The following is a 57,671-nucleotide window of genomic DNA, read 5'->3' as shown; positions in this document are numbered from 1 at the left end:
ACCCGGCACCCGACATCGACGACATCTCCACCCTCACCCGGGTCGCCACGCCCGGTTCGGGCCGTTCGGCGAAACCGAGCGACACCGGGTCGGAGGCCCCCGCCGGATCCGGCACCGGCGGCGGGGGCGGGCCGGTGTCGCACCGTCCCCGGCAGTCGGACTTCGCCGCCCTCTACTACCCGTGGTTACGCGTCCGCGATCCACTCAGTGGCGAGTTGGTGCTCACCCCGCCGAGTGGGCACGTCGCGGGCATCTGGGCGCGCACCGACGCCCTGCGCGGAGTACACAAGGCACCCGCCAACGAGCCGGTTCGGGGCGCGGTCGACCTGGGCCACCTGGTCACCCGGGCCGAGCACGACGTGCTCAACCCCCGGGGCGTCAACGTCATCCGGTACTTCCCCGGCGAGGGCATCCGGGTCTGGGGCGCCCGTACCCTCGCCGCCGAGGCCAGCGAGTGGCGCTACCTCAACGTCCGGCGACTCTCCATCGCCATCGAGCAGGCCATCGCCAACGGCACCCGCTGGATGGTGTTCGAGCCGAACGACTACACGTTGTGGCGCTCCATCCGTCGGGACATCGGTGCCTTCCTGACCCGGGTGTGGCGCGACGGGGCACTGCTCGGACGTACTCCCGAGGAGGCGTTCTTCGTCAAGTGCGACGAGGAGACCAACCCGGCCGATGTCCGTGACGCCGGAATGGTGGTCGCCCACATCGGCATCGCCGTGGTCAAGCCCGCCGAGTTCGTGGTGTTCAAGCTGAGCCAGTGGGCCGGCGGCACCGAGACCGAGACGATTGGAGGCTGACATGCCCACCACGGCCACTCCGCAGCCGGGCACCCCGGTCGACCCGTATCGGGCGTACAACTTCAAGCTGCTGATCAACGGCGTGACCAACGGCCACTTCACCGAGGTCAGCGGCCTGGAGGTGAACATCCCGGCGGTGCCCTACCGGGAGCAGGGCAACGACCGGATCCGGATGGTCCCGGGCCAGGTGGAGTACGGGCCGGTCATCCTGCACTTCGGTCTCACCGCGTCGCGGGAGCTGTGGGACTGGGTGCATGCGGTCGCTCGGGGCACGGTCAGCCGCCGCAACGTCTCGGTGGTGCTGCTCGACGCCGCCGGCACGGCGGAGGTACTGCGCTGGAACCTGATCAACGCTTGGCCGACCAACTGGCGCGGAGCCCACCTGAACACGCTCGGTCAGGAGATCGCCATCGCGGCACTGACGCTGCGCTACGAGAGCCTGGAACTGGAGGCCGGTGGTGCCGCGCCGACGCCCGCGTAGGTGGCTCGCCGAGCGGCTCCGGTCCGCGGCGGCTGCCGTGGACCGTCTCGCCAGCGCACTCGACTCCCCCGCCCCGGGCTCGCCGGTCGGTTCGCCCGCGACGTCGGACGGGAAATTGGGCACGATCGATGGTGCGGTCGTCACCGTCGTCGACTCGCCCGACGATCCGGCCCGGCGGCCGGGGCAGCCACCCGAGCACTGGCTACGGGTCGTCGCCGCCCACGCTCCCGGCCTACTGCGGGATCTGGCCCTCGTCCCGTCGGCGGACGCCGTGGCCGCACCTGTCCCGGCGTACCACCAGGAGCCGGATCCCCGCGATCCGGCCGGCGACGACCGGCTGGACGCCTGTCCCGCCGACCCGGGAGACGAAGGTGGTGCGGACGGCCCGGCACACCGGCCCGTGACGCCGGTTGGTGCTCCCACCGGGTACGCCCACCGCCCCGGCACGCCGACCGCTGCCGGACCGCCCGACGCCGTCGACCCCCGCCTGGCGGAACGCTCCCCGACGTCCGGTCCGGCACCGGCCACCCACTCCCCGACATCCTTTGCTCTGCTTCACCCCACGCAACCCTGGACGTCCGATATCCGGACATCGACCAGTGCGTCGGTTGAAGCAGAGCAAAGGGAGCACAGGGGAACCTCCCGGCCCGCTCCGAAGACGGCCCCAAAGGCCCCGCAGGCCACGCAAGCCGCGCAGGCCGCGCAGGCCGCGCAAGCCGCGCAAGCCGCGCAAGCCGCGCAGGCCGCACCGGTCGGGCCAGGTGGGTCAAGCGGGCTGAGCAGGGGCCGTCGACGGTGGGGAGGCTGGACGGTCCGGTCGCCTGCTCCCATCAGCCCACGGAGCCCACACAGCAGCCCAACCAGCCCGTCCGCCGACCCGCCGGGCCAACCCGCCGCCCAAGTGGGCCAGCCCGCGACACTCCGGTTGGTGGGCGAACACCGCCCGCCATCCGACACTCGCCTGCCGGGCGGGGACGGCGGGGCGGTGCGTCGGGTTCGGCCCAGCGGCGGACGTGGGCTCCCCAACGGGCATTCGACCGGCGACGGACGCTGGCCAGGCAGTGGGCTGCCCACCGGCGACGGACGCTGGCCCGTGGGCCCGGACGTCCGCTGGCCGGCACTGGAGTCGCCACAGCCGTCACCCGTCGGACGGGCCGGTCCTGACCCGTGGCCGGCCCTCCCCGACGATCGGGCACTGTGGTCGGTCCCCGAGCCGTCCGGAGCCGACGAGCACCGGTTGCGACGCCTCGACGGTGAACAGGCAGGTGACTGATGCAACGGGTGGCCTTCCTCATCGACACCGGAGAACGGATCGACTGCCTGCTCAACCCGGAGACCGTGCAGGTGACCCGTCTCGCCGGGGTACGTCAGCGGGCTGGCTCGGACGGCCCGCTCACCGGCGTCGGGTTGGCCGACGACCCGTTGCTCTTCACCGGCGGTGGACGTACCGAACTCGTGCTGGACCTGCTCTTCGACATCGACTTCGCCGAGGGGCAGGTCCGTCCCACCGACGTTCGGGCGCTCACCCGACCGCTCTGGATGCTGGCGGAGAACTCGGCGGTGGAACACGGCTGGCTGCGCCCACCCCTGGTGCGGATGGTCTGGGGCAAGACCTGGAACGTGCCCGGTGTGATCGTCGCCGTGGCGGAACGCTTCGACGCGTTCACCGCCACCGGCTCGCCGCGCCGCTCCTGGCTGCGGCTCAAGCTGGTCCGGGTGGCGGAGGACGCCCGCCGCGCCGAGGAGGGATTCGCCGAGGAACTGGCCGCCGCAGAAACCCCCACCGTCGCGCCGGGCACGGCCGTGGTGGCCGCCGGCGATGGCACCGCCGCCGCCGACAACACGGGCGTACGCTTCGACCTGCTCGCCCACGACGCGCTGGGCTCTCCCCTGCGTTGGCGGCTGTTGGCCGAGCACAACCGGATCATCGATCCGCTGGCCGTGCCCGCCGGCACCGCGCTCGCCGTCCCGCCGCTGTCCGGCACCGCACCGGCGGAGGCAGCGTCCACCAGCTCGCCCGGGATCGGGTCGTGACCGCCACCGCGCCCCGGGCGCCGACCGTGCTGCTCGACGGCAGATCGCTGCCCGACACGGTGGCCGGCCGGGTCACCTCGGTACGGGTGGCCGCCCGCCTGAACCAGCCCACCCAGTGCGAGGTGGCGTTGCGCACCAGCCCCGGCACCGCCGCGCTGACCGGGTCGACGCACGTCGGCGCGAGCCTGGACGTCCGTTTCGACGGGCACCCGGAGGCGCTGTTCATTGGGGAGGTCACCGCCGTCGAGGTCGAGTACGCCGCCGACGGCACGGCCACGCTGCGGGTGCGCGGGTACGACCTGCTGCACCGGCTGCGCAAGCGGCAGCGGATGCAGGTCTTCGAGTCGGTCACCGCCGCCGAGCTGGCCAGGCAACTCTGCGCCGACCTCGGACTGCGCGTCGAGGCGGAGGTCGACGGTCCACGGCTGGACCGGCTGCCGCACCACCGACCCAGTGATCTGGATCTGCTGGTCGAGGTGGCCGGACGAGCCGGGTTGCACCTGAGCGTCGACGGTGACGTGCTGCGACTGATCACGCTGGATGGGCACGGCGAGCCGATCGTTCTGGAGCTGGGCCGCGACGTGCACGGCCTGCGGTTGTCGGTCAATGCCGACAGCGCCGCCGGGGAGAGTGCGGCGCTGGGCTGGCATCCGCAACGGGCCGAGCCGATCGCCCAGAGCGTCGGCACCCCCCGCTGCGGACGCCGCACCCCGGCGGATCCCGATCCGGCCGATGTCGGCGCGGACGGCACCCGCACCGCCCTGGACCAGCCGGGACGCAGCGACGACGAGATCGCCGCACTGGCCCAGGCCCGGCTCGACGTCCGGGCCGCCGCACTGGTCACCGCCGACGGAACGGCCGAGGGCACGTGCGCGCTACGGCCCGGCCGTCGGATCCAGCTGACCGGGGTGGCCGAGCCGGTGTCCGGGACGTACGTGCTGACGGAGGTGATCCACACCGTCGACGCGAACGGTCACCTGAGCCGCTTCTCCACCGGGCCGCCACCCGCGCCGCGCACCGCGTCACCGGCACCGGCGGTGGTCACCCTCGGCACCGTCACCGACGTGACCGACCCGGACGGTCTGGGCCGGGTACGGGTGAAGCTGCCCGCGTACGGGGACGCGGACGCCGGCTGGCTGGCGGTGCTGTGCCCGGGAGCCGGGCGCGGCAAGGGGCTGGTCACGTTGCCCGATCCGCAGGACAACGTGCTGGTGGCGCTGCCCGGCGGTGAGCCGGCCTCCGGCGTGGTGCTCGGCTCGCTGTTCGGCACCGTCGAGCCGTACGACACCGGGATCGACGACGGGCGGGCCCGACGCTGGTCGCTGCGGACCGCCGGCGGCCAGCAGGTGGTGGTCGACGACGTGACGCGCAGCCTGCGGCTGAGCACCGACGCCGGCAGCTGGCTAGAACTGACCCCGGAGTTGACCACCCTGCACGCCGCGACCGATCTGGTGCTCTCCGCGCCGGGCCGGGCGATGGTCGTCCGGGCCCGCAGCGTCGACTTCCTGCACGCCGAGACCGTCGAGGACCCGGGGACCGCCGCCGAGCGGGCCCGCATGCTCGCCCGTACCCACTACGAAGGAGGCGGCTGATGCGCTGGATCCACCGTGACTCGGTGATCAGGTGCAGCCACGACGGCCGGGTCCGCAACCGGGCGTCCCAGACGTGGGTCGCGGTGGCCGGCGTACCGGTCCTGGTCGCCGACGACCCGAAGGGCCGGGAGATCGTCGCCTGCCCGAACTACGGCGCCACGGTCAAGCCGTGCACCGGCACCGAGGCGGTGCGGGCCGGCTACAGCGACTGGGTCCGCGTCGGCGGTCGGCGGATCGTGCTGTCGCACCTGTCCGGGTTCACCAACGGCAGCCCGCCGGGCCAGTTCACCTACGGGGTACGCGATCCCCGGCAGCGTTTCGTGGGGGCCGACCGGTGAGGGCGTTCCGGTTCGTCGGTGCCGGCTTCGACCCAGGTCAGGGCGGTGGGCTCGGACTGACCGCGGCCGGCGGCCTGGCGATGACCGACGGCGACGAGACGGTACGCCAGGCGTTGTTCCTGCTGCTGTCCACCACGCCGGGCGAGCGCCTGATGCGACCCGGGTACGGCTCACGGCTGCACCGGCTGGTCTTCGCGCCGAACGACGACACCACCGCCGGGTTGGCCATCCACTATGTCCGCGCGGCCATCGCGCGCTGGGAGCCTCGGGTCGACGTGCTCGACGTCGACGCCGGACCGGATCCGGACGACCCGTGGCGTCTGGTGATCCGGTTGGACTACCGGATCCGGGCCAGCCTCACCCCCGGTCAGTTGGTCTTCTCGGTGGATCTGCTGCCCGCCGACGACGACCCGTCCGCCGGGCCGGCGACCGGTCCCGACGCCGACACCGAGGAGGCACGATGACCCTGCCCGTGCCGCACCTGGACGACCGGACCTTCCTCGATCTGGTCACCGAGGCCCGGGACCGGATCCGGCAGTCCTGCCCCGGGTGGACCGACCTGTCCGCGCACGACCCCGGTGTCGCGTTGCTGGAGGCGTTCGCGCATCTCACCGAGGTGATGATCTACCGGCTGAACCAGTTGCCGGAGAAGGCGTACGTCTCCTTCCTCAACCTGCTCGGGGTGACCCGGCACCCACCGGCGGCGGCCTGGGCGGACGTCCGGTTCACCCGCACCGGCACGGACGAGGCCCCGCTGCGGATCCCGGCCGGCACCCGGGTGGCCGCCGCCCGGGGAGCTGATCCACGGCCAGCGGTCTTCGTCACCTGCGAGCCGGCGCTGCTCTCCGCCGGGCAGCGGGAGGTGACGGTCCGGATGCACCACTGCGAGCCGGTGGAGGCGGAACTGCTGGGTGTGGGTACCGGGCAGCCGGGTCAGGTGCTGCGCGCCGCACGTGCGCCGCTGGCGCGTACCGCCGAACCGCTGGACCTGCTGCTCGGTGTCGAGGTGCCGACCGGGTCGGTGGAACTGGGCGCCGCGGCTCGGGAACACGACGGACGCACCTTCGAGATCTGGCGGGTGGTGGACAGCTTCGCCGGCCTCGGCCCGCAGGACAAGGCGTACCTGGTGGACCGGTGCTCAGGCACGGTGACCTTCGCCCCGGCGCTGGACCTGCGGGCCACCGACGCTGCGGCGCTGACCTTCGGCGACGGCGCGGTCGCGGCGGTGCCACCGGCCGGGCGGCAGGTTCGGTTGTGGTACCGCGCGGGCGGTGGACCGGCCGGCAACGTGGCCGCCGGCACCCTCACCAACCTGCGTGACCCGTTGCCGGGAGTGAAGGTGGTCAACCCACTGCCGGCAGCCGGTGGGCGGGAGATGGAGGCCATGGAGTCGGTGCTGCTGCGCGGACCGTACGCCTTCTTCGCTCAGCAGCGCGCGGTGACCGCCCGGGACTTCGAGGTGCTGGCCACCGCCTCCGGCGGGGTCAGCCGGGCCCGGGCCTTCACCCGGGCCGCCGTCTACAGCTTCGCCCGCCCCGGCGAGGTGGAGGTGATGCTGGTGCCGCACGTCCCGGACGGCGCGCGGCCCGGCGGTCATCTGCCGGTGGCGGCGCTGCGCGACCACGAGGTGGAGGAGGTCCGGCTGCGGGTCGAGGCGGACCTGGAGCATCGCCGTTCGCTGGGGACCACCTGCCGGGCCACCTGGGCACGGTACAAGGCGGTGTCGATCCGGGCCCGGGTGGTGGTCCGCCGGGAGGAGGACGTCGACGCGGTACGTCGGCGTATCCACGACCGCCTGCACCAGACTCTCAGCCCGCTGCCAACCCCCCTCAACCCGACCGGTTGGGCGTTCGGCGAGCCACTTCGGGCGTCCAACGTGTACCGCCTGCTGGAGCATGCCGAGCCGGGGGTGCGGTACGTCGAGTCGGTGCGGTTCGAGGTCGACGAGGCACCGGACACGCAGGTGCGAACCCTCGCGGCCGACCAGTACCAGCCCCGCACCTGGTACGCCGGCAGCGGTGCGGTGCTGTTCCGCTCCACCAACGCCGGCGCCGGTTGGGAGCCGGTGGGACGCTTCGACGGGGAGACCGTACAGCGGGTGGTGCCGGCGCCCGCGCCGGTGCGGCCGGGCATCGCAGCCCGGGCGGGTTCGGTGGCGGTGGCGACCGTACGCGCCGGCGGCGGGTCACGGGTACACCTGAGCACCGACCTGGGTGAGACGTGGTCGTTGCTGACCGACCTGGACTCGCGGATCGGCGACCTGGCCTGGATCGACCGGGACGGCGCGGGAGCGCTGCTGGTCGCCACCGACACCGGCCTGTACGAGGTGTCCCTGCTGCCGGGTGCGGTGCCGTTGCAGATCCTGGTCGATCCGGCCGATGCCGACCGGGGTTTCTACGCGGTGCGGGCGTTCGTCTCCGAGCGCGGCGCGGCCGGGGTGGCGGTGGCCGCCCAGGCCGGCTTCGGCGTGTACCTGTCCACCAACGCCGGCCGCCCCGGCAGTTTCAGCCACGTGGGTCTGGCCAACGTCGACAATCGGGTCCTCGCCGTGCAGTACGACGGACCGGCCACCCTGTTGTGGAGCGGTGCCGGCGAGCCGGATCCGAACAAACCCGGCCAGGGCTGCTTCCGGGCCCGGCTCTTCGAATCCGATGTGAAGTGGCAGGCGCTGTCGGCGGGCTGGCTCGGCGGCACCTGTCGGGATCTCGCCTTCAGCGGTTCGCTCGCGCTGGCCGCGACGCAGAGCGGCGGGGTGCTCCGGTTGGACACCCTCGCCGCGCAGCCGCAGTGGACGTCGGTGTCGGTCAACTGCGGGCTGCCGCTACGCGACCGGACCCGGTTCATGCCGGTGGACGCGATCGCCGCCACCGGCGCGGCGGAACGCCTGGTGCTGGCCGGCGGGGAACGCGGCGTGCACCGCAGCGACGAGGCGGTCCAGTGGTCGGCCAGCGCCAACCAGTCCACGGCCGACGTGGTGACCGTCCCGGACACCTGGCTGCTCTGCTCCGGCGAGCACGACATCGAGGTGGTGCGGCAGGATGCGACGAGCGGCCATTGAGCGGCTGCTGCCCGCGGCCTACCAGCGGGCGGCCGTGCCGGGCAGCGTGTTGTGGGCGCTGCTGGACGTGATGGAGGCGTTGCACGCCCCGGACGAGGCCGTCCTGGCCGAGGTCGACGCGCTCTTCGGGCCGTACCGGGCGCCGGCGTCGATGGTGGCGTACCTGGCCCGGTGGGTGGCCATGGACCATCTGGTCACCGCGCCCCGGCGGGACGTTGCCCTGCCGCTGCCGCTGAACCGGCTGCGCGATCTGGTGGCGCACGGTGCCGCACTGGCCGCCTGGCGGGGCACGCCGGACGGTCTGCGCACAGCCCTGGAACTGGCCACCGGGGTCACCGGTTTCGTCCTCGACGAGCCGGCCGACCGGCCCTTTCACCTGGTCGTCCGGGTGCCCGCGGACGCCGCCGACCAGGTGGCGCTGGTCGACCGCATCGTGGCCGCGGAGAAACCGGCCGCCGTCACCGCCGAGATCACTGTCGAGGAGCCATCATGACCACCGAATGGACCGTCGTCGCCGCTGCCGAGCAGTTCACCCTGGACGTCCGCAACGCCGGTGAGTTGACCTTCACCGTCTCCAACCCGGGCGTCGCGCCGGACACCGTGGTGTTCGACGTGGCACCCGGCGAGGGTACGCAACGGTCGTGGTTCACCGTCACCGAGCCACAGCGGGTGGTGCCGGGCCAGGGCTCGGTGTCGTTCCTGGTCCGCCTGGCGGTGCCGCCGGGCACGCCACCCCGGCGCTACGACATGACCGGGTTCGCGTACTCGGCGAACACCGCGCCGGAGGAGAGTTCCCGTTCCAGTGGTCGGGTCACCTACGAGGTACGCGCGGTGGCGGCGCCGAAGCGTACGCCCTGGCCCTGGATCGCCGCGGCGGCGGCGTTGGTGCTGGTGGTTTCGGCGGTGGTGGTGTTCCTGGTGGCCCGGGACGACGAGCCGCCACCGCCGGCCCGGGTGGTGACCGTCGAGGCGGAGACGCTGGTGAGCGGGGCCCGGGTCGAGTCGCCGTCGAATTCCAGGGCCACGGTGGTGGTGCAGCCGAACTGCTGCGAGGTGAGCTGGTCGCAGGACGCTCAGCTGTTCTTCCTCGGCCAGGCGATCAACGACCGGGTGACCGTGACGATGGAGCTGCCCGCCGAGGCGACCTGGCAGTTCTCCGCCGTGCTGACCACCTCGTTCGACTACGCCAACACGGTCTTCCTGATCGACGGCCGGCAGGTGGGCGACCCGTTCCTCGGGTTCACCCCGAAGGTGCAGGTCACCGACTGGGTCGACGTGGGTCGGGTGCGGCTCGGTCCCGGGCCGCATGAGATCACCCTGGTCGCGATCGGCAAGACGCAGAGCACCAACCGCTACTTCGCGGGCATCGACATGCTCCGGTTCACCGAGGTCACGCCGGACGACCAGAGATGACCGGCCGTGACGCTTGTCGACGATCCGGCCGGCAAGCCTCGTGGTCGGCCAGCGGGCGAGGCGTACGGAGGCCGTCATGAGCGAGCGGCAGCGAGCGAATCATCAGCTCAGTGCGGTGGTGCCTCATGGCGGCACGCAGCGAAGCGAAGTGCCGTCATGAGCGAGCGGCAGCGAGCGAATCATCAGCTCAGCGCGGTGGTGCCTCATGACGACACGCAGCGAAGCGAAGTGCCGTCATGAGCGGGCAGCAGAAGGCGCTGCTGGCGGCGCTGGGCGTACTGCTGGTGGTGCTGTTCGCGGTGGCGGTGGGCGCGGGTCGCGACGACCGGGGTGACCCGGCGGCCCGGCATCCGCTGGTCGACCTGCTGGGCCGGGCCGGCGGCGGGCGAAGCACCGTCGATCCGGCCGGTGTGGCTGCGGACTGCGCCGAGGCCACCGGGCAACTGGTGGTCGACCGCCGCTGTGAGCTGCGGATCGCCGACCCGGGTGGGCTGCGCCTCCTGGTGCTGCGCAGCCCGCAGGCGTTCAGCGTGCGCGCCACGGCACCGGGTGACGCCGACGTCACCGTCACCGACGAGGTGCAGCCCGCCGTCGACGGCAGCGGTGCCGTGGCCCGCGTCGCCGTCGACCGGGCCACCACGGTGCTGGTGAGTTGCCCGGTCGGGTGCCTCGTCACGATCGCGCGGGACTGAGGCGGGAGGTCGGGATGGATGCGCTGCGCAAACCGTTCCTGCTGCTGGCGATGCTGGCGTTGGTGCTGGCGGTCGACCTGGAGGTGGGGGCCGGGCTGCTGCTGGGTGGCGGTGACGCCGGCGCGGCGCTGGTCGGCAGTGCCGCCGACCTCGGTGTCGAGGTCGGCGAGGTAGGACAGGTCAGCGAGCCGTCCGGTCGGGGTACCGGCTACCTGGCGCTTGTCGACGCGGCGGCGCTCTGGACGACCGGGCTGTTCTGTCTGGGCCTGGTGCTACCGGAACGGCTGCACGGCCGGGTCCAGGGCGTCGGCACCCTGGTCTTCTCCATCATCCTGATCATCGTGGCCGTCCTGGCGTTGGTGCTCGCCTTCATCGAGCTGACGATCATGGTGTCGTTGTTCCTGGCACCGCCGTTCGGCACGCTGGCGTACCTGGCGTTGTGGGGGTTCTTTCCGGTTGGTGACGCCGCCGTGCTGCTCGGTCTGGTGCTGCTGCTCAAGCTCGCCTGGGCCGGGCTGCTGATCGTGGCCCAACCGAGGTTCCTCCAGCACAAGGGCCTGGTCCTGCTGATCCTGACCAGTCTGCTCTGCACTGTGGTGCTGGAGTTCCTGCATCACCTGGTGCCGGTGATCCTGGTGAGCATCCTCGACTCGGTGGGCGCCCTCGTCTTCGCGATCGTCGCGCTCGTCTGGGCGCTGGTCCTGCTGATCGGCGCGGTGCCGGCGATCGTCAAGGCGGTGCGGGCCACCACCGCCCTACGCGCCGAACCGGACCCGCACGGTTGACCGGGCGGTCCACGGCGTCCCCGTCTCGCTGCTCGTCTGCCGATGTGCACCAGGGCAGTTCCCGGTGACCGGGAACTGCCCTGGATCGCCCGACCGGCCACCATCGCGGCGATGGCCGGCCGGCACGGGGTCAGCTGATCTCTGTGGTCGTCCAGCGGGCGGAGGCGTTGGTGACCGGTGCGACGTCGCCGACCAACGTGGTCGACGCCTCGACGTCCCGGCGTGCGCTCGTGCCGACCCAGAGGTCGACGTCGCCGGGCTCCACCACGCGGGTGAGCGTACGGTCGGAGAAGGCCAGCCGGGTGGTGGGCACCGTCAGCGTGACCGTGACCGACTGGCCCGGCGCCAGGTGGACCCGCTGGTAGCCGAGCAGTTGCGCCACCGGCCGGGTAACCGACGCCACCAGGTCCCGACCGTAGAGCTGGACGACGTCGTCGCCGGCCACCGCGCCGCTGTTGGTGACCCGCACGCTCACCGTCAACGCCCCGTCGGTGGGCACCGTGGCCGGCACCGTCAAATCCGCGTACTCGAACGTCGTGTAGGACAGACCATGACCGAACGGCGCCGCGGGCGTCGCCAGCAGGTTGGTCACCTCGTTGCCGTCGCCGAGCGTCGGATGCAGGTACGAGTACGGCTGCGCGCCGGCCGACCGGGGCAGGCTGACCGGCAGCCGGCCCGACGGGTTGACGCGCCCGGAGAGCGCCCCGGCGATCGCACCGGCGCCCTCCTCTCCGGGGAAGAACGTCTGCACCACCGCGGCGCACCGGCTCAACGCCCAGTCGATCGCGTACGGCCGCCCGGTGAGCAGCACCAGGACGACGGGCTTGCCCGTCGCCAGCACCGCCTCGACCAGCTCCCGCTGCACACCTGGCAGTTCCAGATCGTCCCGGTCGCAGCCCTCGCCGACCGTGCCGCGCCCGAACAGGCCCGCGTGGTCGCCGACGACCAGCACGGCGACATCGGCCGCGGCGGCCACGGCCACCGCCTCGTCGAAGCCGGACCGGTCGTCGTCGTCCACCTCGCACCCCTGGGCCGAGGTGACCAGGTCAGCGCCGAACTCGGTGCGCAGCGCGCCGAGGACGGTCGCCACCTCGATGCCGGTCTCCACGTCGGGATGCTGCACGAGCACGTGGTTGAGGAAGGAGTAGCACCCGAAGAGCGCACTCTGCCGGTCGGCGTTCGGCCCGATGACCGCGATCCGGCGACCCGCCGGCAGCGGCAACGCGTCCTGGTTGGCGACCAGGACGATCGACTTCTCCGCGAGGCGGCGGGCGATCGCCCGGTGCTCCGGCGAGTCGAGATCGATCGCCTGGACCGGCTCGTCGGTGAAGGTGGCGTCCAGCAGCCCGAGTTCCAGCTTCTGTCGCAGTACCCGCAGCACCGCCTGGTCGATCACCGACTCGTCGAGTCGGCCGGCACGCACCGAATCCGCCAGGGTCAGGTACGCGTCGCCGGTCGGCAACTCGACGTCGACACCGGCGGTCAGCGCCTGCACGGCCGCGTCCGCGTGGTCACCGGCGACCTGGTGCAGCAGGTTCAGGAAGGCCACCCCGTAGTAGTCGGCCACCACCGTGCCGTCAAAGCCCCACTTGTCCCGCAGCAAGCCGGTCAACATGGTCGGATCGGCGGCCACGGGTACGCCGTCGATCTCGGCGTAGGAGTGCATCACGGAGCGCGCGTCGCCGTCGAGGAGCGCCATCTCGAAGGGTACGAGCAGCACGTCGGCCAGTTCGCGCGGCCCGGCGTGCACCGGAGCGAAGTTGCGCCCGGCGCGTGAGGCGGAGTAGCCGACGAAGTGCTTGAGCGTGGCGTGCACGCCCTGCGACTGGAGGCCGCGCACGTACGACGTGCCGAGGGTGCCGACCAGGTAGGGGTCCTCGGCGATGCACTCGTCGACCCGCCCCCAGCGGGGGTCACGGATCACGTCGAGCACCGGGGAGAGTCCCTGATGGACACCGAGTGCCCGCATCGACGCCCCGATCGCCGCGGCCATCTCGGTGACCAGGTCGGGGTCGAAGGCGGCGCCCCATGCCAGCGGGGTGGGGAAGGTCGCCGCCTTCCACGCCGAGAGCCCGGTCAGGCACTCCTCGTGCACGATCGCCGGAATGCCGAGCCTGGTCCCCGTCGCCAGGTCGGACTGGAACTTCCACAGCCATGACGCCCGCGATCCGGCCTCGACGGGACGGGTGCCGTAGGCGCGGGTGAGGTGGCCGAGCCCGTGCCGGGAGAAGTCTTCAAGCCGGCCAATGTCGCCGAACTCGCCTTGCAGCGGTGCGACGGCCTCGCCTTCCGCCTTCTCCCAGAACCCGACGAGCTGCGCGACCTTCTCTTCGATCGTCATCCGACCGAGCAGTTCACGGACGCGCGTCTCGCCGTCGGACCCGTACCGGTTGGGCCGGCCAGGGCCCGATCCTGTCTGGGCCGGCACCGGTGCCGACCCGCCCACGACCTCGCGGACCTCAGTCATGCTGTGTTACCCCTTTTGTGTTCGTGCCGCTGCCGCTCAGCCCTTGACCGCGCCCTGGAGGCCACCGACGATCTGCTTCTCGGCGAACGTGAAGAAAATAAGCGCCGGCAGCATCGCCAGCGAGGTGAAGGCGAGGATTCCCGCCGTGTCGGAGGTGTACTGGCTGGAGAAGTTCTGCACGCCCAGCGGCAGGGTGTGCAGGCTCGCGTCACCGAGCACCAACAGCGGCAGCAGGAACGCGTTCCAGCTCGTGACGAAGGCGAGAATACCGACCGTGACCAGCGCCGGCCGCGACAGGGGCAGCAGAATGCGCCAGAGGAAGCCGAGCCGGCCGGTGCCGTCGATGGCGGCCGCGTCCTCCAACTCGCGGGGAATGGCGGTGAGGAACGGTCGCAGGATCACGATCGTCAGCGGCAGCGCGAAGGCGACCTGCGGCAGGATCACCGCGTAGTAGGAGTTGATCAGGTTCAGGTCACGCAGCATCAGGTAGAGCGGCAGGATCGCCGCGCCGGCCGGGAACAGCAGACCGAGGGTGAAGAAGGTGTAGAGCACCTCACGGCCCCGGAAGGTGTAGCGGGCCAGCACGAACGCGGCGCAGACGCCCAGCACCACGACGCCGATCGTGGTGCCCAGCGACACCACGGCGCTGTTGAACACCTGCCGCCAGAAGTTGCTCTGGCTCAACACCCGGGCGTAGTTGTCCCACACCCACGGGTCGGGCAGTCCGGCCGGATTCGCGACGATCTGCGGCGTGGTGCGGAAACCGCCGATGATCACGTAGACCACCGGAGTGATCGACACGGCTGCGACCGCGAGCGCCAGCGCGTAGGTGAGCGGGTTCCCCCAGGACACCGGGCGACGCTTGGCGGTTGGAGAAAGGACGGCGTTCGCGGCCACGATCAGTTTGCCTTTCTGGTGATGGCGCCCTCGATGTCACGACGCAGGAGGAAGCGCTGGAACAGCACCGCCGCGACGAACGAGATGGCGAACAGGATGACCGCCACCGCGTTGCCGTAGCCCCACAGGCGAGCGAAGAACCCGTTGTCCACCATGTACGTCGCCATGGTGGCCGACGCACCCAGCGACCGCACCGCAGGCACGGAGGTCACCCAGATCACGTCGAAGACCTGCAACGAGCCGATCATGGACAGGAACATCCAGATCCGGATCGTGGGCCCCAGCAGCGGCAGCGTCACGTGACGCTGGATCTGCCACCAGCTCGCACCGTCGATGGCGGCAGCCTCGTTCAGCTCCTGCGGCACGTTCGACAGGCCGGCGAGCAGGAGGATGATGGCGAAACCGACGTACTTCCAGGTGAGGATGGCCAGCAGCGTCCAGATGACGAGGTCGAGGTCGGCCAGCCACGCCTGCACCACGCTACCTAGCCCGAGCGACTCCAGCATCGCGTTGACCGTGCCGGCGTCGGAGAGCAGCAGCTTCCACATGATGCCGACGGTGACTTCGGCGAGCACGTACGGCACGAACGCCAGCAGACGGAACACCGTCCGGCCGCGGAAGTGGCGGTTGAGCAGCAGGGCCACGCCCAGGGCGATCGGCCCCTGGATCAGCAGCGACCCGAAAACGATGATCGCGTTGTTGCGCAGCGCGTCAAGGAAGATCGGATCCTGGAAGGCCAGGACGTAGTTGTCGAAGCCAACGTAGTCGGTGGGGGGTCCGACGCCACGCCAACGGAACAGGCTGTAGTAGAAGGCGAAGCCCATCGGGACCAGCACGAACATCACGTAGACGATCACGGCTGGTGTCGTGAGCCCGATGATTTCGTACCACTTGCGTCGGGTCTCGGCGGCCCGAGCTGACGAGCGCCGGGCAGGCCGGGGTCCCGCCGGCGGCGCGGATGCGCCGCCGGCGGGGTCCAGGGTCGGGTTGATCGACGTCACTTGCGCGCGGCCGCCTTCATGGCCTCGACAACCTTCTCGGGGGTGCCGTTGCCAGCGAAGATGGCGACGATCGCGTCGTTCATCGCGTTACCGACGGTGCTACCGAAGGCCGTGTCCAGCCAGAGCTGCACGTAGGTGGCGCTGGTGGTGGCTTCCAGGATGGACTTGAGGGCGGGGTCCTTGACGCCGTCCTCGGCGCCCTTGGCGACGGGCAGGCCGGTGCCGGTCTCGGCGTAGCCCTTCTGCACCTCGGGGCTCACGATGTACTTGAGGAACTCGACGCACTCGGCCGGGGCGTTCTTGGCGCAGGAGAACCCGTCGCCACCGCCGAGGGCCGCCTTCGGGTCACCGGCGGAACCGGTGATGGCCGGAACCGGGAACCAGCCGATGAACTTGTTCATCGCCTCCTTGTCGGCGGCGACGTTGTCCAGGGTGCCCTTGTTCCAGTCACCCATCAGCTCCATCGCGGCCTTGCCGTTGGCCAGCAGGCCGTTGGCGCTGGTCGGGTCGTTCTGACCCGGCGTGGCGATGAAGTTGTTCTGGAACGGCTTGGTGTCGATGAAGGCCTTCAGGTCCTGACCGGCCTTGACGAAGCACTGGTCGTCGAAGACGTTCTCGAGGGAAGCCTTCCGCAGGGTGTCGACCGAGCAGGCGCGCAGCGCGAAGTTGTACCACCAGTGCGCGGCGGGCCACTTGTCACCGGCGCCGACGGCGATCGGGATGACGTCGATCGCCTTGAGCTTGGTGACCGCGTCGTTCAGCTCGTCGAAGGTGGTCGGCGGAGCGGCGATGCCGGCCTTCTCGAACAGGTCCTTGTTGTACCAGATGCCTTCGATACCCATCCGGTACGGCAGGCCGTACTGCTTGCCGTCGACCGCCCAGATCTCGGCCGCGCTGCCGATGTTGGCAACCTCGTCCTTGACCTGCTCGGTGATGTCCTTGAGGTAGTCGGCCTCCACCTGCTCGCGGATCTCGCCGCCGCCCCACGCCTGGAAGATGTCCGGCGGGTCGTTGCTGAGCAGCGCGGCAGGGAGCCGGGTGCGCTGGAGCTGGTTGGTCTCGATGCCCTCGATCTCGATCGTGACCGTCGGGTGCTTGTCGGAGAAGTCCTTGGCGACCTTCGCCCAGTACTCCTTGCCCACTCCGTCCTGGGAGGCGTTGTGCCACCAGGTCAGGGTCACCGGGTTCTTGAACAGCTCGCTCTCGGCAGGTTCCTCGCTCTCCCCGCCGCCACTGCAGCCGGCGACGAGTAGTGCGGTTGTCATGGACAGTGCTAGAAAGGTGCTTGCACGACGCTTTATAGCCATCGATGTCTCCTCGACCAATCAGTCGGGTGCTCGGCCTGACGGCGAGTTTTACAGTCACGTAACCCTGTGTCAATCGGTGTCGATAACGTTTTCGACTCACCCGCGTACCAGGCCCGACGGCCCTCTATCATCATCGACGTGGCGTTTCCCCAGCGTGTCAAGATGTCGGACGTAGCCCGCACGGCCGGCGTCTCCGTGGCGACCGTGTCCAAGGTTGTGAATGGCCGTTACGGAGTGGCACAGGCGACCGTGGAACGGGTCCAGCAGGTCATCCGCCAACTCGGCTACGAGGCCAGCCTGGGCGCACAGAGCCTGCGCAGTCATCGCACCAACGTGCTGGGCATCCTGGTCGCCGAGTTCGAACCGTTCTCGACCGAGTTGCTCAAGGGCGCCTCGGTGGAGGTCGCCGGCACCGGCTACCAACTGCTGGCGTACTCTGGCGGCGACGGCGCCGGGACGTCCGTCGGCTGGGAACGCCGGTCACTGGCCCGGTTGTCGGGAACGCTCATCGACGGGGCCGTGATCGTCACGCCGACCGTGGTGGAGACCAAGCAGGGCTTCCACGTGGTTGCCGTCGACCCGCACACCGGTCCGTCCGGTCTGCCGACCGTCGACTCCGACAACTTCGCCGGCGCCGTCCTCGCGACCAATTATCTGTTGTCGCTCGGCCACCGCCGCATCGGGCACATCAGTGGACGCGCCGACCTCGAATCGTCCCGGTTGCGCGAGGCGGGCTTCCGGCAGGCCATGGCCGACGCGGGCGTGACGGTGGACGAGCGTCTGGTCCGGGTCGGCGGATTCCGCGTCGAGAGCGCCGCCGAAACCGCCGCCGAACTGCTCGCCCTGCCCGACCGACCGACCGCGGTCTTCGCGGGAAACGACCTCTCCGCCATCTCCACGATCGATGTCGCCCGCAGCATGGGCTTGGCGGTCCCCGCCGACCTGTCCGTGATCGGCTTCGACAACATCCCGGAATCGGCGCTCGTCAACCCGCCGTTGACGACGATAATGCAACCGTTGCAACGGATGGGTGCCGAGGCGCTGCGCCTGCTCGTCGACCTGATCGCCGGCGTGGAGCGGGACACCCACATCCGACTGCCCACCGAGCTGGTCGTCCGCTCCTCCTGCCGGCCAATCGACGCCGCCTCGACCGACGCCTGACCGCGGCACCGGCCGGGTGAGCCACCCAGCGTCATCGAGCCGACCCGACGTCACCTGCAGTGAAGCAGAGCAGATGCCAGCCGTACGGGCTGTGTCACGGACAGCGACCCTCAGCAGGCAGTCGCGAGAGCCGCCGTGGTGCGTTGGTCGAGCAGGCCGTCGGCGACCAGCACCCGGTAGCGGCCCGTCCGGCTCGTTCCGGCCGCAATGGTCAGGGTCTGCTCGAAGGCGAAGGCCACGCAGATCCCCGGGTACATGGCGGTCCGGACAAACCAGCGGTCACGGTCGCCGAGACCACCGAAGACCAGGGTGTACGCCCCGCCCTCCGGTGCCCGCGCCCGCATCGCCACCCACGGTTCCGCGCACCCGTTGACCTGCTCCTCGCCGACCAGCCGGGCGGTGAACACCTCGGGTGGCTCGGCGGCCACCGCCCGCCAGAAGAACCCGCCGTAGCCGGCCCCGCCCGGGCGACCGTTGGTGGCCGGGCTGCCGAGCACGATGTCCCGGGCGGCGGGAGCGGTGAGCGTGCTGCTCACCTCCAGCCGCCAGGCGCCGCCGTGCCCCGGTACCGCCGAGGCGGCCAGCGCGCGCCGCTCGGTGAGCAGCACCTCGCCGGACGGGTCGCACCAGTGCAACCGGTGGTCGAGCCGCTCGTCCGACCGGTGCTCCCAGCCGGTGTGCACGATGCGGCCGTGATCGGCGCGCCAGGTGTACCCGGTGTCCCGCACGTACGTCCGCCCGCCCCACAGGTTGGTACCGTCGACGTCCTGCACGGCCAGAGACGCGCCGAGATGCCAGACGTGGTCTGCGGGGAGCGCGTCGGTGACCACGGTGCCGGCCAGGGTGCGGACCGGATGCAGGTACGGCCGAGGCCCGTGCCGGACGTCCAGGTCGGGATCGAGCACATATCGGGCGACCGGCGTGCCCGCGACGAGCAGTTCCTCGTCGGCGATTTGCCCGGCGCCAGCGGCCGGGACAGCAGGATCGGTCTCGGCGGTCACGACAGCTCCACCCGAGCGACCGGCCGGCGGCGGGCGACGGCGTGCAGAGCCGCCAGCGCGTACCCGGCGAGGATCGGCACCGCGACCGGGGTGACCAGCGCCCCGACCAGCACGGCGACCGTGCTGGTGCCGGCCAGCGCGGCGCAGTTCGCGGGGTGGTCGAGGCAACCGCGGGCGGCCCGGATGACCGCCGACCGCCAGCCGGTGCCGCCGGTGCGCCCCACCTCGACCACGATCGCGGCGGCGTAGCCGAGCAGGGCCGTCACGACGACGATGGTGAGGACCAGCGCCACCGTGCCCCCCGGGACCCGGCCGGTGGCCAACGCGGCCAGGTCCGCGACGAGCAACCCGGCGGCGGCCAACCCGATCAGGACCGCCGGTACGCCCGGCAGCAGCGCCCGGCCGAAGCGCGACAGCGTACGTCGTGCCGGCGGCCAACTGCCGGTGGTGAGCCAGTCGTGCACGGCCGCGCTGGCGGTGCCGACGGCCGCACCGGCGGTCAGCACCGGTGCTGCGGCGAGCACGGTCAGGATGCCCAGCAACGCGAGGTCGGCGGCGTCGCTGACGGTGTCCCGCCAGTCACGTCTGCGGTCAGCCCTTGAGTCCACTGGTGTTGATCCCCTCGACGAGCATCCGCTGGAAGGCGACGAAGAACAGGAAGACCGGCAGTAGGGACAGCACCGCCATGGCGAACATCGGCCCGACCGCGCTCTGGCTGGTCGAGTCGATGAACAGGGTCAGCGCCACCGGAACCGTGTAGTCGCTCAGGTTGGACAGGAAGACCAGCTGCCGGAAGAAGTCGTTCCAGGTCCAGATGAACGAGAAGATCGCGGTGGTGACCAGGGCGGGCCGGCTCAGCGGCAGGATCACGTGCCGGAAGATGCCGAAGGCGTTCGCGCCGTCGATCCGGGCCGCCTCGTCCAGCTCGCGGGGGATGCCGCGCATGAACTGCACCATGAGGAACACGAAGAACGCCTCGGTGGCCAGGAACTGCGGGATCAACAGCGGCAGGTACGGCCATTCCCCGCCGACCAGGCCCAGGGTGCGGAAGAGGATGTACTGCGGGACGATCAGCACGTGCCCGGGTAGCAGCAGGGTGCCGATCATGACGGCGAACCACAGTCCGCGTAACCGGAACTTCAGCCGGGCGAAGGCGTACGCGGCCAGCAGGCAGCTCACCGCGTTACCGACCAGGGTGAGCAGGCTGACCATGGCGCTGTTGAGGAAGAAGCGGGCGAAACTGACGTCGAAGTTGGTCCACCCGTCGGCGTAGTTGCCCGGGGTGAAGTTCCGGGGCAGCAGACCGATGTTGTTGACGATCTCCTCCTGCGACTTGACGGAGGCGCCGATCATCCAGAACAACGGGTAGAGCACGACCGCGACGATGGCCAGCAGGACGACCAACCGGATCCAGGACCGGTGGCGGGGGCGTTGCGGGCCGGTCGCCATGGGCGGGGCGGCAGCGGTGGCCACCATCAGCGGTCCTCCCCGTCGGAGTAGTGCACCCAGAACCGGCCGGTGCTGAAGAAGATCGCGGTGATGATCGCGATGGCGATCAGGAACACCCAGGCCATCGCCGAGGCGTAGCCCATCTCCAGGTCGGTGAAGCCGGTGATGTAGAGGTTGAGTGTGTACATCAGGGTCGAGTCGACCGGCCCGCCGGTGCCGTTGCTGAGCACGAACGCGGCGGTGAAGCCCTGGAAGCCGTTGATGGTCTCCAGCACCAGGTTGAAGAAGATCACCGGGGAGAGCATCGGCAGGGTCACGTTGACGAATTGCCGGAACCTGCCGGCCCCGTCGACCGATGCGGCCTCGTACAGCTCAGTCGGCACCTGCTTGAGCCCGGCCAGGAAGATCACCATCGGTGCGCCGAACTGCCAGATGGCCAGCACCATCAGCGTCTCCAGCGCCCAGTCCGGGTCGTTGACCCAGGGCTTGCCCTGGATGCCGAAGAGGGCGAGGAACGAGTTGAACGCGCCCTCCCGGTTGAACATGTTGACCCAGACGATGGCCAGGGCGACGCTGCCGCCGAGCAGCGACGGCAGGTAGAACAGTCCACGGAACAGGCCGACGCCGCGCCAGGCCCGGTTGAGCAGCAGGGCGACCCCGAGTGCCGCGGCCAGTTTCAGCGGTACGGCGATCAGGGCGAAGCTGAGTGTCACCCGTACCGAGTGCCACCACGAGGGGTCGCTGGTGAACATCCGCTCGTAGTTGGCCAGACCGATCCACTCCACCTCGGACAACGGGGTGAGGATGTCGTAGTTGGTGAAGCTGAGGTACAGCGACAACAGCATGGGTATCGCCGTGATGCCCATCAGGCCGACGAGCCAGGGCGACAGAAACACGTATCCGGCCAGACCTTCTCCGTGCCGGATCCGTCCGGTCCCGCGCCGGTTGGCGTCGGGCCGGACGGATCCGGTGCCGCGTCGGGTCGGGTCGGGCGCCGTGGTCAGGGCCACGAGCTGCTCCTCTCCGGGTGGTGCGACGGGTCAGGAGGCGATTGCCGCCTTGCAGGCCTCGACGAACTGGGCGGCGGCCTCGGCGGGGGTCACCCGGCCGTACTGGGCATTCTCGGCGGCCTTGATCAGCTCGGCCCGCACCTTGCTGTGACCCTTGATCGGCACCTGGGGCGCGTCGCCGAACGTCTCGGCCAGCTCGGTCTCGACGGCGATGGACTGCTTCATCGCCTCGTCGGTGGTGTCGTCGCTGACCACCCGGCGCAGGTCCAGGTTGGACGGCAGACCCCGGTCGGTGCCGAGCAGCTTGACCGCCTCCGGGTCGTTGACCAGGAAGTTGATCACATCAGCCGCGAGGTCGGCGTTCTTGCTGCCTCGGAAGATCGACCAGTACATCGAGGCTCGGGCCCACTGCGCGCTCGGGTCACCCGGGTAGGCGATGACGCCCAACTCGTCGGCGGTGTTCTTCTTCAGCTCCGGCATCTGGTTCACCCACACCCAGGAGGTGCCGGCCTTACCGGTGACCACCAGTTGCTTGGTGATGTCGGTGGCGTTGCCCTCGTGGATCACGTCGGGCGTCGGGGTCGCACCCCGGTCGCGGGCGTCCTTCCACAGCTCGAACCACCTGGTCACGTCCTCGACGGTGAAGCCGAGGTCGTTGCCGGAGTACAGATCCTTGCCCTGCTGGCGCAGCCACACCCAGAAGGCCTTGTCGATGGCGCTCGCGTCCATCGTGCCGGGCACCCCGGTCTTCTTGCTGACCTGCTCGGCCCAGGCGATGTGCTCCTCCCAGCTCATCCCGGTGGTTGGCTCGGGCAGGCCGTTCTTGGTCAGCAGCGTCTTGTTGTAGACCAGGCCCTGGGTGTTCTCCCCGGCGGCCAGCCCGGCTAGCTTCCCGTCGACCACGCCGTACTGGAGCAGGCTGGGCGGGAACTTGCTGGTGTCGAGGTCACCGGAGTCCTGGTACTTCTTCAGGTCCAGGGTCGCGTTGCGGGCCGCGTACTCGGTCAGGTAGTTGTCGTCGATCTGGAAGATGTCCGGCGGGTTACCACCGGCGGTGAGGGTGGCCAGCTTGTCGAAGTAGCCCTGGTTGGCCTGCCAGACCGTCTCGAACGTGACGTCCGGGTTCTTCTTCGTGTAAAGGTCGAGGGCCTGCGCGGTGAGCTGGGCGCGGGCGTCGCCGCCCCACCAGAAGATGGAGATCTTGGTCTTGCCGTCGGATCCGGCGTCGTCGCCGCAGGCCGCCGCCATGCCGACCAGCGGCAGAGTAAGGACCGCGGCGAGCATGCCGCGCAGCAACCGGCGGCGTAGCAGGGGGGTACGGTAGGTGCGCCCGTCTGGCGCGCTGGCGGTGGGGTGCGTTGCGGGGTGCATGTGCGCTCAACTCCTTGGCGTTAGGAGGCGACGACGTCACCGGCGGCCACGATCGGGTTGCCCGGGTCCGCACGGCGATGCGGGCCCGGGCCAGCGGCAGCGGCTCCGGGACGTTCCCGACCGGCGTAGGGGCCCGGCCCGGTGGAGTCGCGGATGACCAACTCGGTCTGGAGCATTACCTGTGCGGTGGTGCGACGGACGCCGACAGCCACGGTGGCACCGCCGCCCCGCGCGGTACGCGGGACATCGGTCTCCTGTTGCAGCAACATGTCGACGGCCGTCCGGCCGGCAGCCGCGGTTGGCGTGGCCACCGTCGTCAACTTGGGGCGGGTGAGTCGGCTCAGGGAGATGTCGTCGACACCGACGACACTGATCTCCTGAGGTACCCCGACCCCGAGTGCGTCGAGCCCCTCCAAGAGGCCGATCGCCATCAGGTCGTTGTAGGCGAGCACGGCGGTGACACCGGCCCGGCGGACCTGCTCCGCCTGGGCGAGCCCGCCGGCCTCGGTGGGCGGGTTGGGGCCGATGACCGTCAGGTCCGCGCCGGCGGTCCGGGCGGCGGCGTTGGCCGCTCGCCGGATCTCTCGGCTGGTCCACGAGCCACGCGGTCCGCCGAGCAGCGCCATCTCCCGGTGGCCCAGCCTGGCGAGGTGCTCGATGGCCGAGCGGGCGCCCTGCCCGACGTCCATCAGGACGCACGGCAGCCCGGCCAGTTGCCGGTTCACCACCACCAGGGGCACCTCCCGGCTGAGCTGCTCGATCAGGCTGTTGCTCATCCGAGGGCTGCAGAGCAGCACCCCGTCGACCTGCTTGGCCAACGCGTGGACCAGCTCCTCCTCGGCGGCGGCGTCCTCGTTGGTGTCGGCCACGAAGACGTGGTAGTCGCGGTGACGGGCCTGGCTCTCCGCCGCCTTGATCAGTGGTGGGAAGAAGGGGTTGGCGATGTCCGCGATGATCAGCCCGATGTTGTGGGTACGGCCGGTGATCAGTGCGCGGGCGGCGCGGTTGGGTCGGTAGCCCAGATCCTCGGCGCACGCGAGCACTCGTACCCGGGTCTCCGGATTCACCAGGTGGGGCGCTGAGAAGGTGCGGGAGACGGTGGAGATGTGCACACCGGAGGCCCGTGCGACATCCCTGATGGTGACTGGCATCCAGGCCCCCTTCGTCGATGTGTCGGCGGTCACGGTGCCGCCAATTAATGCAAACGGTTGCTCCAGTGTCAACGGTGGATGGTTACAGCTGTGTTTCGACAGTCCACTTGCCAGGCACAGTTAAGCCACCTAAACGGGGCAAAGGCCGCCGATTTCTAGGCCATCGTTGACGTGGACCAATCGACCGTGATTACTTCAATGCAAAGGTTTGCAGATAGATCGAGGAGGATCGGTCAGTGTCATCGCAACCTGGCAGACGGTCCCGGCATGCCGTGGTCGGCACCGGCGCCCGCGCCGAGATGTTCGTCCGGGCGCTGGTGCGCGACCACCCCGACACCGCCGAGCTGGTCGCCTTCGCCGACGTCAACCAGGCCCGGATGGACGCCCACAACCGGTGGCTCGGCGAGCTGGGCCACCGGCCCGTGCCGACGTACCACGCGGACGACTTCGCCGCGATGCTGGCCAAGGAGCGCGTCGACGTGGTGCTGGTGACCTCTGTGGACGTCACCCACGACGAGTACGTGGTGGCCGCCCTGGAGGCCGGTTGCGACGTGGTCACCGAGAAACCGATGACCACCGACGCGCCGCGCTGTCAGCGCATCCTCGACGCGGTACGGCGTACCGGGCGGCAGGTGACCGTGGCCTTCAACTACCGCTACAACCCGCTGCACGAGCAACTGCGTCGGCTCCTGGCCGACGGCGCGGTCGGCGAGATCGGTTCGGTGCACTTCGAGTGGCTGCTCGACGTACGCCACGGGGCCGACTACTTCCGTCGCTGGCACCGCGACAAGGCCAACTCCGGCGGCCTCATGGTGCACAAGGCCAGCCACCACTTCGACCTGGTCAACTGGTGGCTGGACGCCACACCCGTGCAGGTGTACGCCGCCGGGCGGCTGTTCTTCTACGGTGACGCCGGTCGACGCCACGGCTACGCCCGTGACTACGACCGCGCCCACGCCTCGCCGGCCGCCGAGGACGACCCGTTCGCGTTGCGGCTGGCCGAGCACCCCCGGCTGCGCGAGTTGTACCTCGACGCCGAAACCGAGGACGGGTACCACCGGGACCGCAACGTCTTCGCCCCCGGGGTCAGCATCGAGGACGACATGGCGGTGCTGGCCACCTACTCCACCGGGGCCACGATGACCTACCACCTCACCGCGTACGCGCCCTGGGAAGGCTACCGGGTGATGATCAACGGCAGCCGTGGCCGCCTCGAACTGGAGGTCACCGAGAGCGAGTTCGTCAGCCCGGCCGCCGCCGGCGCGCTCAAGGGCGCCGCCCTGCACGGCGACCAGGCCGCCGAGGAGGGTGGCGCCGCCACGTTGACCCTGCGCCCCTTCTGGTCGCCACCGCAACGCATCGAGGTCGACGGGTACACCCGCCACGGGCACGGCGGGGCGGACGCCCGGATGACCCAGGTGCTCTTCGGTGGCGTACCCGATCCGCTGCACCGCGCGGCCAGCGCCCGCGACGGAGCCCTGGCCCTGCTCACCGGCCTGGCCGCCAACCGGTCCTTCGACACCGGCGCCCCCGTGCGGGTCGCCGACCTGCTCACCCTCGACTGACTCGACCACAGGAGCCGCTACCCGTGCCCACCTCGACCAGACCCGACCTGCTCCTCCCCGCCGAGCCCGGCCAACGCGCACTGGCCCGGGAGCTGTACGCGCAGGTGGCGCAGTTGCCCATCATCTCCCCGCACGGGCACGTCGACCCGACACTGCTGGCCGAGGACCAGCCGTTCCCCGACCCGTCGCAGTTGCTCATCGTGCCCGACCACTACGTGACCCGGATGCTGCTCAGCCAGGGCATCCCTCCCGGCGAGCTGGGGGTACCCAGCCGGGACGGCAGCCCGGTGGAGACCGACGGGCGGCGAATCTGGCGACGTTTCGCCGACCACTGGCACCTGTTCCGGGGCACCCCGTCGCGGCTGTGGCTGGAGCAGACCTTCACCGAGGTCTTCGGCGTCCACACCCGGCTCACCCCGGGCACCGCCGACGAGGTCTACGACGCCCTCGCGGCCCGGCTCGCCGAGCCCGGCTTCCGGCCCCGGGCGCTGTTCGAGCGGTTCAACATCGAGGTGCTCGCCACCACCGAGTCACCCCTGGACGACCTGGGCCGGCACGCCAAACTCGCCGCCGACGGCTGGGGCGGCCCGGGTGGGCGGGTGGTCACCACCTTCCGCCCCGACAACGTGGTCGACCTGGACTTCGAGGGCTGGTCGACTAGCGTCGACCGGCTCGGTGAGATCACCGGCGAGGACACCGGGACGTATCCCGGCTATCTGGCCGCCCTGCGGGCGCGCCGGGCCGCCTTCATCGCCGCCGGTGCCACCTCCTCCGACCACGGCCACCCCACCGCCCTGACCCTCGACCTCGGTGCCGACGCGGCGACGCTGTTCGACCGGGCGCGGCGGGGCACGGCCGAACCGGGCGACGCGGAGGCGTTCCGGGCGCACATGCTGCTGGAGTTCGCCCGGATGTCGCTCGACGACGGCCTGGTCATGCAGCTGCACCCGGGAGCGGTGCGCAATCACAACCGGTGGTTGCACGCCCGGCACGGCCGCGACGTGGGCGGCGACATTCCGCAGGTCACCGAGTATGTGCACGCACTCGGCCCGCTGTTGGACGCGTACGGTAACGACCCTCGGCTGCGGGTGGTGCTGTACACCCTCGACGAGGACACCTTCACCCGGGAGCTGGCGCCGCTGGCCGGTGGGTACGCCGCCCTGCTGCTCGGCGCCCCCTGGTGGTTCCTGGACTCCCCCGAGGTGCTGCGCCGCTTCCGCGAGTCGGTGACCGAGACCGCCGGCTTCTACAACACCGCCGGGTTCGTCGACGACACCCGGGCCTTCTGCTCAATCCCGGTCCGTCACGACGTGGCCCGTCGCATCGACGCCGGCTTCCTGGCCCGGCTGGTCGCCGAGCACCGACTGCCCCTGGACGAGGCCGCCGAGACCATGGTCGATCTCGCGTACCGGCTACCGAAGCGGGTATTCAAGTTCGGGGAGGAATCATGACCACCATCACCGAGGTCACCGTGCACGATGTACGGTTCCCCACCGCCGCCAGTGGTGACGGCTCCGACGCGATCAACCGTGGTGACTACTCGGCCACCTACGTGGAGTTGAGCACCGACGGCGGACCGACCGGCGCCGGGTTCACCTTCACCAACGGCCGCGGCAACGAGATCACCTGCGCGGCGGTCCGCGCCCTGCGCCACCACGTGGTGGGCCGCAGGGTCGAGGAGATCACCGCCGAGCCGGTGGCGTTCTGGCGCTCGCTCGCCGCCGACGTGCAGTTGCGCTGGCTGGGGCCGGAGAAGGGGGTCATCCACATGGCCACCGGCGCGCTGGTCAACGCCGTGTGGGACCTGCGGGCCAAGCTCGCCGGCAAGCCCATGTGGCGTTACCTGGCCGAACTGCCCACCGACGAGTTGGTGGCCAACGTCGACTTCACGCACATCACCGACGCGCTCACCACCGAGGAGGCCGCCGCGATCCTGGACAAGGGACGCGACGGGCTCACCGACCGGCTCGGTCTGCTGGAACGCGACGGTTTCCCGTCGTACACCACCTCGGTGGGCTGGCTCGGCTACCCGGACGACAAGGTCCTGGCGCTCACCCGGGCCGCGTACGCCCAGGGGTGGCGGGCAATGAAGATGAAGGTCGGCGGGCCGCCCGCCGACGACCTGCGGCGGGCCCGGATCATCCGGGCGGTGATCGGCCCGGACGCACTGCTGATGATGGACGCCAACCAGGTGTGGGACGTCGACGAGGCGATCACCAACATGACGGCCCTCGCCGAGGTGGACCCGTACTGGATCGAGGAGCCGACACACGCCGACGACATCCTCGGCCACGCCCGGATCGCGCGCGCGATGAGCGAGCTGACCGGCGGGCGGTGCCGGGTCGCCACCGGCGAGGTGGCCGCCAACAAGGTCATCTTCAAGCAACTGCTGCAGGCCGAGGCGATCGGCGTGATGCAGATCGACGCCTGTCGGGTGGGCGGGGTCAACGAGGTGCTCGCCGAGATCCTGATGGCGGCGAAGTTCGGCGTGCCGATCTGCCCGCACGCCGGCGGTGTCGGCCTCTGCGAGTACGTGCAGCACCTGGCCATCTTCGACTACCTGCGGGTGGGCACGAGTCTGGAGGGACGGATGATCGAGTACGTCGACCATCTGCACGAACACTTCGTCGACCCGGTACGCACCCGCGACGGGCGCTACCTGCTGCCCACCGCGCCGGGCTACAGCGCCACCATGCACCCCTCCTCGATCGCCACCTTCCGCTTCCCGGACGGCCCGGCGTGGCGGTGACCGTGGGCGCCTCCCGGCTCGGGTTGGGCGTGGTGCGCCGGTTGCCCGCCGAGGCTCGCCCACTGATCCGCCCGGGCACCGTGCCCGCCGGGATGGTGCACCTGGGGCTGGGCGCGTTCCACCGCGCTCACCAGGCCGTCTACACCGAACAGGCGGTCGCTCTGGCCGGCGGTGACTGGGGCGTCGTCGGCGTGGCGCCCCGCAACGCGGCGCTCGTGGCGGCGCTGTCCGACCAGGACAACCTGTTCAGCGTCAGCACGCTGTCCGCCACCGATCGGCGCACCCGGGTGGTCGGGTCTCTGGCCGGGGTCCGACTGGCCGCCGCCGACCCGCAGGCGGTGGTGGCGGTGCTGGCCGACCCGGCGATCCGGGTGGTCACCCTGACCGTGACCGAGAAGGCGTACCAGCTCGACCCGGCCGCCGGCACGCTGCGCCCCGACGCCGACCTGGTCGCCGACCTGACCACCGACCGGCCGCCGGCCACCGTGCCGGGGCTGCTGATACGTGGTCTGCTGGCCCGCGCCGCCGCCGACGCCGGGCCGATCGCCCTGGTCAGCTGCGACAACCTGCCCGCCAACGGCCGTCGGCTGCGCGGCCTGGTGACCCAGTGCATGGCGTACGCGGGCGTCCCGGGGCGGGTGGTCGACTGGGTCGAGGCGCAGGTCGGTTTCCCGGGCACCATGGTGGACCGGATCGTCCCGGCCAGCACCCCGGAGACGCTCACGGCGGCTCACCGGGCACTCGGTGTGGAGGATCTCGCGGCGGTGGCGGCCGAGCCCTACAGCCAGTGGGTCATCGAGGACGACTTTCCTGGTGGTCGCCCCGCGTGGGACCGCGCCGGGGCGGTGCTCTGCGCGGACGCGGGCCCGTGGGAGCGGCTGAAGCTGCGCGCCCTCAACGGCGTGCACTCGGGGATTGCGTACCTGGGCGCGCTGGCCGGCTGCGAGACGATCGCGGAAACCCTCGCGTTGCCACATCTGGACACCGTGCTGCGTCGGCTGATCGCCGAGGACGTGGCCGCCAGCTTCGAGCCGCCCGAGGGGGTGGACGTGGTCGGCTACGGGGAGCAGGTGCTGGAGCGCTTCGGCAACCCGGCGATCCGGCACCGTACCTTGCAGGTGGCGATGGACGGTTCGCAGAAGCTGCCGCAGCGGATCCTGCACACGATCGCGGACCTGCGCGCGGCCGGGCGGCCGGCCCGCTGGGCGACGCTCGTCGTGGCCGCCTGGATCCGGTTCGCCCAGGGCAGCGCCGACGACGGCCGCGACCTGCCGCTGGACGACCCGTTGGCGGCCGTGATCCGCACCGCCCTGGCCGCCGCGCCGCAGACCCCGGCGGGGGCGGTGGAGGCGATCCTCGGCCTCGACGAGGTCGTTCCGCCCGAGGTGGCCGCCGACGAGCAGGTCCGCGCCGACGTGGTCGCCTGGCTCACCGACCTGCACCGCCACGGCGTACCCACCACCCTGGCCGGTGCGGTGTGACGAGCCCCCGAATAGCGCTGGTGGGGGCGAACGGGCACGGGCGCTGGCACCGTCGGGTGATCGGTCCGCTGCATGACGCCGGCCAGGTGCGGCTGGTCGCCCTGGTCGACACCGCGCCGATCGAGCCGGAACCGGCCGCTCCGGTCCCGGCCGGCGTGCCGGTGTTCACCGATCACCGGACGATGCTCGCCGACGTCACGCCGGACGTGGTGGTCATCTGCACCCCACCGCACACCCATCTGCGGATCGCCCGCGACGCGGTGACCGCCGGCGCTGACGTGCTGCTGGAAAAGCCGCCGGTGCTGTCCACCACCGAGCACCAGGAGCTGGCCGGGGCGCTGACCACCACCGGACGGGTCGTACAGGTCGGGTTCCAGGCGCTCGGTTCGGCGGCGCTGACCGCGTTGACGGCGGCCGTGTCAGCCGGCCGGGTGGGTACGGTCAGCGGCATCGCCACGGTGGCCGCCTGGCAACGTCCGGACGCCTACTACGCCCGCGCGCCGTGGGCCGGACGCCGGCTGCTCGACGGACGGCCGGTGCTCGACGGCGCGCTCGCCAATCCCCTCGCGCACGCGGTGATGCAGTGCCTGGCGGTTGCCGAGGCGGTCGGTGGCGGACCGGTGCAGCCGGTCAGCATCGAGGTGGAGCGCTACCGGGTGCGGCCGATCGAGGTGGACGACACCGCCGTGCTGCGGGTACGGCCGCGTCACGGCCCGCCTATCGTGGCCGCGGTGACCCTGGCCGGCGAGGATTTCATCGCCGGCGAGGTGATCGTCACCGGCGACGCCGGCCGGGCGGTGCTGGAATACCCGACCGACCGGCTGCTACTGCCCGGCGAGGGCACCGCCGCCGCGGTGCCCGGCCGGCGTGGCCTGCTGGAGAACCTGCTGGATCACCGGGCCGATCCACGGGTTTCCCTGATCGCGCCACTGGCCCGGACCGCACCGTTCACCGCCGTGCTGACCGCCCTGCAGGCGGCACCCACGCCGACGCTGCTCGACGGTGAGCTGGTGGACACCGTCGGTGCCGGTCCGCAGCGGGTGTTGCGGGTGCGCGGCGTCAATGAGGTGCTACATCGCGTGGCCGAGGAGGGTCGACTGCCGTCGGAACTCGGTGTGCCGTGGGCGATTGCCCCTTGGCGTACCGATCTGGTGGGGCAAGAATAGGAGGCGTCGCCGCAAACAACTGCAACTGCCCGGTCCACACAGGATCGGAGACAATGCGATGAGCAGCCGTTTCCCGACGAACACACGTCGGGACGATGCCACCCGACGGAATTTACTGCAACAAATCTGCACATCGGTAATATTGACCGCAATAAAAATATGACCGTAACCTTCGTCACTAATAGGAAACAGCGACGAAGGAAACGGAACGAGCTGATGCGCAGACTTGCCGCCGTCGCGGCATCGATCATTATCGCTTCCACCGCCGTACCCACCGCCGCCGTGGCACGACCGTCGAGCCACCCGGACGTGCCCTCCGGCAGCCACCTCACGCGGGACGCCACGGCACCGCTGTCACTGCTGGCCCGCCAGTTGGGCCGACAGACCCTGCCCGCCCGCGACGGCTGGGCAGCCGCCGGTCCCGGCACCACCGGCGGCTCCGCCGCCTCGGCCGACCAGATCCATGTGGTGAGCAGCCGTGCGGAACTGGTCGCCGCGCTCGGCGGGGACAACGCCACAAACGCGACGAACGCCACCCCCAAGATCGTGTACGTCAGAGGCAGCGTCGACGGCTTCGAGGCCACCGATGGTCGGCTGCTCGACTGCACCGACCTGGCTGACCCCGGGTACTCGCTGGAGGCGTACCTGGCCGCGTACGACCCGGCGGTGTGGGGTCGGGTGACGCCGAGCGGGCCGCTGGAGGAAGCCCGGGTGCGGTCGGTGACCAACCAGACCCGACAGACCCAGATCAACGTCGGCCCGAACACCACCATCATCGGACTGCGGGGGGCGCGGCTGACCGGCCTCACCCTGATGATCGACCGCGCGCAGAACGTGATCGTTCGCAACGTCACCTTCGACGACGCCCGGGACTGCTTCCCCGCCTGGTCCCCCACCGACGGCGCGGCCGGCAACTGGAACTCGCAGTACGACCTGCTCTCGGTACGCCGCAGCGAGAACGTCTGGATCGACCACAACACGTTCACCGACGGCGACAACCCGGACAGCGCCCAACCACTCCACTTCGGGCGGCCGCACCAGGTGCACGACGGGGCCCTGGACATCACCCACACCGCCAGCCTGGTCACCGCCTCGTGGAACCGGTTCGTAGGACGCGACAAGCTGATGCTGATCGGCTCGTCCAACACCGTCGGCCCGGACGTCGGCCGGCTGAACGTCACCCTGCACCACAACCTCTTCGACGGCGGACTCCAACGGCTGCCCCGGGTCCGCTTCGGTCAGGTCGACGTCTACAACAACGCCTACCGGCTCGGTGGGGACGGCTTCGAGTACGCCATCGGCGTCGGCGTCCAGTCCGCGGTGTACGCCGAGAACAACCACTTCACCCTCGGTGCCGGCGTCGACGCCGCCGACCTGCTCTACGACTGGGGTGGCACCGCGATCACCGCGCGGGGCAACTGGGTCGACCCGGCCGACGGGCCGTCCCGCCCGGTGGACCTGGTGGCCGCGTACAACGCCGTACACGAACCCGACCTGAACCCCGACGCCGGCTGGACGCCGACGCTACGGCACGGACCGGTGCTGCCGGCTCCGCTGGTGCCGCTGGTCGTCGGCCCCCTCGCCGGCGCGGAACGTCTGCCGCTGTAACCCAGGTGTCAACAGGGGCCCTGCTCCATCTCAGACGTAAGAGGGCCCCTTCCTTTCCGCCACCACCACTAACAGGAAGGTGAGACGAGGATGAGACGACCAGTCACACTCCGACTCCTCGCAGGGCTGGCCGCCACCGCCACGACAGCCGCAATCTGCGTGGCCCTGACGACGCCACAGGCGTCCGCCGCGGTCGGCAGCGCCACCGGCTTCGCGAGCAGCAACGGTGGCACCACCGGCGGCTCGGGCGGGCAGACCGTACGCGCCACCAGCGGAACCCAGATCCACGCGGCCCTGTGCAACCGGGCCAGCAGCAGCACCCCGATCATCATCCAGGTCGAGGGGACCATCAACCACGGCAACACCACAAAGGTCTCCGGTTCGAGCTGCAACACCGCCGCCGACGTGATCGAACTCAAGCAGATCAGCAACATCACGATCCTCGGTGTCGGCAACGGAGCCGTCTTCGACCAGATCGGCATCCACATCCGCGAGGCCAGCAACATCATCATCCAGAACGTGACCGTCCGGAACGTCAAGAAGTCGGGCTCGCCCACCTCCAACGGCGGCGACGCCATCGGTATGGAGGCCAACGTCCGCAACGTCTGGGTCGACCACGTCACGCTGGAGGCCTCCGGCGGCGAGTCGCAGGGCTTCGACGGGCTGTTCGACATGAAGAACAACACCCAGTACGTCACGCTGTCCTACAGCATCCTGCGCAACTCCGGCCGGGGTGGTCTGATCGGCTCCAGCGAGAGCGACACCTCCAACGGCAATGTCACGTTCCACCACAACCTGTACGAGAACATCGACTCCCGTACGCCGCTGCTGCGCGGCGGTATCGCCCACATCTTCAACAACCACTTCTCCCGGATCAACGAGTCCGGCATCAACTCCCGGGCCGGTGCCCGCGCCAAGGTGGACAACAACTACTTCCAGAACTCCAAGGACGTGCTGGGCACCTTCTATACCGACCAGGCCGGTTACTGGCAGGTCAGCGGCAACATCTTCGACAACGTGACCTGGTCGAGCCGGGGCGGCGACACCAACCCGGCCGGCCCCAACCCGACGTCCAACACCAGCGTCAGCGTTCCGTACTCGTACCGCCTCGACTCGGCCAGTTGCGTGCCGAGCATCGTCAGCCAGACCGCCGGTGCGAACAAGGGCATCCGTACCTCGAACGGCAACTGCACGCCGCAGAGCCCGACCGCCGGGCCGACCAGCCCGACGCCCGGGCCGACCAGCACCACCCCGCCCCCGACCAGCAACCCGACGCCGACGCCGAGTCAGCCCAGCGGCACCAACCTCAGCATCGGGGCCGGCTCCGACGGCTCCAGCAAGGCCAGCGGCACCAGCTACGGTGACGTGCGCGACGGCAACATGAACACCGCCTGGTCGCCGAGCGGCGCGACCGGCCAGATCTCCATCAAGTGGGATTCCGCCACCGCGGTGTCCAGGATCAACATCCGGGAGGCGTCCGGCTCCGCCGGCAACATCCGGAACTGGCGGGTCCTCAACCACGACACCGGCGCGGTCCTGGCCTCCGGCACCGGCGCGGGCGTCATCAGCTTCACCAGGACGTCGATGCGCAAGGTCACCTTCGACATCACCAGCTCGACCGGCACCCCGAGGGTCGCCGAGTTCGAGACGTACGCCAACTGACGAGGCCTCCCGGCAAGTCCCGGGACATTCGCGCCGACCTGGTGGGGCCGCCGACAACCGACGGCCCCACCAGTGCGCCCGGTCGGGGCTGGACCGCGCGGCGTGCGGCGTGTGCGCACCCGCTCCGCTTGGCAATCCGTCGGCCACGAGGGGATGTGGACGAGGAACCGCCTACCCTCTCCCATCCTTTGCTCTGCTTCAACCGACGCAGCAGGTTCGCCCTGAAACTGGTGCGTGGGTTGAAACAGAGCAAAGGGGGCGCGCAACCTCCGACCAGGCCACAGAGGGCGGCACGCGGTTACCGAGCACGACTGACGAGTCGACCTTTGTGTCGGCGACGACAGCCCGGTCGGTCAGTTGCGCACAGTGGACCCGGACGGCGTGACCACGCACATGGAACGACATCGTACGCTTACCCGCGACGGTCACAGATAGGCAAATCGGACCGGTTCCTGGAGGACGGACACGGCGGAATCCACGTCGGCGAGCCGCGCGGCGAGCGTGGCGGTCGCCAACCGCGGAGGCAGGGCAGCACTGAACTTCAACCCGGCGAGGGCCTTATCGGTCACCTCCGGCAGACAGACCCGGTTCACCAGGTCGGCCGTCGCGGTACGCCACATGCCACGTTCCAGGTCGGAGCGTAGCCGAATGGCCGCATCGTCGTAACGCTGGCCCGGGTCGGCGAGGCCATCAAGATTTGCGATCAAGGTGGCGTTGGCCCGGAAACCGGCCCAGGTCCACCAGCGCACTTCCCCTTCACGGTCCCGGACGATCATGGTGCTGCCCGGGTGCGCCCGGTACGCCGCTTCATCCCGCACCTGCGCCAGCCGACTGCTCGCCCGCTGCGTGAGTCGGACCGACGGGTCGGTCCCGAGCAGCACGTCTCGCATGGCCCGAACCATCTCGTACGACAAACCCTGGGGAGTTCCGCCGGTCATCCAGAGCGCTCTCCCACCGCCTTCAGCCGGTTCCACAAAGCACCGACGTCGTTTCCAATCGACGTACGTGACCCGCCAGCTGCGTCCACCGAGCAGAAGCAGCCGAGGGCCCTCGACCCGCGCCGTCAGCAACGCCGGATCGGTACGGCCGATCTCGGTGCGGCCGGAGAGCACAGTGAACTGCGGCGGCGCGGTGAAGACCGCGAGCATGTCCATGAAATGCCGGCGGCCGAATCGCAACTCGGCCTCGGGTCCGATGAACAGCATCCCAGCATCCGAGTCGAGGTAGCCGTGTTCGACCAGGTGCCGAACGACGACATCGGCGCTCTTGTCGAACGGTGCGAGTTCGTTCCACTCCCCCGCCCAGAGTTGATCACCAATCCGATTTCGTTGCAGCGTCAGAGCGAGAACCTGCTGGGCGATGATGTGTCGCGGCTCGACCGGCGGGACAACCGCTTCCACCCAGCCCTGCCGCCAGAGCAGCGCCAGCGCGCAGGCATGCAGGAGTCCCGTGCTGTCCAGGGCCAGGAAGAGGCAATTGCGGCTGCTGCCGGGCCGCCGCCCGGTCCGGCCGATCCGCTGCAGGAAGGCGGCGACGCTGCGCGGCGCGTCGAGCTGGATGACGCGGTCGAGGTCTCCGACATCGATGCCCAGTTCCAAGGTGCTCGTCGCGACGATGACGCAGTCCCGTTCCTGGGCGAATGCCTCCTCCGCCCGCCTCCGCTCGTCCAGGGCGAGTGAGGCGTGGGAGAGGAACGTCCTGACCCCCAGCGCACGCAGCCGCTGCCCGAGCTCCTCCACGAGTGCCCGAGAGTCGCAGAAAACCAGCCGCTTTTCACCACGATGCAGCGCGGCGATGACCCTGGCCGCGTTGTGCACCGAGCCGACGTAGTCCAGTTCGACGTCATCCGGCGCCGCTGTGGTAACCGGGGCGGCCAGGTGCGGGGCAACCACCCGGGCAGGCCGTCTGTCCCGGCCTGAGCCTTGCAACCAACGCAGTAGATCGTCCGGGTTGCCCACCGTGGCGGAGAGGCCGATCCGCTGGATCGGCCGGCCGGCCACCCGACTGAGCCGCTCCAGCACCGCCAGTAGGTGCCAGCCACGGTCGTCCCCCGCGAAGGCATGCACCTCGTCGATCACGATCGCCCGTACGCCGCGAAAGAAATCCTCGTGGTCCACGGCACCGCTCACCAGCATCGACTCGATCGACTCAGGCGTGGTGAGCAGGACATCCGGCCGCTCCCGCAGGATCGTGCGACGTCGCCCCATAGTTACGTCGCCGTGCCACAACGCCGCCCTTCGCCCCAACCAGCCGGCATAATGCTCGACTCGGGGCAGCAGATTGTTGAGCAGGGCCTTCAGCGGGCACACGTAGAGCACGCTGGTGCCCGACCAGTTCTCCTGGGCCATCCGGGACAGCAGGGGAAACATCGCCGCCTCGGTCTTGCCGCCAGCGGTCGGCGCGAGCAGCAGCGCGTCGTACCCGTCGAGCAGCGGCTGCACGGCAGCCTCCTGCAATGGCCGAAGCGCCGACCACTGCAAGGAGTTCACGACGTGGTGCAGCACAACAGGATGCAACCGTTCGGCGAACATTCAGACGTCCAAGGCGATGTCGTCAGCCCTGGTCACGTTTCGTTCCACATCGGTCATTTCGGCGGCGGTCAGCGTGAGTGCGTAATGCTGTCGAGGATCGAAGTCGATAAACTGGTCGACCCGGTCGAGCACCTCCCCCACCAGTTTCTTGACGAACAGGCGAGGTGCGACCCCCACCCTGCCGCCGAGCCCACCCGCAACGGCCTGCGCCAACTCCCGAAGATAGTCATCATCGACCACAGCCCGTACCCGCTGCGGTGCCGCCGACCCCTCGGCGTACAGGTCGCGTACCCGGATGCCCAGTTCGATGAGGGAGTCGACGGTGAAGCCGGTCAGCCGGATCTGCACCGCGCGTGGGTTGTCGAACCGCGCGTCGGTGGTGAAGTCCACCGCGAGCCGCTGGGCGAGCGGGGCGAGCCGTTGCACCCCCTGCGGCCCGTCGTAGAAGGCCGGCGTACCGGTGATGACCAGGTACAGCCCCGGGAACCGGCCGGAGTGCACCTCGTCTATCAACTGTCGAAGTGCGTTGAGCGCCTTGTCCCGGGCGTCGGAGCGCACCCGCTGCAGCGTCTCCACCTCATCAAGGACCAGCAGCAGACCCGGGTGCCCGCTGTCCCGCAGCACCGCGAGCAGGCCCTGCAAGAAGCTGAGCGCCGCGAAGTGGTCAAGGTCGCCACGGACACCGGCCACCCGTCGGGCGGAGGCCGCGACATGCGGCTGACCGCCGAGCCAGGCCAGCACTGCGTCAGCGGTGGCCGGATCACCTCCGAGCGCGGCGGCGCGATAGCCGCGCAGCGCGGCGGCGAAGGCGGGGGCGCTACGGCTGACCGTGGCCAACCGCTGGTCCAGTAGAGCGCCCACGGCCTTGTCGAATGCGTCAGCGTCGTCCGCCGCAACCTCACCCGCAGCGAGGACGTCCTCTTCCAGAGCGTAGAACCACCCGTCGACCACCGCTCGCAACGCACTCGGCGGAAACGTCGCGGTGCTGAGCCGCTCGGTCAACCGCCGGTAGACCGTCTCCAGTTTGTGCAGCGGCGTCTCGTTCTCCGATATCTGCACCTCGGCGACGGCGAAGTTGGCCCGTTTTGCCTGCTCCGCGATCCAGCGAGTGAAGAAGGTCTTGCCGGAGCCGTATTCGCCGCGAATCGCCTTGAACACCGAGTTGCCGGTGGCGACGGCCTCCAAGTCTTCGCTGACCGTGGTCACGAATCGGTCCAGCCCGACGGCCAGCAGGTCCAAGCCGGCAGCGGGAACAGCACCTCGACGGAGCGCGTCGATGACCTGACGCCGTCGTACCGGACTGGCGTCGTTCACGCGACACCTGCCGGGAGCCCGAACTGGGTACGCAGCAGCGGGATGTCCAGCCGGACCGTACGTCCGTCGTCGATCAGCGACAGCACCGGGTAGTTGTCCACGTTGAAGATCCGCTGCAAGGTGATGACGAAGCCACCCGCTCTGGCCGGTAGTTCGCCGGCACGCTGCGCCAGTACTGCCGTGGACAGCACACCCTTGGCCTCGACCAGTGCCCGGAGGGCGGCCTCGATTTTACCGAGGTCCACCCGGCGAGGCGTCAACGCGTGCTGTGCCTGGAACAGCTCGGTACCCAGCAACACCGCGACCAGTTCCGCTCCGGTCACGGGTCCGGCGGTTGATGCCGGCATCGGTTGCGGTACGTCGAACAACGCATCACCGGCGACGGCCGGGGCTTTCCTGCGTGATCGGGGCGTCGGCCGTGGATGCGCGACCGTCTCGGCAGAGGCAGCCGCCGGTGCGGCTTCCCACCACTCGGGGTGCCGTGCCTGCACCGGCGCCCAGCCCTTCGGCACGTCGGTTACGTTGGGCACCAGAAACGCCAGCAACGGGATGGTGACCTCCGCGAGCGAGGCACCACCGTGGTACCCGGCCCTGCTCGGGCGGTAGCGGAGCGAGGAATCCCAGAGAGCGACGATTCGTTGCCCTTCGGCGACCACTCGCGGGCCCGTCAGCTCCACCTCGCCGGGTCCTGCTGGGCTTGGTGAGGTGCGGTGCCGGGCCGACGCCGCGTCGGCCGTCTTGACGTGCTCGCCGCCGTGTTCGAGCACATGGCCGTGGTCGCTGGTGATGAGCACCGCCCGACCGGATGACCGGGCGAGATCGAGTAGGCTACGGAGGAAGCCGAGATCGCTGAGCCGCCACCCGGCCTCGTCACCCTCGCGACCGGTAGCCAACGACTCGTCCACCGTGTTGATCACCACAGCGACCAGATGCCCCGGGTCGGCCATCGCCTCAGCGAGTTCCCCGGCAAAGACCTGCCCGGCCACGCCGCGAGACGGTCCCTTGTGGAAAACTCGCGCTCCGGGGCCCCAACGCCCCTGCTCGAACATCTGCCGCTCGGTGGACTGCGTACCGAAGCGCAGAGCTCCGGCGAATAGGGAAGTCCGGGACACCGCCGTCAGGGTGGGCAGCGCCGCGACCAGAGCACGACGTCGTCCGGGCTCCGCACCAGCGAGGGGGTCGTACTCGACCCAGTGTTGGCAAAGTTCCTCGGCCAACTCGACGGCGACTGCGGCACTCATCCCGTCGAGCACCACGAGCAGGACCGGCCGCTCGGCGCGGATCAGAGGGTCGACCACCCGCGGGAGCAGGTTCTCCACGGTCAGCAGGTCGCCGTCGTTACCAGGGCCGGCGGCGGCCCAGGCGGCGAGCCGGTTGGCGAAGGCACCGTCGAGTTCGCGGCGTCGTTGCTGCGCCCGGTCGAACACCGTCCGGAACGCTCGCTGAAGCTCCGGGTGCGCCTCCTCGCCCGCCCAGACATGGTGCAGGGCCCGGTCGACCCATCCCCATTCGGCGATCTGCCGCCGCAGCCCGTCGGCGACGCTCGCAGGGCTCTCGATGTCGGAGCCGAGCCACCGGACAAGCCGCTGCGCCATCCTGACTCGGAGTACCCGCTCCGACTCCACCTGCGCCAGGTGATGTCCAGCCAGTGCGTCCAGCGCCGCGTCCAAGGCGGTGCCGGGGATGCCAGCCGCCAACGCCTGTGCCGCCGCGGTGAGCCGCCGGGTGAAACCGGTCCGCAGAATCGGGCTCTGATCGACGCTACCGGCCGCATTGAACTGGACAACCAGTTGCTCAGCCCGGTCGAGCAGCGCATGACCCTGCCGCTGGACTTCCTTGTCACGATCAGTCAGCATCGCGCCTACCATCTGCACCGCAGCGTCGGCGAGTCCGCGGATCGCGGCGTCATCCTGCAGACCGCCGAAGTACTGGTCGACGCGCCCTTGTGCCCGTACCGCCTCGGGAGTCTCCTTGCTCCACAGCGCTTCACAGACCAGACCCAAGGGCAATGTGTCGACGCCGCGACCGCCGTCGACGAGCGCGAACAGCGCGCGGGCCGGCCCACCGAACCTCTCGACCAGCCAGCCCGCGAGGCCGACGCGCTCCTCCGCCCGGAGCAGTGTGAACGCCTCGACCGCACCCGGCTCGGCACTCCAGCGCAGCAGCATGGCCACATCGAGGTCGTCGGGCCCACCACCTCCCCGCCGCTCGAGACCGAGACGAGCAGCGGCGAGGTGCCGCAGCGCCACCTCACGGGTGAGCACCGTGGTGGCCAATCGCGGCCAGCCACCCGGTGGCATCGCGTCCAGCAGCGCCGGACCGGCCCACCGTTCCGACTCGAGCGCGGCGTCGGGTACCTGCGCGCCGAAGGCGTCAACAACCAGGTCCCACGGCTCCACAGTGAATACGCGCTGGCCGAAGACGCGACTGAGCAATCCGTGTTTCAGGCTCGTTTCGGGGATGTCCGTGAGCAACACCAGCACCTCGTCGTCACGGTCGGCGACGAGGTGCTCCCAGATGGCAAGCGGCGAAACGCACGGCACGACCCGAACTGGCCGACCATCCGGCAGGGCCAGCACGGGCTCGTGTGACCAGGTCGGCTCCGCCGCGATCACCATGACCGGGTACGCCTCACCGTCACGGCGCCGATCGAGCTGCTGAGCCACCTTCTGGCTCAGCGCCACTGGGTTGATCCGCTGTGCCTGCGTGGGCGCGGGTGCCGACGTCACGACACCACTCTCCAACTGACCTCGATCGTCGCCTCGCCATGGGTCTCTGCGAACCTGCGCAGGTCAGCCACAACCTCGTCGATACCGTTCACCCCAGTACGGCGGCTGCCCCCGGTCCTCGTCGGCTCGCCCCCCGACGCGGTGTTCGCGCTGCCGCCCGTACCGGCGCCTGCCCCACCACTCGAACCGGCCTGTGTCCTGCCACCACCGGTGGCCTCGCGAAGCAACGCGGTGGCGTCGCTCTGCGCTCGTCTCAGAGCCGGCGCAAGCGGTGCGGTCAGTTCGTCAGCCTGCGCGACCCGACGAAGTTCGGCCAGAATCGCCGCGCCTCGATCCGCGTAGGGCACGGGCAAGCCAGCGATGATCTCGAAGGTGTCCCAGGGCGCGGCGGCGAGCGCGGTGGTCACCTGAGCGGCACTGGTGATGCTCCTGCCGGTACGGTCCGCCGGTCCGGCAAGTTCAGCCTGCGCCAGCCGTTCGACCGTTTCCCTGGCCGAGCGGCCGGACGTCAACGCGTCGAGCAGCACAGCGGCGGCGCGCGCCGTGGCGAGGCGCCCGGTCCCCCGGTCGAGCCGCAGATGGTCGGCGTGGACGTCGAGCTGGTCGGCGAGTTGGTGGGCGGCAACGCGGTACCGGTTCGCCTCCGTGACCAGATCCCGGCCGAAGATCGCGACGAGCCGACCTCGACGTAGGTCAAGTGGTCGGAGTCCGAAGATCGCCACGGCGCGGGCGTGGGCCGACTTCCAGTCATCCTCGCTGGGTAGGCTCTCCTCCCGCAGCGTGTACTCGGTGGTGATCCGACCCGGCTCGGGCGCCGGGGTGATCTGACTGCCGTGCAGGTAGAAGGCGCGGTCAGTCTGCTCGGCGAAGGTCGCCACGACCAACTGGGCGACGATCGGGTCGAGGCCACGTGGTTTCGGCTGGTCGATCCAGTTGAACAGGTCACTGACCCGCAGCTCGCCAGTGACGCCTTCGCTGGCGGCCTTTTGATGAAAGTGCTGCACCCACTCCTGCTCGATCACGAAGGCTGCCTCGTGCATCGTGCCGAGCCGCAGCGGGTTGGCGATGCGGCGCATGGTCAGCCGGTGCGCCCGGTCCACCTCAACCCGCCCTTCGGGCGACTCGACCGCACGCTGGACGTACCCGAACACGGCCTTGACCTCCGGTGGTCGCACCGGGTCGCCCTTACGGTCCGGGTCGAAGTCGGGGTGGGCCGGGTACTGATGGGTCAGCATCTGGTCGCCGATGCTGCGCAGCGCGTCGTTGAAGGTGGCGCCCATTGGCAGCTTCGGTTCCAACGCCCGGGTCAGCGACTGCAGATGGTCGTCGAAGCCGAGTTGCACATCATTTGGCTGCTTCGCAGCCAGCCCGTACGCCTGGCGGAGCACCCCTTGCAGCTTGGCCAGCAATGCGCTGCGTTGATTGGTCAGGGCGGCGTGCGCCCGCCGCCGGTCGTCCGGGTTGAGATGTTCGGCGTGGCTGTCGAAGCGCTGTCCCTCAAGCAGCTTGTCGATGATGACTAGCTTGCCCAGTTCGTTGCGGCGCTCCACGGTGAGGGCTGCGGGAATCCAACACACGGTGCGGGCATGGGTCCGGGAGGTCAGGTCCTGCACCCGCTGCCGGTCGTCGGCCGGGCCGTGGCTGCCGTCGTCGAAGGGGTAGTCGATGATCATGCGCCACCCGTCCCGGACGCTCGGGTGGAAGGCTTCGTCGCGGATGTCGTTGGAGTCGCGGACGTTGCCGTAGACCATCTCGATCACTCGCCGGCTGCCCCGCCAGGTCAGCCCAACCTCGGCGAAGAACGAGTCGCTCCATGGCACGCCGAGCTGCTGCCAGAGCAGGCGGTGGACAATGTGCTTACGGGCACCCTCATTGTCGTAGTGCTTGGCGGTGGCGAGCACGCTGTCGACATCGACACCGACCAACTCCAGTGACACCACCGGGTCGTCGCCCTCGCTGATGCGGATCTCGGCGAACTGGCCGGCCCAGTCGGCGAGCTTGCGCGACACCTGGGCGACTTCGCCGCCCGGGATCGGGCTGGTGATGCTGCCGTGGTTCAGTGCCGACAGCCGGCGCGCGGTCAGGTTGCGCAACGCCGGCACGCTGGGTGCCAGAGCGCCGAGCAGCAGAGTCTTCATCAGGCGGTCGTCGCCGGTGAAGGCCCGCAGCCGCCCGGCGGACTCGCCGACCGGGTGTCCGCGCCGAGCCGCGTCGAGGTCGTCCTCGGTGAGGCCGTACTGACCGAGCAGGTACGGTCGCAGCTTCACGTCGTACAGCTTCTGGGCCATCTCGAATTCGACCTTGAGCTTCTCGGTGAAGGGCTGGTCACCACCGCCGCTGATCACGTCGTAGAGGTCGCCCAGCGGTACGAGCTGCCCCAGGCGCAGCACGTCGCGCCGGTCTACCAGAAGCTGACGCATCAGCTTGAGCGCGGTACGGGAGCGTTGCAGGGCGCTGGAGACGTGTACCAGGGTGGAGATGAAGGCCGGACTGAACGGGTACGTCGACCGGAATGCGTCGATGTCGGCGCCGCTGCCGGAGTCGGTGCCGAGCAGGGTGTCGAAGACCTCCCGGCGTACCTTGGTGGTCGCGTCGAAGGCGCGGGAGATGGCTTCGGCAGCCGTGGCGTCGCGGGGTTTGAGCAGGCGACGACGGGCGATCTCCGGCAGGTTGCGGTCCTCCAGCTTAATTACGTCGAACCGGCCGCTGGCCAGGTTGAGGGTGTCCTGGTAGCTCAGCTCGTTCGCGCCCACCACCTCTTCGCCGACGAGTTCGCGCAGGTCACGCTGTCGGGCGATGAAGCTGACGATCGGGATGGGCCGGCGGGTGTCGCCTCCCTCGACGAAGTTTGTGATCTTCTGGATCTCCCGGGAGACGAACTGCTGGTCACCGATGGAGTTGGCCAGCCAGAGGATCAACTCGTCGAGGAAGAGGATCAGGCCGTGGTAGCCGAGTTCCTTGGCGTGCCGGCTGATCTCGGTGAGGCCCCGGTCGAGCGAGACGAACGCCTCGGCGTCCTCCCGGGCGTTGCTGAAGAAGCCCTTGTTCCAGCTGGTCAGCAGGTCGTTGACAAGCTTGCGCCGCAGTTCGTCGGAGTACGCTCCGCCGAATGCCGCGTCGAGCCGATCCGGCGTCCAGAAGGTTTCGCTCTCGCCCCACTCGTCCTCGACGTCGCCACCGGGCAGCCCGGCGATGAACTGGGCGTCGCCGATCTTCTCCCGCAGCGAGGCGGCCTGCTCCAGCAGCGCGTCGGTGCGGTGCACCGCCGGGATCTGCGCGTCAGGGTGCAGCGACCGCACCCAGTCGACGTAGCCGCCGAGGACCCGCTGCTCCAACGAGCGGGCATCGAGCAGGTGGTACGGCACCAGCAGGAACTTGCGGCCGTCCAGCCAGACGCTGTGCTTGGCAACCAACGGGGCCAACTCGTCCCGTCCCCGGGCCGCCGGCTCACCGCGCAGCAGCGCGTGCAACACCCCCATGAAGTGCGACTTACCAGAGCCGAAGGAGCCGTGCAGATAGGCGGCCTTGGACGCCTGTCCCTCGACCGCAGAGCGGATCAGCCCGAGCGCCTCGTCGAAGTTGCCAAGCAATCTATCCGTGATCACATAGTCACGGAGTGTTGACTCGGCGTCGACAACACTGTCTGCGAGCCTGAGCACGAAATCACTCGTGCTCGTCCGTTCCGGAATGTCGATGACGTCTCGGAGCAACAGCGCGGAGGGCGGCGAAGACATGCCGAACACCGTACCTACCGGGGCCGGACGGGTTTCCGATAGACGCGAGGCCCGACCGCAGATTCGACTCCTCGGGCCATGCAGCAGGACCGGACATCCTATCCAGGCCGAATTCCGCAGGGTACGGAACGGCTGATCATGGGGTGGACAGGCCGATACGCGGCGCGGTAGGACATCAGTCGGGCTTGCCTTCTGCAACTGCCGGCTTGCCCGGGGGCGGGACAACGCCCCTGCCCCCTACCTGGGTGGGATCGGCATTCACAGAGCTGGCGCAACGAAGGGGTTGGTTGATGCACGTCGACAGGATCGAACGATCCATCGGAAAACTGATCGACGAGATCTCGAACGCCGAGATCCTGCTTCCGGAGATCCAGCGGGAATATGTCTGGAAGCCGACACAAGTCGCCAAGCTGATGGACTCGATCTATCGGGGTTACCCGTTCGGCTCACTGCTGTTCTGGGAGACCGACGACGCGCCAGAGATCCGGGACATGTCCGTGAGCGGGCCCGAACCGATACCCTCCAAGCCTCCGCTGTTCCTCCTCGACGGCCAACAGCGGCTGACGTCCCTGCACCGGGTCTTCACCGACCACCCCGACGCGCAGGTCGTCTTCCACGTGGAGAACCAGAAGTTCCAGAACCAGAGTGCCGCGACCCGACGCGACCCAAAGTGGGTCAAGGTGGCGGACGTGCTCGATCCGAAAGCCAGCATGTTGCGCCTGACGCAACGACTGCTCGACGCGGGGTCCACTCTCGAAGACCATGAAATCGAGGATCGGCTCGGCCGGATCAAGCAGTTGCGCAACCGGCACTTCGTCATGGAGGTCCTCAAGGGCTTCCCGTACGAGGAGGTCGCGGAAATCTTCGTCCGGGTCAACAGCGGCGGCCGTCGACTCGGCACCCTCGACCTGGCAATGGCGACCCTGTCGACCCGGTGGAAGGGTGTGCTGACCAAGCTCCAGGACGAGTCGCAACATTGGCTGGGTCACGGCTACGGACACATCGACGTCAACTTCCTGTCCCGCGCCCTGGCCGGCGTGGTGCTGGGACGTGGTCTCTCGGTGTGGTCCCACAGCAAGCTGCGGCAGACCGGAGACGCCGAACTCGAACGCGGCTGGGAGGTGGTCAAGCGCGGCCTACGACGTTTGATCCCGCTGTTGGAGCACGAGCTGAAGCTGACCCGGTCGGACCCGTTGCCCTCGATGATCGTCCTGATCCCGCTGGTCGTGCTACTCGGTGAACGCACCGAGGAGGCGGTCGACCAGGAGACCTCGAACGGAATCATCTACTGGCTCCTGCTCGCCACCATCCGGACCCGCTACAGCGGCTCCACCGACACTCGGCTCAGCCAGGACATCCGGTCCGCGCGGCAACCCAACCCGGTCCGGGCACTCCTTGAGGGCCTTAGCGTGGAGAACTCCCGCGCCGAGGTGACCGACCGGGCGCTCCGAGGGCGGACGAAGGAAAGCCCCTACTTCTTCCTCAGCCTTCTCGTGGCCAAGGCCCGCGATGCCCGCGACTGGTGGTACGGCACCGACATCCTTCCGGACACCGGGGACGCTCCCAAACTGGAGCACCACCACGTTCATCCACCGTCTACGCTCGACGATCCCCGCTTCGACAAGGCGATGGTCAACGACCTGGCGAACCTGGTCTTCATCTCCGCACAGGCCAGCAAGAAGATCAACGGCCGAAGTCCAGCGGAGTACTTCCCCACGCTGCACGAGGACGAGCTGAGGCAACACCTCGTACCCGTGGCCGCGGCACTGCGCGGTCCGGACGGTTACCCCCGCTTCCTGGAGGCTCGACGTCAACTCCTCGCGGAGGCGATGAACGCCCTGCTGGACCGCTTCCGTCCCGCCTTCCTGGACGAGGTACCGGTCGAGAACGCCGACCCCAGCGCCGGGCTTTCGCTGGACCTCGCGCTCTATGGCAGCCTCCGGGACGGCGGTCGGATCGTCTTCACCGCCTCCGGCGATGGCATCTCCTGGGCTGGATGGGCAAGCATGGCCGAGTTGGACAGCGCCATCGAGTCCGCTCGGATCGCTGGCATCGACAGCGACGTGACGATTGCCGGCGAGTCCGTCCCCGTCGAGATGATCGAGGACTCTCTGCAGATCACCATCGGCCCGTTCCTGGTCACCGGAACACCGGAGGAGTGGAGGACGGTGTTCGACCGAGAGTTGGACACGTCGCAGCCGCTGTCGGCGCTGCCTCGCATCGAGTCGAAGCGGTGGGACAGCGAGCCCGTGAAGTTCCCCGTCACCAGCACGGACTGATCGGAAGGAGATCTGGTGGCGACAGCATGGATCGTGCGGGCGGGCCGTGACGACAGCTACGACGAACTCGCCCTCGACAAGAACCTGATCGCGGTCGGCTGGTCCGCTGCGGGAGACCTCAGCACCACAGCCTCGCCCAGCGAGGTCCGCAAGCGGGTTAGGGCCGCCTACCCCGAGGTCGAGCAGCGTGCGGTGGAGAGCTACACCGTGCAGTTGGTCGCGTTCCGGTCGAAGATGTCCGCGGGCGACATCGTGTTGTTTCTGCGGCGCACCAGCCCCGACGTCGCCGTCGGCCGGGTGACCGGACCCTACGAATATCGGATGGACCTTCCCTCGGGCATCCGGCACGCGCGATCCGTGGCGTGGGCACGCACCGACGTTCCACGGGCATCCGTGGAACGCGAGTTGCTCGCGCTGCCCTCACTGACCACGGTCTATCGGATTAACCAGGTGGAGAGCGTCGCCCGTCTCGAACGTCTCATCGAGGCCAAGCGGATGCCGACGATCGATCGCCCGGTGCAGCCCGAGCCGGCCGACCCGCCGGGCCAGGATGCGGACTCGATCCCGTTCACGAACCTGCGGCGGAACCTCGACTACGCGCGCAGCCTCGCCACCGCCGGGCAGCATCTGGACCAGCTCAAGGTCGGTGCGTTCGAGGTGTCGGACGTCTACCGGGCGGCGTGGGTGCAGAGCGTCGCCGCGCTCGACCACTGGGTCCGGCAGGAGGTCCGCGCCCGGATGCTGCGGCTGGTCGCCCAACCGGGGGTGCAGAAGCCGAAGGGGTTCACGTCCTTCAGCATCTCGCTGGGCCTGGTCGAACAGGTCCAGGCCGGCACGAGGACGCTCGTGGAGGCCCTGGACCAGCAACTCCGCGAGCAGGGCCACCTGGTCTACCAGAATCCCGACAAGATCCGCGACGGCTTCGGACTCGTTCACGACGTCAAGGGGTTCTGGGATCGGGTGGCGCGGGTACTCACCGAGCAGAGCGGGGACGGCGTTTCCTGCACCGGTAGAGAGGTACAGGAGCAGATCCGGCAGATCGTGCAACGCCGGCACAAGATTGCTCACGAGTACGACGAGGACCCGGAAGACGTCACTCAGAAACGCCCGATCGACGGCGCCGGGACCACCCAGACCATCGACTACATCGAGCAGGTCGCCGCCGCGATTCTGGAGGTGCTCAACAGCGGAAATCCCGTACCCGACGGGAAGTAGTCCACCCCTACTCCTCGGTGACCAGCTCAGCGATCCGCGCCTGCACGTCCGGCTGCAGTGGGCGCAGGGTCGGGTCGGCCGCCTGACCGCAGAAGTAGCCCTGCACGTGGTGAATCCCGAGTTCGTAGATGTGCCGGAGCCGGACCGGTGACTCGTCGTCGAAACCTTCGAGGATCACGGCCCGGGGGTTGGGTGCCTGGCCCAGGCTTCTCGCGTATCCCGCCACCTGGACGACGAGCGCGAGTTCCTCAAGGGCCATCGGATGGTGCAGCACGGCCCGGTCCACCTTGATCTGGGTCAGATGCAGCTCGGCCATGCGGGCCAGGGACGCGTACCCGACTCCGAAGTCGTCCACTGCGAAATTGATCTTCAGGTCGGTGGTGAGCTTGGTCAGCCGGCTGTGGAAATACACGAGCGGTTCCTGCGGCCACTGCTCACCCGGGCCGGGCTCGATGGCGTCCCGCTCGGAGATCTCCAGAGTGAGCACGCGCGGATTCAGACTCGCCTCGATCAACGCCTTCGTCACCTGGTTCAGGTACGAATCACTGAGCAGCGAACGGACGGCGACATTGATGGACAGCGGCTTGGTGCCCTGCCATTCGGAGTCCGCGTCGGCCTGCGCGTACGAGTGGATGGCCTTGCTGGCGAGCAGCGCGTCGCGCTCGATGATGAAACGGTCTCCCCAGGCGTAGGCCATGTTCAGCAGCCGCAGCGGTGCTCCGCGGTGCTGGTCGCCTCTGCGGGCGAGTGCCTCGTAGCTCTGGACGCTGACTCCGGAAGGCCGCTGGTCCAACTCGACGACGGGCTGAAAGACCATGGTCATGCTGCCGATCAGCTGCTGATAGAGGCTGAACGCGTGCTCGTAGAGGACGACCGGCAACCGACCGAAGGAGGTACGCAGTGCGGTTAGCACGCGCATCTCCGCCTGCACCGGATCGTCGAGCGGGTTCGAGTCCCAGATGGCGCGCAGCATGACAGCCAACGGCTCACCCATGTCGAGCTGGGCCAGCGCTGGGTCCACCAACGTCAGGGTAAGGATGCGGTCGCCTTCGTACGACAGGGGCACGCAGAACAGTTGGCGTCGGCCATCCTGCGAGACCACGAATCCAGGAATGGTCGTGCGGTACTGCACCGCTGCTCTGGTCGCCAGTTCCAGCAGGGGCGACAAAAAGTCGCTGTCGAAGTGCTGGGTCCAGTTGACCTTGCCGTGGCTGTTCCCGGTGAACGTCACGATCGCGGCGGACTCGGCATCGAGGGCATACCGGATGATCTCCAGGCGTCCGTCGTGTCCGCTCTGCTGCCGTGGCTGTCTGGACCCGCCGCGGAACACCCGGGCCAGCAGTTGGAGTATCGAGTTGACCTGATCCTCCAGGGGGTTACGGCAGAGCCCGATAGTGCCGGGAGTAGCCGACGTGATCAGCGCCTTGTCATGCCGGGAGACCGGCGGCTGGGTAAGTGGTCCGGCCGGCCCCCAGGTCTGCATGAACTGCACGGGAAGTGGGTCGATGTCCTGCTGCGCCACGAACTCGGCCATCGCGGCGAAGGAAACGCGCCCTCGCTCGTCCTGGGCTGCACCGCGGAGTGCGCGAAGCACGTGATAGGTCAGTACGCCATGCTGGTGTTGCGCGCTCTCGCGGGCAGCCTCCCCACGCTGGCAGGCCATCAACGCGCTGTGCCGGTCGACCCGGGTGTGGTAGGTCCGCATCGCCTCCGTGTGCGGTTGCCCGGCGTCGAGGTCACTGCCGGCCTGGCAGCAGTCCAGCACGAGCAGCGAGGTGCCGGCGAACACCTCGAAGACGTCCTGCCGGAGAAACGACATCCGCAGGCCCTGGTCAGGTTCAAGGACCAGCGTTTCCGGGTCGAGATCCCCAGTGACCAGGTACGCGTCGTCCGGCATGCTCCACTCCGGTACGAGCGAGTGGCCCGCGAAATAGACCAGCAGAACGTCGGACGGGCTGGCCTGGACGGCGATCTGCCGCAGCGTCCTCTTGATCGCCGACGAAGTGGCCGCCGCACCCGTGTAGAGGTGCACCTCGCCATCGTGGAAGGTGCCGACTTCCTCGTCGAGCAGGACCGTACCCATCGCCGTCGCGTCCTTCTCCGCGTAGCTCAGGGCCGGCAGGCCGATGCTGGGGCTGCCCTCGTTGACACCGATCAGGACCGCCCACCGCTTGGCCGTCGCCATGCCCAGAACCCCCGAGGTCTCTCCACAACGCAATGACAGCGCGAAGCCGGGAAAATGCTGTGAGTGACCCTATCGCGGTCGGGGAAGCGTGAACGCTGACCGCAGAGTCAGAAAGCCGTCAGGGCAACTCACCGGACCGGTCCGCTTGGCGGAGGTAGCTCCTTACCAGCCTGGCGAGAGCCGCGACGATCGTGCCGACCGCAGCGACGGCGGCGGTCGCCGCCGCCTCACCCCCGATTAGCGCGATCACGACCAAGGCGACGAGAGCGATCGCGCCGGTTGCGAGCGTACGGTTGACGACCGACTCGGCCCGCCGGCTGCTGCCGGCGTTCTCCACCCTGCCCATCAGTCCTCCCGCCTCTTGCTCTTGCGACCAGAACAACAAACCCGGGACGCCGCCGGCTCCAGTTCGTGCACCAAACGAAAGAGGTTTGCGTGAGGCGGCATTCACGGCGGACATTCGACGGTGAGGATGCGGCGGTGGGAGGCTGCCATGGGCGGCGCGCTCCGATGGTCTGCGCTTCCGGAGGCCAGACAGGCTGCTGCCGTGGGCGACTTCGGCACACTGCTGCGCATCGCCCGTACCGCCGCACGGCTGACCCTGGCCGAGGCCGGCCAGCGATGCGGCTACTCGGCGGCGACGTTGTCCCGGATCGAGCGGGGTCGGCAGCGGCTCACGGACGTCACAGTGCTGCGAAGGCTGGCAGCGATCTTCGACATCCCACCCGAACTCTTCGGGCTCACGGACATGAACGGCCCCGCAATCCACCAATCCACTGCGCCGATCGATAAGGTGCGCGGTAAAGCAACGCGGCACGAGGTGGGAGAGGATTCGGTGCGACGGCGTGAGGTGCTCGGCGGACTGGCCGGTCTGGTCGGCTCGACGCTCACCGTGGGCACACCCGCACCGGCGTCGCCACCCGACCGCGTGGTCACCAGCCTCGAGGACGTCCTCCTCGGTCACAGTCCGCCACCGACCGGTTCGATCGACCCTGGCTGGTTGCGGAGCATGCTCGCCCATGCCTGGTCCGATTTTCGCGCGTGTCGCTACGCCAGGCTGTCGGCCCGGCTGCCGCAGTTGGTTTCGGCGGCAACTGCCAGCCACCTGATGGCGACCGATGGGCAACGCCCGACCGCCGCGGCGACGCTGGCCCGGACGTATCACCTGACCACTCAGGTACTGGTCAAGTTGCACGAGAACGGCATGGCGTGGTCGGCGATGGACCGCGCCAGGCACGCGGCCCGGGAGGCGGACGATCCGCTGCTGTACGCCGAAACGGCGCGGATCACCGCGATTGTGCTGCGGCGCACCCGTCACGGGCAACGCGCCCAGCAGACTCTGATCAACGCGGCGCAGGCCCTCGACGAGTCGACCCGCCTCCGATCAGCACAACAGGTCGCTGCCTACGGACGGCTGTTGGCAACGGCCGCGTACACGGCCGCGCTCGCGGATCGACGGGACACCGCGACGGAATTGCTGCACGAGGCCGACGAGGCAGGGCGGCGTGGTGGGGCCGGCAATGGATTCGCCGACGTCGACGTGATGCTCTACCGGATCGGTGTCGCCCGGGTGCTCAACGACTTCGGGGCAGCGGTGCATCACGCACGCGAGTTGCGACCCGAGCAGTTGGGCACCGTGGAGCGACGTGCCCGCTACTGGGAGGACTATGCCCTCGCGTTGCACGGGCGCGGGGCGTACGCGGAGTCGTTCCGCGCCCTGCTGGCCGCCGAGCGGATCGCGCCGCAGGAAGTCCGGTACCGCCCATGGGCGCAGCACCTCACCGTCGCCTTGCTCAGCGCAGACCGCCGGCGAACGCTGCCCGACCTGCACGACTTCGCCGCCCGCATCGGCACGGCGCAGTAGAACCCGACCTTTGCGGCCGGCGGTCCGCTGCCCGGCGTGGACACTTGGCAGCCGGTGAGCACCCGATCACCGCCGCCGGCCAGGCGATCAGAGGCGAGGATGCGCGTTCTCGATGCGCTCAGCCTTGACGTACGCGAGAAGGTCGGCTTGGTCGGTTGCCGGAAGGGCCTCGAAGGCGGCGTAGGCGACCCTTCGCGCATGTGGCGTCTCCGCGGCCAGTAGCCCGATGATGGCCGCCCACGCGAGCGACACCGAATGAAACACCCGATCCTCGCGCAACCCGGGGACCCTGCTCAACTCACCCAGCCTGGTCGCCGCGTCGTCGTCCCTGCTGGCGCGGTCGACAAGCTCGAACACGGCTTTCCCCCGGTACGCTCCACCGCTCTTAATCAGCTCCGCCAGCTCCGCGTTCCCCATCTGCCGCACGGGAGGTGGCGTGATGTTCGGCGGCTGGGGGACGGTCATGGTTCTTCTCCAAAGATCTTTGCGTACTCTTCGCGGATCAACTGGTTCAGTCGCTCGACGGAGTCACGGTCACCGATGGACTCCGCGTACCGGATCTCCTGTTGGTAGGCCCTCACCTCGTTCTCGTAGCGCACCACCGGGTCTTCGAACCAGCCTCTCATCCCGACCCAGCCTGCGGACTGATCCTCGCGGAGGTGCTGCATCTCGTGCAGCAACGCACCGTACGAGGCATCCGGGTCGAGGATCAGGTGCCCCGGCTGCCCCGGTGACGGGCTGGGGCCGTAGGCCAGTCCGCCCTCCCGGAAGGTGATCTCGACACCCAGCTCGCGTGCCTCCTGAATTGCGGCATCCCACTGTTCCGGATGGGTCTCGCGGGCCGCGCCCCACTTTCTCAGCGGGTCGGCATCGGAGTGCAGCAGATGCGTATCGCGGGCGGCTGCTGGCGACGACGCCGGACCGCGGTCCGTGAGACGACGGAGAGTGGCCTGCAACTCGCCGATGAGCCCGCTGAGACGGCGCAGGGTCGGCGCCAATCGACGTAGACTGCTGATCAGTCCGTGCAGCAACCGGGTGATGCGCGCCACCCACTTCGCGGCAAGGGTGGTGACCTGGGTGACAACCCAGGGAGTGGCCAACCCCAGCGTGACACCGGCCTCGGCAAGCCACACCCATAGGCGTACGGCCAGCACCGACACGAACTCGGCGATGAGGTCGCGGATGAGTTCGCGGACCAGCGCGACGAGCAGCCCGGCACCGGTGGTGATCTCGGACATGGCGTTGCTGGCCCGGGCGAGTGCGTCCAGTACGGCCTGCTGCTCCTGGCTGTGCCGTCGATAGGCGACGGAGGCGGCGCCGCTCCAACCGGCGACCTGCAGGTTGACGGCGTCGCCGAGGGTGACGCGAGAATCCCCGATCGCGCCGGTCACGTTGCGCCACGTCTGGGCGTACGCGGCGATCTGGTCGGGGTCGCCAGCCAGTTCGTCGAGGGCGTCCGAGAGCGGTTTGACGTGCTCGATCAGCCAGCCCACACCCCAGGCGACGAGTTGACCCAGCGGGTCGGTCACGAAGGCGAGGGCGTCCATCGAGACGGCGAACCCACCGATCGCCGTGTCGATCCATCCGCCCCCGGCGTAGCTCGCCAGTAGACCGTCGATGTCCTCGGCGATGACCACACCGCTGAGTGCGGTGGTGCTGTCCTGGCGGAGCGCGATGAGCGGGTTCGCCGACTCGCTCACCGTCCGGCTCCGTGGCCGAAGAGAGCGGAGACCTCCTGATCACCGCTGTCGTACTGGCTCGCGGTGGCACGCAGGTCGTCAGCCGTACGCTGCAAGGCATCGGTGGCTTCGCTCAATGCGCTGATCGTGGCCTGTTGGACCGGGTCGAGCAGGCTGGGGATGAGCTGGCACAACCGACCGTACGCGTGCCGGCCCAGTTGCACCGATCCGGCTGCCCGGCGGCTCTGATCGACCATCTCGGCGACCTCGTCGACACTGCTGGCGTGCCGGCGCAGGGCCTGGCTGTCGACCTCGAAGCCCGCCTCACCAGCCACCGCGCTCCCGCCGCGAGTTGTCGCGTTCCTGCTCGCGGTCGTCATCCACCTCGGGAAAACGCTCGGCGTAGCTCGCCACGATCGCACGTGCGGTCTCGGAGTTGGCGCCGACGGTCTGCGCGGCAATCTCGGCCACCGCCGCTGCGAGACGACTCTGGGCCCGACGCATCGTCGCCATGATTTCCGACGCGATCCTCGTCCCGGACCAGTCCGGCAACCGGTCATCGATCCGCAGGTCCGTGACGATCCCTGAGCCAGCGACCGTCACCTCTATCGCCCCACCACCGCCGGTGGCGGAGACTGACAGGCCAGCGACTCGCTGCGACATCTCCTGCGCCTGCGCGGCCCGCTCCGACATGGACGCCGCCCACGATCGGGTCCACTCCTCGGCCGAATCCGCCACCCTGTCAAAAGATGCATCCATCAGCGCCGCTCCCCCATCGCGCCACGATAGCCACGGACCGTGACCGAACCTAGCGTTGTGTCGTATCTCGACAGCCCGCCGGAAGCATCGTCACGTCGAACGCCCATTCTGGTAGACGACGCGGAAGCCGAAATGCTGCGCCAAAGGTGCCCAGCGCGGTGACTTGATCAGCCGCTCAACGCAGTCGGCTCGAACCTGGTGCCCGGCGGCCTGGTACCTTCCGCCTACCGATGCCAAGCGTGGTGGACGAGCGATGACCGAACCCATCCGCAGAGCCGATCCTGGGATGCCGCCGGCTTCACGGCTCATCCGATCTTGCCCAGAGGCTCGTCAGACTCGTTTCGAAGGAGGGCTGTCCTGGCCTGGTCAACGGGTTCGGCGACGGTGCCGCCGCACGTAGGTAAAGCCGTCGGGAAGCGGATGATCCACGACCTTGGCGGCGCGCATCGCCTCACGGTGGTCCTCGATCCGTTCTGGTGAGGCTTTCGCTCCTGCTGGAAGCCGCCGGACGAATCCGTCCACCCAGTGGTCGCGGCGTGACACCGGTGCCTCTTGCCTCTGGTTGGGGACCGCAGCGAGATCCACCACCTTGGGGGCGAAGCGCAGGAGTCCCACTCGTCGCTGGCCGGCCCGCGGCGGGTAGCTGGGCAGGCCGTTCTTATCCAGGCTTCCTCGTACGCGCGAGATGCGCCGATCCCGGATCAGATCCCGCACGGCTGGGGGGATCCCGCTGGTGCGGTGCGACGGCAGGCCAAGCTCCAGACAGTTGCTGACCAGAGCCGCCTCGGCCAGGATCACGCTGCCGTCGGAGCTGAGATGGCCTAGCTTCCGGAGCGTACGCAGGACCCATCCGGTGTCGGAGAGGTCGAGCGTTCCACCTTCCTGATCCGCGCCAGGCGCATTCTCCCGGACCACCATGCGGATGTCGTAACGATGCCGGTAGGTGAGGTCATCGATCCGCTGCGACCGGGGCAGCGGATCAGTGGTGGCTAGGACCAGTTCCTCCCTTGAACGCCACCTCAGGAGAACCAGGGTCCCGGGTAGGAGGTCGTTCGGCCAGCCCACTCCATGCAGCTCCCACCGGCCGCCGAGGCACCGGGCCTCGACGTTACTCTCGGTCGCGGCACGGCCCGCCAGATCGCGGTGGTCGATTCGCATCCGGAGGCGCTCGCGATCGGCGGGAGGCGTCGTCAGCCCGTCGGGAAGGGGACACCACTTCCCGGCGATCTGTGCTCGCCCTACCGCCGTGGTCCATCGAATCTCTCCGGCATCAGTGGTGTCGGAGACCCGCTGGGCTACGGTCCTCAGCGGTGGCGACGGCGCAGACTCAGACTCCGCCAGTTCGCGAAGTTCATCAGAGATCTGGTCGGCCAGCAACTTCACCATCTGGGCACCACGAGATTCCCGCGCCGACCGCAAAGCCGCGACTCCAAGGCGTCGCGCAGCCGCTGAGCCGCGGTGCGGCTGGGGACAGGTGTCGACAGACACGAACACTCTGCCGATGCGGGGTACCCGTGAGCGAAGCAGATCACGGGTACGCTCCGAGACAGCGAATCCCAACTCCGCAGGCACAAGGCGTTTGTGTAGGACGAATCTCAGCACAGATGCGGCTCGCTCGTCACGACAGACGACGTGGACGCTGGACAGCTCGCCGCCGAGGTCGAGCACGGTACGACACAGCGCATGAAGCCAGGCGTCATGGATGTTGACAGCTCGGTCGACCCCGGTCCCCACTTCACCGTGCTCGGTCACCCAGGCGAACCCGAACCGCCCCACGTCGCTGTACGAGATGTCCACCACGCCGACGACCCGTGCTACGTCCTTCGGGACCTGCTCACGCAGCTCCGGACAGGTGAAGGTGTTGAGCTGATTCACCTCCCGGTGTGCGGCCGGTTTCGAGTCGCCAGAGGCCTGTTCGTGGTTCCCCTCGGCAGCGTCGTTCCGGTCCTTGAATTCTCGTTCTTCGCGCTGAGCGTTGCCGGGCAGATCAACCGGCTGCAGTCGCGAGCGCACCGTGCGCGCGAGCGCCGACGCGCAGCCGACGTGGCGCTCTCCAGGGAGATCCTTCGAACAGATCTTCCGATGCTCGTCGATCGCCCGATCGACCTGCCGCGCGAGCGTGGGGTCATATTCCCTCACGGCAATCTGGGCTTCCACTGCAGCGGCCACACGCGCCTTCGTCACACCCAGCGCCCGGTAGATGCGGCTGGCTTGAGCATGCAAATCTGCGACCATGAGTTGGGCTTCCAGGCATCGGGCGCTGCCGCGGGCGTACGCTTCGCCAGCACGACGTAAGCGCCGCAGGTCGTACTCACCGCGTACATCTGGCAGGTCGGCTTCCAGTGACTGACGGGTTCGGACAAGCTCCGCCACGATCGTTTCCGTACAGTCCGCCCACTGCTCGGCCATCGCGGGATGTGCCATCGACTGGTCACACTCCCACCGATTGACATCGGCGACGGCTTCGCGAGTGAAGTCGCCCCGGTCCAGCTTTCTCAGGCGCGTCACCTCGGCCGGCAGCTCAACGGGGCGCTTGTCCTGCCTCTGGAGCCACAGCCAGAGATCGGAGGTCGGAGGCTCACGCCGATCAACGCGTATACCTCGGCGACGCAGCGCCTTCGTGAATGCCTTATCGAAGGTATGCGGTGCTACCTCGCGAATGACGCGCGTCTCCAGCGGTTCCTCGATCGACCCCTTCGATGCCGGCGAAGTCCGGGCATGGCATGCGGCGCGGAAGGTGTCGACCGCTTCTTTTCGGCGGAGCGCCAACTCCTCGCGGATCGCGGCCTGTTCCTCGGCGGCCGCCTTACCGGTCAGTCGAGCGATGCGAATCTCGAGGTCGACGAGCAGCTCCGCATATCTGATCGCGGCGATGGAGGACGGCTCGCCGGCACGTCGGCGGTGCAGCTCTTGCTCTGACGAGGAGAGCTGTTGTCCTTCGGCGACAGCGCGGTGCAGGGCAGCGAGCCAGACCATATCCCGCGGCAGCGGACCGGCCGCGCTGTGTGCCTCCGACCGCGCTCGCTCCGAGGGCCCCGCAGGCCGTGGGGTTGGCATCGTGCTGTGCTGGGGTGCTATCTGGCGTCGGTAACAACCGTTGCACAGTAGGCGGGACCAGTCGTCCAAGATCGTCACGACCC

The 57,671-nt window shown here is 69.4% G+C and carries 45 protein-coding genes (1 of these 45 running past the window's edge); 23 read left to right on the top strand and 22 right to left on the bottom strand.

Features of this window, described 5'->3' with window-relative positions:
* Nucleotides 1-803: the 3' portion of a phage tail sheath family protein gene (locus tag Vlu01_RS05075; RefSeq protein WP_203994665.1), read on the top strand. The gene continues 436 nt to the left of window position 1, outside the view; 803 of the gene's 1,239 nt are visible here — the last part of the coding sequence; its start codon lies off the left edge, out of view; the stop codon is at nucleotides 801-803.
* A gap of 1 nt (nucleotide 804) precedes the next feature.
* Nucleotides 805-1,284: a phage tail protein gene (locus Vlu01_RS05070; protein ID WP_203994662.1), complete on the top strand. Its 480-nt coding sequence runs from the start codon at nucleotides 805-807 to the stop codon at nucleotides 1,282-1,284.
* Nucleotides 1,285-1,516: 232 nt separating this feature from the next.
* Here Vlu01_RS05070 and Vlu01_RS05065 read toward each other — a convergent pair whose 3' ends face one another.
* Nucleotides 1,517-1,843 (bottom strand): hypothetical protein, encoded by a 327-nt coding sequence (locus Vlu01_RS05065; RefSeq protein WP_203994659.1) that lies wholly within the window; start codon nucleotides 1,841-1,843, stop codon nucleotides 1,517-1,519.
* Nucleotides 1,844-2,556: 713 nt separating this feature from the next.
* Here Vlu01_RS05065 and Vlu01_RS05060 point away from each other — a divergent pair.
* From Vlu01_RS05060 to Vlu01_RS05020, 9 genes are all read left to right on the top strand, one after another.
* On the top strand, nucleotides 2,557-3,318 hold the full coding sequence (locus Vlu01_RS05060; protein WP_203994656.1) for a CIS tube protein: 762 nt from the start codon (nucleotides 2,557-2,559) through the stop codon (nucleotides 3,316-3,318).
* Complete coding sequence (locus tag Vlu01_RS05055; protein ID WP_203994652.1) at nucleotides 3,315-4,910, top strand: phage baseplate assembly protein V; 1,596 nt, start codon at nucleotides 3,315-3,317, stop codon at nucleotides 4,908-4,910. The genes Vlu01_RS05060 and Vlu01_RS05055 overlap by 4 nt, the downstream gene beginning before the upstream one ends.
* Nucleotides 4,910-5,248, top strand: coding sequence for a hypothetical protein (locus Vlu01_RS05050; RefSeq protein WP_203994650.1), 339 nt, complete (start codon nucleotides 4,910-4,912; stop codon nucleotides 5,246-5,248). Before Vlu01_RS05055 ends, Vlu01_RS05050 begins: the two co-directional genes overlap by 1 nt.
* Nucleotides 5,245-5,712, top strand: coding sequence for a GPW/gp25 family protein (locus Vlu01_RS05045; RefSeq protein ID WP_203994649.1), 468 nt, complete (start codon nucleotides 5,245-5,247; stop codon nucleotides 5,710-5,712). The genes Vlu01_RS05050 and Vlu01_RS05045 overlap by 4 nt, the downstream gene beginning before the upstream one ends.
* Nucleotides 5,709-8,306 carry a putative baseplate assembly protein gene (locus Vlu01_RS05040; RefSeq protein WP_203994648.1) on the top strand — a complete coding sequence of 866 codons (2,598 nt, stop codon included), beginning with the start codon at nucleotides 5,709-5,711 and terminating at the stop codon, nucleotides 8,304-8,306. The genes Vlu01_RS05045 and Vlu01_RS05040 overlap by 4 nt, the downstream gene beginning before the upstream one ends.
* Nucleotides 8,287-8,799, top strand: a complete 513-nt coding sequence (locus Vlu01_RS05035) for a phage tail protein (RefSeq protein ID WP_203994644.1) — start codon at nucleotides 8,287-8,289, stop codon at nucleotides 8,797-8,799. The genes Vlu01_RS05040 and Vlu01_RS05035 overlap by 20 nt, the downstream gene beginning before the upstream one ends.
* A complete protein-coding gene (locus Vlu01_RS05030; protein ID WP_203994643.1) occupies nucleotides 8,796-9,719 on the top strand; it encodes a hypothetical protein in 924 nt (307 codons plus the stop codon). The genes Vlu01_RS05035 and Vlu01_RS05030 overlap by 4 nt, the downstream gene beginning before the upstream one ends.
* A gap of 236 nt (nucleotides 9,720-9,955) precedes the next feature.
* A complete protein-coding gene (locus Vlu01_RS05025) occupies nucleotides 9,956-10,411 on the top strand; it encodes a hypothetical protein (RefSeq protein ID WP_203994642.1) in 456 nt (151 codons plus the stop codon).
* 14 nt (nucleotides 10,412-10,425) lie between these two features.
* A complete protein-coding gene (locus tag Vlu01_RS05020) occupies nucleotides 10,426-11,196 on the top strand; it encodes a hypothetical protein (protein ID WP_203994641.1) in 771 nt (256 codons plus the stop codon).
* Between the two features lie 130 nt (nucleotides 11,197-11,326).
* Here the strand turns inward: Vlu01_RS05020 and Vlu01_RS05015 are convergent, their stop codons facing one another.
* The 4 genes from Vlu01_RS05015 to Vlu01_RS05000 are packed head-to-tail and all read right to left on the bottom strand — an operon-like array spanning nucleotide 11,327 to nucleotide 16,826.
* A complete protein-coding gene (locus tag Vlu01_RS05015; protein ID WP_203994640.1) occupies nucleotides 11,327-13,663 on the bottom strand; it encodes a beta-xylosidase/alpha-l-arabinosidase in 2,337 nt (778 codons plus the stop codon).
* A gap of 36 nt (nucleotides 13,664-13,699) precedes the next feature.
* A complete protein-coding gene (locus tag Vlu01_RS05010) occupies nucleotides 13,700-14,515 on the bottom strand; it encodes a carbohydrate ABC transporter permease (RefSeq protein WP_239095704.1) in 816 nt (271 codons plus the stop codon).
* Nucleotides 14,516-14,562: 47 nt separating this feature from the next.
* Entirely contained in the window at nucleotides 14,563-15,561 is a 999-nt protein-coding gene (locus Vlu01_RS05005; protein WP_203994639.1) for a carbohydrate ABC transporter permease, read from the bottom strand.
* A complete protein-coding gene (locus Vlu01_RS05000) occupies nucleotides 15,558-16,826 on the bottom strand; it encodes an ABC transporter substrate-binding protein (protein ID WP_239095703.1) in 1,269 nt (422 codons plus the stop codon). The genes Vlu01_RS05005 and Vlu01_RS05000 overlap by 4 nt, the downstream gene beginning before the upstream one ends.
* A gap of 204 nt (nucleotides 16,827-17,030) precedes the next feature.
* On the opposite strand from Vlu01_RS05000, the gene Vlu01_RS04995 reads away from it, so the two are divergent.
* Entirely contained in the window at nucleotides 17,031-18,029 is a 999-nt protein-coding gene (locus Vlu01_RS04995) for a LacI family DNA-binding transcriptional regulator (RefSeq protein ID WP_239095702.1), read from the top strand.
* Between the two features lie 110 nt (nucleotides 18,030-18,139).
* On the opposite strand, the gene Vlu01_RS04990 is transcribed toward Vlu01_RS04995, so the two are convergent.
* From Vlu01_RS04990 to Vlu01_RS04965, 6 genes are read right to left on the bottom strand one after another with little or no spacing between them, the layout of a single operon-like run.
* On the bottom strand, nucleotides 18,140-19,030 hold the full coding sequence (locus Vlu01_RS04990) for a DUF6807 domain-containing protein (protein WP_203994625.1): 891 nt from the start codon (nucleotides 19,028-19,030) through the stop codon (nucleotides 18,140-18,142).
* A complete protein-coding gene (locus Vlu01_RS04985) occupies nucleotides 19,027-19,638 on the bottom strand; it encodes a hypothetical protein (protein ID WP_203994623.1) in 612 nt (203 codons plus the stop codon). Before Vlu01_RS04985 ends, Vlu01_RS04990 begins: the two co-directional genes overlap by 4 nt.
* Nucleotides 19,622-20,506 (bottom strand): carbohydrate ABC transporter permease, encoded by an 885-nt coding sequence (locus Vlu01_RS04980; RefSeq protein WP_203994622.1) that lies wholly within the window; start codon nucleotides 20,504-20,506, stop codon nucleotides 19,622-19,624. The genes Vlu01_RS04985 and Vlu01_RS04980 overlap by 17 nt, the downstream gene beginning before the upstream one ends.
* Nucleotides 20,506-21,489, bottom strand: a complete 984-nt coding sequence (locus tag Vlu01_RS04975) for a carbohydrate ABC transporter permease (protein ID WP_203994621.1) — start codon at nucleotides 21,487-21,489, stop codon at nucleotides 20,506-20,508. Before Vlu01_RS04975 ends, Vlu01_RS04980 begins: the two co-directional genes overlap by 1 nt.
* A 30-nt stretch (nucleotides 21,490-21,519) precedes the next feature.
* Entirely contained in the window at nucleotides 21,520-22,860 is a 1,341-nt protein-coding gene (locus tag Vlu01_RS04970; protein WP_203994620.1) for an ABC transporter substrate-binding protein, read from the bottom strand.
* Nucleotides 22,861-22,880: 20 nt separating this feature from the next.
* Entirely contained in the window at nucleotides 22,881-24,011 is a 1,131-nt protein-coding gene (locus tag Vlu01_RS04965) for a LacI family DNA-binding transcriptional regulator (protein ID WP_203994612.1), read from the bottom strand.
* 236 nt (nucleotides 24,012-24,247) lie between these two features.
* On the opposite strand from Vlu01_RS04965, the gene Vlu01_RS04960 reads away from it, so the two are divergent.
* The 7 genes from Vlu01_RS04960 (at nucleotide 24,248) to Vlu01_RS04930 (ending at nucleotide 34,242) form a co-directional block, all read left to right on the top strand.
* Complete coding sequence (locus Vlu01_RS04960) at nucleotides 24,248-25,576, top strand: Gfo/Idh/MocA family protein (RefSeq protein ID WP_203994610.1); 1,329 nt, start codon at nucleotides 24,248-24,250, stop codon at nucleotides 25,574-25,576.
* Nucleotides 25,577-25,599: 23 nt separating this feature from the next.
* On the top strand, nucleotides 25,600-27,027 hold the full coding sequence (gene uxaC / locus Vlu01_RS04955; protein ID WP_203994601.1) for a glucuronate isomerase: 1,428 nt from the start codon (nucleotides 25,600-25,602) through the stop codon (nucleotides 27,025-27,027).
* A complete protein-coding gene (locus Vlu01_RS04950) occupies nucleotides 27,024-28,325 on the top strand; it encodes an enolase C-terminal domain-like protein (RefSeq protein WP_203994590.1) in 1,302 nt (433 codons plus the stop codon). The genes uxaC and Vlu01_RS04950 overlap by 4 nt, the downstream gene beginning before the upstream one ends.
* Nucleotides 28,316-29,806 carry a mannitol dehydrogenase family protein gene (locus Vlu01_RS04945; protein WP_203994589.1) on the top strand — a complete coding sequence of 497 codons (1,491 nt, stop codon included), beginning with the start codon at nucleotides 28,316-28,318 and terminating at the stop codon, nucleotides 29,804-29,806. Before Vlu01_RS04950 ends, Vlu01_RS04945 begins: the two co-directional genes overlap by 10 nt.
* A complete protein-coding gene (locus tag Vlu01_RS04940) occupies nucleotides 29,803-30,972 on the top strand; it encodes a Gfo/Idh/MocA family protein (protein ID WP_203994588.1) in 1,170 nt (389 codons plus the stop codon). Before Vlu01_RS04945 ends, Vlu01_RS04940 begins: the two co-directional genes overlap by 4 nt.
* Nucleotides 30,973-31,185: 213 nt before the next feature.
* Nucleotides 31,186-32,580 (top strand): pectate lyase family protein, encoded by a 1,395-nt coding sequence (locus Vlu01_RS04935; protein ID WP_373307283.1) that lies wholly within the window; start codon nucleotides 31,186-31,188, stop codon nucleotides 32,578-32,580.
* 90 nt (nucleotides 32,581-32,670) lie between these two features.
* Complete coding sequence (locus Vlu01_RS04930) at nucleotides 32,671-34,242, top strand: pectate lyase family protein (protein ID WP_203994584.1); 1,572 nt, start codon at nucleotides 32,671-32,673, stop codon at nucleotides 34,240-34,242.
* A gap of 425 nt (nucleotides 34,243-34,667) precedes the next feature.
* On the opposite strand, the gene Vlu01_RS04925 is transcribed toward Vlu01_RS04930, so the two are convergent.
* From Vlu01_RS04925 to pglY, 4 genes are read right to left on the bottom strand one after another with little or no spacing between them, the layout of a single operon-like run.
* Nucleotides 34,668-36,773, bottom strand: a complete 2,106-nt coding sequence (locus tag Vlu01_RS04925) for a DEAD/DEAH box helicase (RefSeq protein WP_203994581.1) — start codon at nucleotides 36,771-36,773, stop codon at nucleotides 34,668-34,670.
* Nucleotides 36,774-38,087: a BREX system ATP-binding protein BrxD gene (gene brxD / locus Vlu01_RS04920; RefSeq protein ID WP_203994572.1), complete on the bottom strand. Its 1,314-nt coding sequence runs from the start codon at nucleotides 38,085-38,087 to the stop codon at nucleotides 36,774-36,776.
* Nucleotides 38,084-40,816 carry a BREX-2 system phosphatase PglZ gene (pglZ, locus tag Vlu01_RS04915; protein WP_203994570.1) on the bottom strand — a complete coding sequence of 911 codons (2,733 nt, stop codon included), beginning with the start codon at nucleotides 40,814-40,816 and terminating at the stop codon, nucleotides 38,084-38,086. Before pglZ ends, brxD begins: the two co-directional genes overlap by 4 nt.
* A complete protein-coding gene (pglY, locus tag Vlu01_RS04910) occupies nucleotides 40,813-44,550 on the bottom strand; it encodes a BREX-2 system ATPase PglY (protein ID WP_203994567.1) in 3,738 nt (1,245 codons plus the stop codon). Before pglY ends, pglZ begins: the two co-directional genes overlap by 4 nt.
* A gap of 290 nt (nucleotides 44,551-44,840) precedes the next feature.
* Between pglY and Vlu01_RS04905 the strand changes: the two genes are divergently transcribed.
* Complete coding sequence (locus Vlu01_RS04905) at nucleotides 44,841-46,829, top strand: GmrSD restriction endonuclease domain-containing protein (protein ID WP_203994565.1); 1,989 nt, start codon at nucleotides 44,841-44,843, stop codon at nucleotides 46,827-46,829.
* Between the two features lie 15 nt (nucleotides 46,830-46,844).
* Nucleotides 46,845-48,044, top strand: coding sequence for a restriction endonuclease (locus Vlu01_RS04900; RefSeq protein WP_203994563.1), 1,200 nt, complete (start codon nucleotides 46,845-46,847; stop codon nucleotides 48,042-48,044).
* Between the two features lie 7 nt (nucleotides 48,045-48,051).
* On the opposite strand, the gene Vlu01_RS04895 is transcribed toward Vlu01_RS04900, so the two are convergent.
* The gene (locus tag Vlu01_RS04895; protein WP_203994561.1) at nucleotides 48,052-50,229 is read right to left on the bottom strand and encodes an EAL domain-containing protein; all 2,178 of its coding nucleotides are present in this window, start codon (nucleotides 50,227-50,229) and stop codon (nucleotides 48,052-48,054) included.
* A 118-nt stretch (nucleotides 50,230-50,347) separates the two neighbouring features.
* Nucleotides 50,348-50,575, bottom strand: coding sequence for a hypothetical protein (locus Vlu01_RS04890; protein ID WP_203994559.1), 228 nt, complete (start codon nucleotides 50,573-50,575; stop codon nucleotides 50,348-50,350).
* Nucleotides 50,576-50,776: 201 nt separating this feature from the next.
* Here Vlu01_RS04890 and Vlu01_RS04885 point away from each other — a divergent pair, with 201 nt between their 5' ends.
* Nucleotides 50,777-52,093, top strand: coding sequence for a helix-turn-helix domain-containing protein (locus Vlu01_RS04885; RefSeq protein ID WP_203994556.1), 1,317 nt, complete (start codon nucleotides 50,777-50,779; stop codon nucleotides 52,091-52,093).
* Nucleotides 52,094-52,180: 87 nt separating this feature from the next.
* On the opposite strand, the gene Vlu01_RS04880 is transcribed toward Vlu01_RS04885, so the two are convergent.
* Genes Vlu01_RS04880 through Vlu01_RS04865 form a run of 4 tightly spaced genes read right to left on the bottom strand, consistent with a single transcriptional unit; the run spans nucleotide 52,181 to nucleotide 54,531 of the window.
* Nucleotides 52,181-52,558, bottom strand: coding sequence for a hypothetical protein (locus Vlu01_RS04880; protein WP_239095700.1), 378 nt, complete (start codon nucleotides 52,556-52,558; stop codon nucleotides 52,181-52,183).
* Complete coding sequence (locus tag Vlu01_RS04875) at nucleotides 52,555-53,793, bottom strand: WXG100 family type VII secretion target (RefSeq protein WP_203994553.1); 1,239 nt, start codon at nucleotides 53,791-53,793, stop codon at nucleotides 52,555-52,557. Before Vlu01_RS04875 ends, Vlu01_RS04880 begins: the two co-directional genes overlap by 4 nt.
* Nucleotides 53,790-54,107, bottom strand: coding sequence for a type VII secretion target (locus tag Vlu01_RS04870; RefSeq protein ID WP_203994550.1), 318 nt, complete (start codon nucleotides 54,105-54,107; stop codon nucleotides 53,790-53,792). Before Vlu01_RS04870 ends, Vlu01_RS04875 begins: the two co-directional genes overlap by 4 nt.
* On the bottom strand, nucleotides 54,097-54,531 hold the full coding sequence (locus Vlu01_RS04865; protein WP_203994547.1) for a YbaB/EbfC family nucleoid-associated protein: 435 nt from the start codon (nucleotides 54,529-54,531) through the stop codon (nucleotides 54,097-54,099). The genes Vlu01_RS04870 and Vlu01_RS04865 overlap by 11 nt, the downstream gene beginning before the upstream one ends.
* A gap of 198 nt (nucleotides 54,532-54,729) precedes the next feature.
* Between Vlu01_RS04865 and Vlu01_RS28050 the strand changes: the two genes are divergently transcribed.
* Nucleotides 54,730-55,011 carry a hypothetical protein gene (locus Vlu01_RS28050; protein ID WP_444543438.1) on the top strand — a complete coding sequence of 94 codons (282 nt, stop codon included), beginning with the start codon at nucleotides 54,730-54,732 and terminating at the stop codon, nucleotides 55,009-55,011.
* Here Vlu01_RS28050 and Vlu01_RS04860 read toward each other — a convergent pair.
* The gene (locus tag Vlu01_RS04860) at nucleotides 54,898-57,507 is read right to left on the bottom strand and encodes a hypothetical protein (RefSeq protein ID WP_203994540.1); all 2,610 of its coding nucleotides are present in this window, start codon (nucleotides 57,505-57,507) and stop codon (nucleotides 54,898-54,900) included. The genes Vlu01_RS28050 and Vlu01_RS04860 overlap by 114 nt on opposite strands.
* Nucleotides 57,508-57,671: the final 164 nt, after the last annotated feature.

Source organism: Micromonospora lutea, from assembly GCF_016863535.1.
GTDB lineage: Bacteria > Actinomycetota > Actinomycetes > Mycobacteriales > Micromonosporaceae > Micromonospora > Micromonospora lutea.
The sequence above is the reverse complement of the archived record's forward strand: the minus strand, read 5'-3'. Positions and strand labels throughout refer to the sequence as shown.

Coding starts and splice junctions, on each gene's coding strand:
- Vlu01_RS05030 (WP_203994643.1), top strand. CDS start 8,796: ATGACCACCGAATGGACCGTCGTCGCCGCTGCCGAGCAGTTCACCCTG.
- Vlu01_RS05015 (WP_203994640.1), bottom strand. CDS start 13,663: ATGACTGAGGTCCGCGAGGTCGTGGGCGGGTCGGCACCGGTGCCGGCC.
- Vlu01_RS04860 (WP_203994540.1), bottom strand. CDS start 57,507: ATGGTCTGGCTCGCTGCCCTGCACCGCGCTGTCGCCGAAGGACAACAG.
- Vlu01_RS05035 (WP_203994644.1), top strand. CDS start 8,287: ATGCGACGAGCGGCCATTGAGCGGCTGCTGCCCGCGGCCTACCAGCGG.
- Vlu01_RS04880 (WP_239095700.1), bottom strand. CDS start 52,558: ATGACCGTCCCCCAGCCGCCGAACATCACGCCACCTCCCGTGCGGCAG.
- pglY (WP_203994567.1), bottom strand. CDS start 44,550: ATGTCTTCGCCGCCCTCCGCGCTGTTGCTCCGAGACGTCATCGACATT.
- Vlu01_RS04970 (WP_203994620.1), bottom strand. CDS start 22,860: ATGCACCCCGCAACGCACCCCACCGCCAGCGCGCCAGACGGGCGCACC.
- Vlu01_RS04930 (WP_203994584.1), top strand. CDS start 32,671: ATGAGACGACCAGTCACACTCCGACTCCTCGCAGGGCTGGCCGCCACC.
- Vlu01_RS04895 (WP_203994561.1), bottom strand. CDS start 50,229: ATGGCGACGGCCAAGCGGTGGGCGGTCCTGATCGGTGTCAACGAGGGC.
- Vlu01_RS04950 (WP_203994590.1), top strand. CDS start 27,024: ATGACCACCATCACCGAGGTCACCGTGCACGATGTACGGTTCCCCACC.
- Vlu01_RS04925 (WP_203994581.1), bottom strand. CDS start 36,773: ATGTTCGCCGAACGGTTGCATCCTGTTGTGCTGCACCACGTCGTGAAC.
- Vlu01_RS04980 (WP_203994622.1), bottom strand. CDS start 20,506: ATGGTGGCCACCGCTGCCGCCCCGCCCATGGCGACCGGCCCGCAACGC.
- Vlu01_RS04905 (WP_203994565.1), top strand. CDS start 44,841: ATGCACGTCGACAGGATCGAACGATCCATCGGAAAACTGATCGACGAG.
- Vlu01_RS05050 (WP_203994650.1), top strand. CDS start 4,910: ATGCGCTGGATCCACCGTGACTCGGTGATCAGGTGCAGCCACGACGGC.
- Vlu01_RS05070 (WP_203994662.1), top strand. CDS start 805: ATGCCCACCACGGCCACTCCGCAGCCGGGCACCCCGGTCGACCCGTAT.
- Vlu01_RS05060 (WP_203994656.1), top strand. CDS start 2,557: ATGCAACGGGTGGCCTTCCTCATCGACACCGGAGAACGGATCGACTGC.
- Vlu01_RS04965 (WP_203994612.1), bottom strand. CDS start 24,011: ATGCCAGTCACCATCAGGGATGTCGCACGGGCCTCCGGTGTGCACATC.
- Vlu01_RS04890 (WP_203994559.1), bottom strand. CDS start 50,575: ATGGGCAGGGTGGAGAACGCCGGCAGCAGCCGGCGGGCCGAGTCGGTC.
- Vlu01_RS05025 (WP_203994642.1), top strand. CDS start 9,956: ATGAGCGGGCAGCAGAAGGCGCTGCTGGCGGCGCTGGGCGTACTGCTG.
- Vlu01_RS05040 (WP_203994648.1), top strand. CDS start 5,709: ATGACCCTGCCCGTGCCGCACCTGGACGACCGGACCTTCCTCGATCTG.
- Vlu01_RS04865 (WP_203994547.1), bottom strand. CDS start 54,531: ATGGATGCATCTTTTGACAGGGTGGCGGATTCGGCCGAGGAGTGGACC.
- Vlu01_RS04995 (WP_239095702.1), top strand. CDS start 17,031: ATGTCGGACGTAGCCCGCACGGCCGGCGTCTCCGTGGCGACCGTGTCC.
- Vlu01_RS05020 (WP_203994641.1), top strand. CDS start 10,426: ATGGATGCGCTGCGCAAACCGTTCCTGCTGCTGGCGATGCTGGCGTTG.
- Vlu01_RS05000 (WP_239095703.1), bottom strand. CDS start 16,826: ATGACAACCGCACTACTCGTCGCCGGCTGCAGTGGCGGCGGGGAGAGC.